Annotated in this window: 31 protein-coding genes, 1 tRNA gene and 3 pseudogenes (2 of these 35 cut by a window edge); 19 read left to right on the top strand and 16 right to left on the bottom strand. The window is 51.0% G+C overall.

Annotated elements, in window-relative coordinates; genetic code table 11:
- Positions 1-2,064, bottom strand: the 5' portion of a protein-coding gene (gene clpB, locus ACWGKN_RS18700; RefSeq protein ID WP_035233716.1) for an ATP-dependent chaperone ClpB. 540 nt of this gene lie to the left of the window's left edge; the window shows 2,064 of its 2,604 coding nt (coding positions 1-2,064); the start codon lies at positions 2,062-2,064; its stop codon lies off the left edge, out of view.
- Between the two features lie 239 nt (positions 2,065-2,303).
- Complete coding sequence (locus ACWGKN_RS18695; RefSeq protein ID WP_424256061.1) at positions 2,304-2,642, bottom strand: IscA/HesB family protein; 339 nt, start codon at positions 2,640-2,642, stop codon at positions 2,304-2,306.
- Positions 2,643-3,022: 380 nt separating this feature from the next.
- Between ACWGKN_RS18695 and ACWGKN_RS18690 the strand changes: the two genes are divergently transcribed.
- Together ACWGKN_RS18690 and ACWGKN_RS18685 are read left to right on the top strand one after the other, a co-directional pair.
- A complete protein-coding gene (locus ACWGKN_RS18690) occupies positions 3,023-4,132 on the top strand; it encodes a 6-phosphofructokinase (protein WP_035233717.1) in 1,110 nt (369 codons plus the stop codon).
- Positions 4,133-4,145: 13 nt separating this feature from the next.
- Positions 4,146-4,814 carry an endonuclease III domain-containing protein gene (locus ACWGKN_RS18685; protein ID WP_035233718.1) on the top strand — a complete coding sequence of 223 codons (669 nt, stop codon included), beginning with the start codon at positions 4,146-4,148 and terminating at the stop codon, positions 4,812-4,814.
- A 99-nt stretch (positions 4,815-4,913) separates the two neighbouring features.
- Here ACWGKN_RS18685 and ACWGKN_RS18680 read toward each other — a convergent pair whose 3' ends face one another.
- Entirely contained in the window at positions 4,914-7,571 is a 2,658-nt protein-coding gene (locus ACWGKN_RS18680; RefSeq protein ID WP_452095776.1) for a BTAD domain-containing putative transcriptional regulator, read from the bottom strand.
- 150 nt (positions 7,572-7,721) lie between these two features.
- Between ACWGKN_RS18680 and ACWGKN_RS18675 the strand changes: the two genes are divergently transcribed.
- Positions 7,722-8,138, top strand: coding sequence for a hypothetical protein (locus tag ACWGKN_RS18675; protein ID WP_424256066.1), 417 nt, complete (start codon positions 7,722-7,724; stop codon positions 8,136-8,138).
- 65 nt (positions 8,139-8,203) lie between these two features.
- On the opposite strand, the gene ACWGKN_RS18670 is transcribed toward ACWGKN_RS18675, so the two are convergent.
- The 3 genes from ACWGKN_RS18670 to rnr all read right to left on the bottom strand — a co-directional run bounded on the left by ACWGKN_RS18670 (position 8,204) and on the right by rnr (position 12,037).
- Entirely contained in the window at positions 8,204-8,974 is a 771-nt protein-coding gene (locus tag ACWGKN_RS18670) for an RNA methyltransferase (protein WP_452095775.1), read from the bottom strand.
- A gap of 189 nt (positions 8,975-9,163) precedes the next feature.
- Positions 9,164-9,676, bottom strand: a complete 513-nt coding sequence (locus tag ACWGKN_RS18665; protein ID WP_035233721.1) for a hypothetical protein — start codon at positions 9,674-9,676, stop codon at positions 9,164-9,166.
- Between the two features lie 141 nt (positions 9,677-9,817).
- A complete protein-coding gene (rnr, locus tag ACWGKN_RS18660; RefSeq protein WP_452095774.1) occupies positions 9,818-12,037 on the bottom strand; it encodes a ribonuclease R in 2,220 nt (739 codons plus the stop codon).
- 183 nt (positions 12,038-12,220) lie between these two features.
- On the opposite strand from rnr, the gene ACWGKN_RS18655 reads away from it, so the two are divergent.
- Positions 12,221-14,326 carry an HD domain-containing protein gene (locus tag ACWGKN_RS18655; RefSeq protein WP_035233722.1) on the top strand — a complete coding sequence of 702 codons (2,106 nt, stop codon included), beginning with the start codon at positions 12,221-12,223 and terminating at the stop codon, positions 14,324-14,326.
- 88 nt (positions 14,327-14,414) lie between these two features.
- On the opposite strand, the gene ACWGKN_RS18650 is transcribed toward ACWGKN_RS18655, so the two are convergent.
- Together ACWGKN_RS18650 and aat are read right to left on the bottom strand one after the other, a co-directional pair.
- Positions 14,415-14,993, bottom strand: a complete 579-nt coding sequence (locus tag ACWGKN_RS18650; protein WP_052160332.1) for a TSCPD domain-containing protein — start codon at positions 14,991-14,993, stop codon at positions 14,415-14,417.
- Entirely contained in the window at positions 14,971-15,669 is a 699-nt protein-coding gene (gene aat / locus ACWGKN_RS18645; RefSeq protein ID WP_424253560.1) for a leucyl/phenylalanyl-tRNA--protein transferase, read from the bottom strand. The genes ACWGKN_RS18650 and aat overlap by 23 nt, the downstream gene beginning before the upstream one ends.
- A 36-nt stretch (positions 15,670-15,705) precedes the next feature.
- Here aat and ACWGKN_RS18640 point away from each other — a divergent pair, with 36 nt between their 5' ends.
- Both ACWGKN_RS18640 and ACWGKN_RS18635 read left to right on the top strand, forming a co-directional pair.
- Positions 15,706-15,972, top strand: coding sequence for a hypothetical protein (locus ACWGKN_RS18640; RefSeq protein ID WP_452095773.1), 267 nt, complete (start codon positions 15,706-15,708; stop codon positions 15,970-15,972).
- Positions 15,950-18,226 carry an AAA family ATPase gene (locus ACWGKN_RS18635; RefSeq protein WP_452095772.1) on the top strand — a complete coding sequence of 759 codons (2,277 nt, stop codon included), beginning with the start codon at positions 15,950-15,952 and terminating at the stop codon, positions 18,224-18,226. The genes ACWGKN_RS18640 and ACWGKN_RS18635 overlap by 23 nt, the downstream gene beginning before the upstream one ends.
- A 37-nt stretch (positions 18,227-18,263) precedes the next feature.
- Here ACWGKN_RS18635 and ACWGKN_RS18630 read toward each other — a convergent pair whose 3' ends face one another.
- A complete protein-coding gene (locus ACWGKN_RS18630) occupies positions 18,264-19,397 on the bottom strand; it encodes a beta-ketoacyl-ACP synthase III (RefSeq protein ID WP_035233724.1) in 1,134 nt (377 codons plus the stop codon).
- Between the two features lie 364 nt (positions 19,398-19,761).
- Here ACWGKN_RS18630 and ACWGKN_RS18625 point away from each other — a divergent pair.
- From ACWGKN_RS18625 to ACWGKN_RS18605, 5 genes and pseudogenes are all read left to right on the top strand, one after another.
- A pseudogene (locus ACWGKN_RS18625) lies at positions 19,762-20,799 on the top strand (IS1634 family transposase); the annotation flags it as partial.
- 317 nt (positions 20,800-21,116) lie between these two features.
- A complete protein-coding gene (locus ACWGKN_RS18620; protein WP_424254460.1) occupies positions 21,117-23,156 on the top strand; it encodes a hypothetical protein in 2,040 nt (679 codons plus the stop codon).
- 11 nt (positions 23,157-23,167) lie between these two features.
- The gene (locus tag ACWGKN_RS18615) at positions 23,168-25,675 is read left to right on the top strand and encodes an ATP-binding protein (RefSeq protein WP_452095771.1); all 2,508 of its coding nucleotides are present in this window, start codon (positions 23,168-23,170) and stop codon (positions 25,673-25,675) included.
- A 21-nt stretch (positions 25,676-25,696) separates the two neighbouring features.
- On the top strand, positions 25,697-27,013 hold the full coding sequence (locus ACWGKN_RS18610; protein WP_424252704.1) for an OmpP1/FadL family transporter: 1,317 nt from the start codon (positions 25,697-25,699) through the stop codon (positions 27,011-27,013).
- 359 nt (positions 27,014-27,372) lie between these two features.
- Entirely contained in the window at positions 27,373-28,218 is an 846-nt protein-coding gene (locus ACWGKN_RS18605) for a class I SAM-dependent methyltransferase (RefSeq protein WP_452095770.1), read from the top strand.
- A gap of 78 nt (positions 28,219-28,296) precedes the next feature.
- On the opposite strand, the pseudogene ACWGKN_RS18600 reads toward ACWGKN_RS18605, so the two are convergent.
- Positions 28,297-28,488, bottom strand: a pseudogene (locus ACWGKN_RS18600) (transposase); the annotation flags it as partial.
- Positions 28,489-28,827: 339 nt separating this feature from the next.
- Between ACWGKN_RS18600 and ACWGKN_RS18595 the strand changes: the two are divergent.
- A pseudogene (locus tag ACWGKN_RS18595) lies at positions 28,828-29,406 on the top strand (transposase); the annotation flags it as partial.
- A gap of 563 nt (positions 29,407-29,969) precedes the next feature.
- On the opposite strand, the gene ACWGKN_RS18590 reads toward ACWGKN_RS18595, so the two are convergent.
- The 5 genes from ACWGKN_RS18590 to ACWGKN_RS18570 form a co-directional block, all read right to left on the bottom strand.
- Positions 29,970-30,977, bottom strand: coding sequence for a hypothetical protein (locus ACWGKN_RS18590; RefSeq protein ID WP_452095769.1), 1,008 nt, complete (start codon positions 30,975-30,977; stop codon positions 29,970-29,972).
- A complete protein-coding gene (locus tag ACWGKN_RS18585) occupies positions 30,974-32,116 on the bottom strand; it encodes a tetratricopeptide repeat protein (RefSeq protein ID WP_035234217.1) in 1,143 nt (380 codons plus the stop codon). Before ACWGKN_RS18585 ends, ACWGKN_RS18590 begins: the two co-directional genes overlap by 4 nt.
- Complete coding sequence (locus ACWGKN_RS18580; protein WP_452095768.1) at positions 32,106-32,666, bottom strand: RNA polymerase sigma factor; 561 nt, start codon at positions 32,664-32,666, stop codon at positions 32,106-32,108. Before ACWGKN_RS18580 ends, ACWGKN_RS18585 begins: the two co-directional genes overlap by 11 nt.
- A 105-nt stretch (positions 32,667-32,771) precedes the next feature.
- On the bottom strand, positions 32,772-33,803 hold the full coding sequence (locus ACWGKN_RS18575) for a tetratricopeptide repeat protein (RefSeq protein WP_452095767.1): 1,032 nt from the start codon (positions 33,801-33,803) through the stop codon (positions 32,772-32,774).
- Between the two features lie 340 nt (positions 33,804-34,143).
- A tRNA-Ala gene (locus tag ACWGKN_RS18570) sits at positions 34,144-34,219 on the bottom strand.
- A gap of 254 nt (positions 34,220-34,473) precedes the next feature.
- Between ACWGKN_RS18570 and ACWGKN_RS18565 the strand changes: the two genes are divergently transcribed.
- The 5 genes from ACWGKN_RS18565 (at position 34,474) to rodA (ending at position 40,090) form a co-directional block, all read left to right on the top strand.
- Positions 34,474-35,511, top strand: coding sequence for a rod shape-determining protein (locus ACWGKN_RS18565; RefSeq protein ID WP_035234220.1), 1,038 nt, complete (start codon positions 34,474-34,476; stop codon positions 35,509-35,511).
- A 200-nt stretch (positions 35,512-35,711) separates the two neighbouring features.
- A complete protein-coding gene (mreC, locus tag ACWGKN_RS18560; RefSeq protein ID WP_452095766.1) occupies positions 35,712-36,479 on the top strand; it encodes a rod shape-determining protein MreC in 768 nt (255 codons plus the stop codon).
- Between the two features lie 6 nt (positions 36,480-36,485).
- Complete coding sequence (locus ACWGKN_RS18555; protein WP_052160358.1) at positions 36,486-37,010, top strand: hypothetical protein; 525 nt, start codon at positions 36,486-36,488, stop codon at positions 37,008-37,010.
- Between the two features lie 25 nt (positions 37,011-37,035).
- Positions 37,036-38,937, top strand: coding sequence for a penicillin-binding protein 2 (gene mrdA / locus ACWGKN_RS18550; protein WP_052160359.1), 1,902 nt, complete (start codon positions 37,036-37,038; stop codon positions 38,935-38,937).
- 37 nt (positions 38,938-38,974) lie between these two features.
- On the top strand, positions 38,975-40,090 hold the full coding sequence (gene rodA / locus ACWGKN_RS18545; RefSeq protein WP_424255470.1) for a rod shape-determining protein RodA: 1,116 nt from the start codon (positions 38,975-38,977) through the stop codon (positions 40,088-40,090).
- A gap of 38 nt (positions 40,091-40,128) precedes the next feature.
- Here the strand turns inward: rodA and hemH are convergent, their stop codons facing one another.
- The gene (hemH, locus tag ACWGKN_RS18540; protein ID WP_452095765.1) at positions 40,129-41,085 is read right to left on the bottom strand and encodes a ferrochelatase; all 957 of its coding nucleotides are present in this window, start codon (positions 41,083-41,085) and stop codon (positions 40,129-40,131) included.
- Positions 41,086-41,401: 316 nt separating this feature from the next.
- Between hemH and ACWGKN_RS18535 the strand changes: the two genes are divergently transcribed.
- Both ACWGKN_RS18535 and polA read left to right on the top strand, forming a co-directional pair.
- Complete coding sequence (locus tag ACWGKN_RS18535) at positions 41,402-41,935, top strand: cold-shock protein (RefSeq protein WP_035234229.1); 534 nt, start codon at positions 41,402-41,404, stop codon at positions 41,933-41,935.
- Positions 41,936-42,175: 240 nt separating this feature from the next.
- A protein-coding gene (gene polA, locus ACWGKN_RS18530; RefSeq protein WP_035234230.1) for a DNA polymerase I crosses the window boundary here: on the top strand, positions 42,176-42,567 show its beginning. 2,278 nt of this gene lie beyond the right edge of the window; 392 of the gene's 2,670 nt are visible here — the first part of the coding sequence; the start codon lies at positions 42,176-42,178; the stop codon falls past the right edge of the window.

The following is a 42,567-nucleotide window of genomic DNA, read 5'->3' as shown; positions in this document are numbered from 1 at the left end:
GTGTGCCTTTTCAATCTCGTCGAGGAGGATGACGGCATAGGGCCGCCGGCGGACGGCCTCGGTGAGATATCCGCCCTCATCATACCCGACATAACCGGGCGGGGCGCCGATCAACCTGGCTACCGAGTGTTTCTCCATGAATTCCGACATATCGATGCGGATCATCGCCTGGTCGCTGTCGAACAGGAAATCGGCCAGCGCCCGGGCCAATTCGGTCTTGCCGACGCCGGTCGGACCGAGGAAGAGAAAGGAGCCGAGGGGGCGGTCGGGGTCCTGCAGTCCGGCCCGGGCCCGTCGCACGGCATTGGCAACGGCAACGATGGCCTCATCCTGGCCGATGACCCGTTTCTTCAGGTTGGTTTCGGCGTGGACGAGTTTATCCTTTTCCCCTTCGAGCAGACGGTCCACGGGGATTCCGGTCCATTTGGCGACGACGCTCGCCACATCCTCGGCGCCGACCTCTTCCTTCAGCATCCTGTGGTTGGCCTGAATCTCCTGCAGTTTCCTGTTGGCGTCTTCCAGATCCTTCTGCAACTGGACGATCCGTCCGTAGCGGATTTCCGCCACCTTACTCAGGTCGCCGGCCCTTTCCGCCCGTTGTTCCTCCACCTGGGCCGCCTCCATGGTCTCCTTGATCTTGCGGATGCTCTGGATGGTATCCTTCTCCAGGGTCCACTGGCCTCGCATCGCCACCAGACGCTCGTTGAGCTCGGCGAGTCTTTTCTTCACTTCACCAAGTCGTTCCTGGGAGGCCTTGTCGGTTTCCTTCTTCAGGGCTTCCTGCTCAATCTCGAGTTTAATTTTGTGACGTTCCAGTTCATCGATTTCCAGCGGCATCGAATCGATCTCGATCCGCAGTTTCGATGCCGCCTCGTCGATCAGGTCGATGGCCTTGTCGGGCAGGAAGCGGTCGGTGATGTAGCGGTTGGAGAGCATGACGGCGGCGACGGTGGCGGCATCCTGGATCCGCACCCCGTGGTGGACCTCATACTTCTCCTTGATGCCGCGCAGAATGGCGATGGTGTCCTCGATGCTCGGTTCGACAACCAGGACCGGCTGGAACCGGCGTTCGAGGGCGCTGTCCTTCTCGATATACTTCCGGTATTCGTCGAGGGTCGTCGCCCCGACACAATGCAGTTCGCCACGTGCCAGGGCAGGTTTCAACATGTTGGAAGCGTCCATCGATCCTTCGGCGGCCCCGGCGCCGACCAGGGTGTGGATCTCGTCGATGAACAGGATGATCTCACCGGCGCGCTTTTCCACCTCCTTGAGAACGGCCTTGAGCCGGTCCTCGAATTCGCCGCGGTACTTGGCGCCGGCGACCAGCGCGCCGAGATCGAGGGTGATGACCTGTTTGTTCCTCAGCGTTGCGGGGATGTCGCCGTTGATGATCCTCTGCGCCAGCCCCTCGACAATGGCGGTCTTCCCGACCCCCGGCTCTCCGATCAGCACCGGATTGTTCTTGGTGCGGCGTGACAGGACCTGGATGATCCGACGAATTTCCTCATCGCGGCCGATGACCGGATCGAGCTTGCCGCGCTTGGCGATGTCGGTAAGGTTGCGGCCGTATTTTTCAAGTGCTTGGTATTTTTCTTCGGGATACTGATCGGTTACCCTATGCTCACCGCGGATGGTCTGCAAGGCCTCGAGGAATTTTTTCTCGTCGATGCCGTACTGGGCGAGCATCGCCGCGACACTGCTTTTCTGGTCACGGATCAGGGCCAGGAAGAGGTGCTCCTGGCTGACATAGGCGTCCTGCATCTGAGTGGCAATCGCAAAGGAGGAGTCGAGGACCCGTTTGAGTTCCGGCGAGGCGTAAACCTGTCCGGCGCCGCTGCCCGAGACCCGGGGGATTTGTTCGATCAGCCGGTTGGCGCCCATGAGGATGAGCGATGGATCGACTCCCATCTTCTGCAACACCGGCACGACCGAGCCGTTTGGCTGGACCAGGATGGCCTTGACGAGATGAGCAGGATGGATCTCCTGGTTGGAATTATCCTGAGCCAGTTGCTGCGCTGCCTGGATTGCTTCCTGAGATTTCAGAGTGAATTTGTCAAACTGCATGTTATCCTCCGATGCTGTATCCTGTTGAGATGCAAAGTGTTTGCTTTGAGCTTCAAGGGTACAGACAAGCTAAGGATTGATGCGGGGCCAGTCAAGAAGGGATTTTGAAGAAGTAATTGATCTGAAAAGAAAAAGGGCGGGTCTGTTGAGAGAGATCCGCCCTGCTGAATGCTGAATCTGCCTGAAATCACCAGATCAATGATTCTCCGGTGAAATGACGACAGACGCTGTGAAAGTTATCAGCCGCAGCTGCCGGATCCGCACGATCCCGAGCTGCAACCGCCACCCCCGATCGGGTTGGCCGAGGTAATGCCGAAACCGGAACGAGGGCCGGCATCGATGAAGTCTACCTTGATCGAACCACAGGTACTAAGCAGGCCTTCTTCGACCAGGAACTTGAGGGAATCATTCTCGTATACCTTGTCATTTGTCTTTGGCTCATCCAGAGCCAATCCCAGGGAGGGGCCGGATCAGCCGCCCTGCATCAGAGCGACACGGAGGGCGGAATCTATATTATTCTGCTCCATGTACTCCTTGAGTTTTTCCACTGCCAGTGTTGTGACGCTGAATTCAGACATGTAAAAGCCTCCTTATCTTCTATGGCTAAAGGGATTGTCTGCGGTTGTCATGTGTGCTTCCGCGGGGAAGCGGTTCGTTTACGACATAGTAAGATGAGCCCGGAGAGAAGTCAATTGACCATTCCTCGAAAATTCCTTATGACTCGCCTACCATCGATAAAGAAATTTGTCGGCGATGGCAAGGAAAAGCGGTCGGTGTATGTTGTTTTTCCTTGCCTTGCCAAAATATGGAATGATAAAGTCCTCGTCATTACAAAGACAAAACAAGAAAAACCATCTTTGTCGGGCTATCTGGCGGAGCCGATTGAAAGACTCCCGACGCCATTCCAACCCGCCAGGCGACACCGAACCCATCTACGGAGTACAACCCGGAGAACAGTATGAAAAAGATCGTGATTTCCACCGGCGGAGGCGATGCCCCCGGCCTGAATGCGGTGATCTATGCAGTGGTCCATTCCTGCTACAGACGAGGATGGGAAGTATACGGCAGCCGCAGCGGTTATGGCGGGTTGATGAATGTCGATGAGATGGTTCGCCTTACCTTGAAGGATGTCGAGGGCATCTACGCTACCGGCGGTACGATCCTGGGATCGACCAACAAGGGCAATCCGTTTTCCAAACCGGTTGAAAACCTCGCCGGTGAGATCCAGATTGTCGATATCTCGGATAAGATTCTTCGAAATTTCAATCGAATGAAATTCGATTGCCATATCGCCATCGGCGGCGACGGCAGTCTTGAGATCGCCCATCGCTTCGCCCAGAAGGGGATGCCGGTCATCGGCGTGCCGAAGACGATCGACAACGATCTGATGGCCACCAGGCGCACTTTCGGTTTCGATACGGCCGTGGCCACGGCAACCGAGGCCATCGACAAGCTGCACTCGACGGCGAAGTCCCACGACCGGGTGATGGTGGTCGAGGTGATGGGACGTGAGTCTGGATGGATTGCGCTGTATTCCGGTATTTCCGGCGGAGCCGATGTCATCCTCATTCCGGAGATCCCCTTCGATATGGAGCAGGTTTGTGACAAAATCGCCGACAATGCCCTTCATGATAAACATTATGCCATTGTTGTTGTCGCCGAAGGGGCGGTGACCTCTGACGGCAGGGCCTTCAATAAAGGGAGCGGTGAGCTCGGTCGGGAAGAGGTGATCCTTGGCGGGGTCGGCGAATGGGTTGCCAGCGAAATACGCAAGCGGACGGACAAGGATACCCGGTCGCTGGTGCTGGGCCACCTGCAGCGTGGCGGGTCGCCGACGACATTCGACCGCCTGCTGGCCTTGCGCTTTGGCGCCGCCGCCGTTCGCCTGATCGAGCAGCGGACATTCGGCCACATGGTGGCTCTGAGCAATTCACAGATGATCGCCGTGCCGATCGCCGAGGCGATCAAGGCCCGGAAGAAGGTCAGCCTCGATGACGACAAGGTCCTGACGGCCCGAGAGATCGGCATCTGCCTCGGCGACAGTGGCGTTGAAATGCCGCTCTCGTGAGGAGGATCCAACCGTGGGGGGGTGTAATGCATTTATCGAGGTATATGCCAGGCTGTTCGAACACTTCGGCGCCCAGGGATGGTGGCCGGGAGAGACGGCCATCGAGATCATGGTCGGGGCGATCCTGACCCAGAATACCAACTGGGGGAATGTCAGGAAGGCGATTATCAACCTCAAGGCCGCCGGTGTGCTCGATTTCCACAGTCTACTGGAGCTGCCGTCGGAGATACTGGCGGAGTATGTCAGGCCATCGGGGTACTACAATATCAAGGCCAGACGGTTGAAGAACCTTCTGGCGATGATCCGTGACAACTATGACGGGAACCTCGACAGACTGCTTGCCGACCAGACGGCAAGGGCCCGTCGGAACCTGCTTTCCGTCCAGGGGATCGGACCGGAGACCGCCGATTCGATCCTCCTGTACGCCGGAGGGCATCCGGTCTTCGTGATCGATGCCTACACCCATCGGATATTCTCCCGCCATGGTCTGGTCGCGGAAGAGAGCGATTATCACAGTCTCCAGGAGGTGTTCGAGAGTCGTCTTCCCCGAGATATCGATTTATATAACGAATTTCATGCACTTATCGTCATGACTGGCAAACATTTCTGCAAAAAGACAAGTCCCCTGTGCGATCGATGTCCACTCAGAGGGTTCAACAGTTTCGACGGAGATGATACTTAAGGGCCGTCACGAATTACCCATCACATATTCACCCATTTCGTTACGGTCCCTTGTGCCGGTAACGACCCTCCATTGCTACGGTTATTTGTATACAACGGCTCAGGTGGTCAGGTCGACCAGTTGCCCGAGGGAAAACGAGACGATCTCGTCCTGGAGATCATCGATTTCTTCCTCCGTGTATTTGTTCCTCTTCAATGCCGACCTGTAGCGTTCGAGGGTATCCCCGGCCTTGAGATGGTTGTTGTTCTCCCGGTACAGGGCATAGAGCAGGCTGACCAATCGCTCGTCGTAAAAATAGAGGTGCACGGACCGTTCAACGAGGGAAATCGCCTCCTCAATCTCTCCGGCCCTGATCATAATGGCGGCCCAGGAGTGGGTCGCTTCGATCAGGGTGCTGATGATCCGATCATTCAGGGATACCGCTTTTTCGCTGCAGAAGATATCCTCGGGCCACAATCCGTTGAGCAGGCTGAAGGCCGTTCGGAAGGCGTTGCCGGCCTGCCACCATTCCCTGGACCGGGCATGACGGAGCCCGGTCCTGGCCGCCGCGATGAATTGCAATGCATCTGTCTGCGAATGAGCGAGTTCGAGTATTCCCTTTTTCAGGACCAGATAGAGCTTGGCTGAGAAAGGCAGAGCAGGATCAATCCGATTTCGCAGTCGGGTCAGGAGGGTGTCGAAGCTTCTTCTGGCATTCACTGGAGGGGTGTCGGGCCAGATGGCAAGCTGGACTTGCTCCTGGTTGATCTGCTGCCCTTTGGTGGTAAGCAGGATGCCCAGCAACTCGCGTTGCGACGGCGAAAAATTGCTGGCCTGGAAGAGAGTTCGGCCGCCGAGGCTGATATGGAAATGGTCGAGCAGGAAAAAATGAAGCTGCGGCATCACATGCCCGGCGTCGGTTAATGAGATATCGAGCTTCTTCTGCGCCAGGGAGGTGACAAAATCCTTTTCAATATCGTTTGCTGCCGCAAGTGACAGGAGTCGGGTCATCATGGCTGGTTCCCAGGTCCAGAAATGCTCGATCTGGTGCATTCTCATCAGCGCCAGTCCGGTCCGAAGGTCGTCGAACGCTGATTCCGGCCCGGTGGTGACAAGCTTGTGGTAGCTTCGATTGAGATGGGTGCAGGCGAGAAAGTAGTGAGATCGTATGCTTTGCGCTTCTTCCAGTCCTTGCTCGAAGCAGAATTCCGCCTGGTTTGCCAGGCCCAGGCGGGAGTAAACCGCCCCGGCGATTATCTTATTGAAGGTCTGGTGGATCGAACCTCCGGCCTCATGGCGCAAATGGACAGACCGCTCGATAGCGCTCAGCGCTTTATCACGCTGGCCAAGCAACGCATGGCCGAAGGCCTTCCATTGTAGGATCTGGCTTCGAATATACGGTGTCGTTTTCCGAGCAGCGATCGCCAACCCCAGTTCGAGAATCTCCATGGCTTCGGCGGTCCTGCCGATCGCAAAGAGATTGCTGCTCTCCCAGGCATGGATGTTCAGTGCCGCAATGGTGCGCTCCAGTACCTTGGGGGTGAATATCCGCTCGATCGCCTGACGTTCCGCCGAGAAATTGAGCTGGTCGCCGATCATCGACAAGTGGCAGAGGAGCAGTATTCGAATAATCAGCTTGTCCGACATGCCCACCAGCGGATGGCCGAGGAGGGCGGAACAGGCCTCTATTTCTTTCATATATACGGCATGACTGCCGGTAAACATTTCGATATAACCCCGGATAAATCGTCCCCTGGCGATGGCCGATTGCTGCTGTCTCCCTTTCTGGGAACCCTGAAATGCAAGGCAGGAATGGGCCTTTTCGGTTTTCCCGGCAAAGAGGAAAAAACCGAATGCCAGGCTGCGGGCTGCCCCGTTCTTGATCGGCAGAGGAAGTGTTGCCGCATTTTTCAGCAGGAGTTCGTCCAGGCGCGGCAATAGGGTGGCGCCGGCGCGATAGTCACCCGACACAATAATGTGGTAATAGACGATCATTGCCAGGCTCATGATCTCCCCTTTTTCCTCACCGGCGCGAATGAATGCGGTTCGGGCGGCCTCAAAGAAGGGCAAGGTGGTGTACGGAATGAGATCGACCCGCAGCAGACCGACATAGAGCGCAATCCAACTGTAACGAAGAATGGTAGCCTCGGGTATTGAATCGAGGGCGGAGAGTATGCTGAACATGGTATTCCGGTTGAGGAGATCGGCCCCCCTTTCGATCAGTACTGATTCTATAGCGGTGAAATCACCGACCTGAATGTAACTGAGAATCGCTTTATCCTCGATTCCCTGTTGGAGATAATATTCTGCTTCGCTGATTCGTATTCGCCTCAACTCGTCAGGCGAGAGCCGGGTTGCAGCCTGCTGTTGCAGGAATTCCTGGAACAGCTGATGCAGGCGGAAGGTCTGTTGATGTCTCTCCTGCCGGTAGAGGAAGAGGTTCTGGGCAACCAGGTCGGTAAGAACCGAGTCGATGTCCCCTCGCCCGGAAATTATCCGTGCAAGTTGGAGAGGAATGTCGGAGAGGAAGGAGAGTTTCAGGAGGGAGTTATGCAGTTCTGCCGGGATATGAGCGAAGATCTCATCCCGAAAGAAATCGAATAAATACTGCTGTTCTACAGGCGACATCGAGCCGCAGGCGGCGGTCTGCGGCGGTAATTTGTCCCAGCTCTCGCTGGCGTGGCCGGCGAGGACGACGCCCATGATCCATCCACCGGTAACGCGATGGATCCCTTCGACACGCTTCTGGTCAGGCTTCCTCTTCAGTACGGATGTCAAGTACTCTTCAATCTCTGCTCGAGTGAATGCGAGGTCCTCTGTCCTCAGGCGGCAGATTGAAATGTTGTTGCGCAGGATCCTGCACTTCAACTGCAGAGGAAACCGGCTGGCCAAAAGAAATCTCAATTTTGGAGGTGATGTATCAATAAGGTGCTCAAACAGGGTGTTAGTCAGGACGCTTCCGGCAAGGAGATGTATATCGTCAAAGACGATATAGAGATTGTGGGGGAGACGTTTATCGATCTCATGGAGCAGCATGTTGGCACATCTCTGGATATCAAGAGAATCCAGCTTACCGTTGCGGAGAATGGATTCGAGTTCGGTGCCGGTAAACTCCGGATATCTTTCCTTGAGATTGAAGAGAATGGAGGACAGCACGCAGAAGGGATCGGCATCTTCGGGCCCGATCTGGTACCATATATGGTTGAGCCGGTGATATGTCAGGAACTGGGCGATCAGGACGGTCTTTCCCTGGCCGGCCTGTGCTTCAATGACGACGGCCTTGTCGGAAACAAGTGCATCGTTCAGCCGTGCGGTGAGGAGTCCAGTCCTGAGCAGAGACCGTGATACATCAATGTGGGGGGGATAGAACTTGTTCGAAGGGACGTTCTCGAGATTTGGCAGTGGACCGGTCATGTGGGGTTGTCTTCCTGTGACTGCTTGGCGTCGGTATGGGATTGGTGCCAGAGAAACTGACGGCATATACCCCTGAGGATATTGGAGTCCTTGGATGTGAGGCGCATCCGGTTGAGGAACTGGCGGATATTGTTCATCCAGTAGAGGTGGCTTTTTTCGTGGAGAAAATTAATCTGCAGAAGGACAGACTCAATATGGCTGTACATCCCCTCCAGTTCGAAGGTCGAGGCGTATTGAGGGGAGGGCTTCATGTCTTTTTGAGCATGGATGACGCCATAATAAAGTTCGTAGCAGTGAATTGCCACGGCCTGGGCGAGATTCAGAGAAGAAAAATCGGCGGTAGGGATGGCGGAGGTCATCTGGCAGTATTTCAGGTCGTCATTGGACAGGCCGTAATTTTCCGGCCCGAAGACAAAGGCGATCTGATTGGAGGCTATCTGCGGCAGCAGTTCTTCGACCACTGTTCGGGGATTCTTCTCGAGGAGGCGTTGCCGTCCCCGCCGGGCGGTCGTTCCGATGACGATGGAAAAAGGTGCCAGGGCCTGCTCCAGAGTGGCGTGCACTTCCATGGTGTCGAGAAGATGAGCCGCCTTGTGGGTTGCCATTTTCGCCATAGTTTCGTGATCGGGCATGCTGTCCCGAACGATGATGAGGCGGGAAAGCCCCATGTTGTAAGCGATACGGGCGGCGGCCCCGATGTTTTCGGCAAATTTCGGATTGACGAGGACGATGGCGAAATGGTCGAGCAATGAGGTGTCGATATGCATAAAAAGTCTGAAAATATCCACAATAGCCCTAACAATATGCAGGGGCATCGAAATAATGATCTAATTGATATATTTATCCTTTTTTCAGATTACCAACTGTCGCCTGACGAATATGGCTGGTTATGATGCCGTACCCGGACGTCAGCGACGAAACTGCAAAGGACAGGGGGACCCTGGATCGCGATTCCACTATTTGTGGACAGTGTCGGCGATGCTGAGTCTGCTGATTTTTTCGTATTCTTCCGCCTGCTTGTCTGGGGTTGTCGGCATCAGGCGTTTGAGCAGGGGAACGACTCCGCGTTCCGATTTCTCAAATCGGCTTTCGGCTTCCTTGAGGGTAATCTGCCAGGCAGGGGCGAACCCGGGCGCTTTCTCAAACATGATATCGAGGGCCGTCTGGTAAATAAAGTACTGGCGAATCTCTTTTCGACCCGGTTTTTGGTTCAAAGATTGCACCGTAATGCGCAGGTTGTCGCGTTCCTGCCGGAGGGCGTTCATCTCGTTTTTCCGACGTTCATTGTCGGCTGAATCAATTTCGAGTTTGGTATGCAAATGAGCTCGCAGGCGGTCTACTTCCTTCGTTAGTTCGCGCCGCCGCAGAAAGCCGCGGATATATACGACGATGCAGAGGATAAGACCAAGGGTCAGACCTTGGGCAAATGGACTGCCGAAAAAAAATTCGATCAGGTTTTTCTCTTCCATATCGAAAAGTCTCCCTTGCGATGGAGATGAAATTGACTATAGATCGTATCCGGATTATTTATGAGAAATATCCGTTAGCGTCAAGCTGGAAATGCAGTAGGGCTGTTTTTGTTTTTCCCAGCTGTAACAGTCTGTTCTGTTCTATCCAGGTATTTCCTCCTTGTCAGAAGCCAGTTTGAAATTGATCCGTTTTCGCGATCTGTCGACATCGACCAAAATCACTCGAACGAGATTGCCGATCTGATACACCTTTCGACTGATTTCACCTGTAAGACGATGCTGTCGGGGATCATGGAAGAAATGCTCACCCTCCATGTCCTCGACAGCGACGGCTCCGTTGACAAACAGCTGTAGCAGTTCGACAAAGAGAAGCGAGTCGGTGACGCCTGAGATCACTGCGTCAAAGGTTTCACCGATATGCTTTTCCATGAAGATCATTTTCAAACGGTCGGTCATTTCGCGTTCGGCGCTGATGGCGATCCGTTCGCGGGACGATAGAAAATCACCGGCCTCCTTGAGGTTGAAATGTTTCCGGTGGGATGTCCCCTTGTCGTGCTGTAGCTTGATCAATCGGCAGACCTCGCGGTGGACCATCAGATCGGGATACCTCCTGATCGGCGAGGTGAAATGGGTATAGTCGGTGGCGGCGAGCCCGAAGTGGCCGACGTTGTCCGGCGAGTACCGCGCCTGCTGCATGGTTCTCAGCAGGAGATTGTTGACGATGTACTCCTTCGGACTGCCACTGCAGAGGTCGAGGACCCTGGCGAACCAGTGCGGACTGTTTTCCACTTTCGGCAACTGGAGCCCGAGGGTCTTGGCGAATATGCTGAATTCCTCGACCTTGTCCGGGGCCGGCAGTTCATGAATGCGATAGAGGATTGCCCTTTGTTGCTCGGTGAAGGTGGCGGCCACCGCCTCATTGGCCGCCAGCATGAACTCCTCGATTACCTGATGGGCGAAATTGTGTTCAGCCCTTCTGATTGATCTGATCCGCCCATCCTCTTCGAGTTCGATGTCTGCCTCCGGCAGGGTAAAGCCGAGGGCGCCACGGTCCCTCCGTTTCTGGTGCAGGGCCCTTGCCAGTTCGCCAGCCCACTTGAGAGGGGTGAGAAAAGGTTTGAAGGCATTTCGGGTCTCCTTGTCCTGGTCAACCAGGATCTTGCGCACGGTTGTGTAGGTAAACCGCTGCCTGCTGCGGATGATTGACCGCGCCAGACGTTTTTCTTTCAATGTGCCCTGGCGATCGAAATTGAGGATGGCGGTGAGGGTTAGCCGGTCTTGATCGGGCACCAGGCTGCAGAGATTGTTCGAGAGTTTTTCCGGCAGCATGGGAATGACTCTGCCTGGGAAATAGATGGATGTTCCTCTCTCGTAGGCATCATGGTCGATGGCCGATTCGGCAGGAACGAAATGACTGACATCGGCGATTGAGACATAGAGCCGGAAACCGGATTTGGTCTTGATCACGGCGATGGCATCGTCGAAATCCTGAGCCGTCTCTCCGTCGATCGTCATGTGAAGGATATCACGCAGGTCTTCCCTGCCTGGCTCCGGGGTAATTTCGTCCGTCAGGGCGGCGGTTTCCTTTCCCGTCTTCTCACTGAATTCATACGGGATTTTGTATTTCTCGATCACCAGCCGCATCTGGACATCAATATTGTCTGCCGGACCGAGGATCTCAAGTATCTCTCCCCTGAAGTTTCCGTAGGATTGGTCGCTCTCGTCTATCCTGACGATAACGACTTCGCCATCGCCGACATCCGTATATTTCCCAGCATCAACAGAGACCGTGAAAGGAAAACGGATATCCTCGGGAACGATATGACAGCCGGTCCGGTCCCGGATGAAAAAACCCGCCAATCGCTTGGTTCCCCGGGCGAGGATCTTTATGACCGAGGCCTCCGGCCGTTCATCGCTGCGTGTTCGGTGGACCCGAATCAAAATCCGATCCCCCTGCCGGGCCAACCTCATTCGAGATGCGGATATAAAAGGATCCCGCTTGAGTGCCGGCGCGTCGACAGTGCTGGTACAATGCGCCCCGAATCCGAATCCCCGTGGGTTCTGTTCAAGGACGGCCTCATAGAGCGGTGCATGCTTGCAGAGGGAGTATTCCCTTTTGCCGCTTTTTTTGACGAGTTTATCGGCAATCAGGCTTTCAATGGCGGTTTCCAGGTCGTTTTTTTCTGCCTGGCCATGGGCGAGTCCAGCCATCAGCTCGGTGATCGCGGCCGGGGCGCCGTGTTGGTATAAGAAGGCGAGGATATCGTTTTCGATCGATACGGGAGATTCGGGGGAAAGTCGCCTTTCCTTGAGTCGCGGCCGCTGGGAACCTGCCTTGTTAATGGGTCTTTTCCTGGCCATCGGTATTTTTGATTCCCCCGCTATTTGTTTTTTGTTAGACTGATGTAGGATTATGGCATCCAGCTTTGCATATCTGTGATTCAGTGTAGCATAGGGCGCGGAATACAGGCAAAGAAATACGATGGACAAGGGATCGAATGCCCCTTGTCCTGTTTTGCTTTTTCATCTCGCAATCAGGAAAATATGCGACGCATCCCCTTCGATCTTGAGGCGTATCGCAACCAGATGCAGACTCTGCTCGCCGGGTCCGTCGGCGCGCCGGTGTTCTGGGAAGCCCTCGATTTCGCTACGTCGGCGCATTTTGACCAGTGGCGCAAGTCCGGTGATGCCTACATCTATCATCCCTGTTCTGTGGCGAAAATCCTTGCCGAGGAAATGGATATTCTCAACCCCGAGATCCTCGCCGCCGCTCTCCTGCATGATACTGTAGAAGATGTTGAAGAGGTCACTGCAGAGGTGGTCGGGCAGAAATTCGGTTCCTACGTCCAGGCCATCGTCGAGGGGTGCACGAAGGTAACCCATGTTTCCGGCGACAGCCAGCTGGACCACAGGCGCACCCACCGCAAAATCTTCTCCGGGGCGGCACTCAGACCGGAAGTTATGCTGGTAAAGCTCGCCGATCGACTGCATAATCTCCGCACCCTCAAGGCCCTGCCGGAGAGGAAACGGCAGCGGATAGCCGACGAGACCATCGATATCTATGCACCGCTCGCCACGATCTTCGGCCTGTTCAACCTGAAGCGCGAGATGTACAACCTGGCCCTTTCATATAAGTTCCCGAAGCAGGGGGCCAAGCTTAAAGGACATATCCGTCAATTGATGCAGGATCCGATAGGCGGCGAGATTGTTGCCGAACTGCAGCGACAGGCTCAGGAATATCATGTCGTCTGTGACGTGACGGTGAGGGTCAAGGAACTATGGGCCTACTATGATATGAGCAATCGGCTGCTGCTCAAGCGGATTGACACGCCGATGGAGATCCTGATCGTCGTTGAGGATACGATGTCCTGTTATCATGCTCTCGGGGTCGTCAGCCAGACCTTCCGCCCTATCCCGCGGACTGTCCGGGATTTTATCGCCAACCCGAAACCCACTGGGTACCAGGGACTGCATGCCCGGGCGATCATCAAAGGACAGAAATTTCTGTTCAAGATCCGCACGCGGGAAATGGCCCGCCAGGCCCAACGCGGGTTGATTCGCAACTGGACCTCCAAGTCGGGGAAACAGGGGCAATTTATAAGAGAAATCCAAGAGATGTTCGATGTGCTGGGATCTGAGGATTTCGTCTCCTATCGGGATGTCATCGCTGCCAGCGGGAAGAAGGAGATATATACGTACACCCCACAGGGGGATCTGGTCTGCCTGCCGTTCCGATCGACCGTGCTCGATTTTGCCTTCCGGGTTCATACCCAGATCGGTACCACATGCCTTGGCGCGATGATCAGAAACAAGCGGGTACCGCCAGATCACATCCTGTATGATGGTGATATGGTGAGGATTATTCGATCTGACACCCCGGTCCACTTCGACCCCAAGATCCTCAATGACTGCAAGACTCCCCGTACCCGTGCCGAGTTGGCGAAGAGCTTCCGGCTCCGGCGCAGGAAGGTGTCACAGGAAGTTGGTTACTCTCTCCTGCGACAGGAGATGCTGCGCTATGGAATTCCTTTCGATATCCTTGCCGGCGATGGCTTTCAGAAACTTTTGGGAAAAATTGCTGTTGAAAACATTGAGGATCTCTTCATCCGCATCGGCGAGGGGAGGTTGCGACTGCGCGAGGTGATCGATCGGATCAAGGAAGATCTTTTTGGCGGGATCTCTCCGCTGGTCACTCCGACTGGAGCCTTCAACCGGATTGAGTTGACGACGCTTGACCCGGTGTCGGTCAAGCTTTCATCCTGCTGTAAACCGAATCCGACGGCGAAGGACAACTGCGCATTGCTGACGGAAAAGGGGCTCTCCGTCCATCACAAGAAATGCAGCCGACTCCATGAGATCAAATTCCAACGCGAAGATGCGGTAAATATCACCTGGAAGCTGAGAGAAACCCAGGTTAACAAGCGGCAGGTTCTGTACATCCTCAAGGCTTCACGACAGGAGGTGATGGATGTTTTGAACGCCCTGCCGGAGGAGATGGAACTCATCAACCTGAAGGTTCTCGCCAGCTATTCCTCCCTGCATCCGTCATGGGAGATGATATTTTCCGTCCCTGACCTCCATGTCCTCTCGCGTGTCCTCAGATATTTCGACAGGTCCGCGATTCCATTCGAGTACTATCTTGAAAGTTAGGGGCCATCATGGAATAACCATTACAAATTCAACTATTTCGTACGACCCCTTATGCCGGTAACGACGATCCGTGGTTACGGTTATTTATCTACGGCGATTCAACATCCCTTTCTGAATACAGATTCTGTTTCTTCGTATAGTGGCTGAGCACCTGGGCCAGCATCTCAGGGAGATCGTTCCTCTGTCGTGAACTCCGGTTCAATTGGGTCAGGGTCTTTTCCAGGGTCAGGCGTTCACCCAGAAAGATGTGGCGAAGAATAAGGGAAATGAGCCGGGTGATGGTGGTCAGGTTGGAGATGCGGGACTGCAGATGCTGATCGCGGTCGAATGCTGTTGAGGCGAATATCTCGACCGGGTGGCCATCAAGCTCGCTGACGGACACATACCAGGTATTGCGATCCCGATCGGTCGTCCGGTAGCGGACCGCATCGAGAACGTCGGGCAATTCCCGGGCTTTCATTTCCCCTGCCTGTTGATCGTCATCAGCCTGACGGCTTTCGGATTTCGTTTCTGCCATCTTCAGCAGTCGCTCCAGGTCACCGGGATTGTCGATGACACCGGTGATGAGATCGCAGCACCCCTGGCAGAACATCTGGGTGCTGAGCGGAAAAAGGTCTTTTGTCTGGCCGCATCCGGCGCATTGGTCATGATTTTTTTTTCGTGTCATTGGTCCAGTTACCGTCTGGGGCTGTTGATTGAATATACTGGCACAGCAGTTCGCTGAATCTTTCACCTGTGATTTCCCGCGCCCCGAGTCGCAGCAGATGCTGAGTCGTCATCTGGCAATCGATCATTTGAAAGGACTTTTCCCGAAGCCGGGCGACCAGGTGTATCAGGGCGATCTTCGAGGCGTTGCTGACTGCTGAGAACATCGATTCTCCAAAGAAGACCCGGTCCAACGCGATCCCATACAGCCCACCGGTCAAGGCGCCGTCGCTCCAGCATTCGACGGAGTGAGCATACCCGAGATGGTGCAGGCGAATGTAGGCCTGTCGCATTTCGGTCGAAATCCAGGTTTCCCGTCGTGCATCGGTCCGGATATCGGCGCACATGCCGATAACCTCCGGGAATGCCGTGTCGACAGTGACATGAAAGCCCGTATTTCGCACATATCTGGCCAGTCGTCGCGAAATCCTCAACTCAGCCGGGAAGAGTACCAGGCGTGGAGAAGTGAACCACCAGAGAATCGGATCGCCTTCACCGTACCAGGGAAATATCCCGCGACTATACGCAGCTATCAGTCTTTCTGGGCTCAGGTCGCCTCCGACAGCGAGAAGACCGCTCTCTTCTGCCAGTTCCGGAGGTGGGAAAACGACCTGTTTGGATAAACGAAATACCGGCATCCCGCACTACTACCTGCCTTTATCGGCAAAGTCAACATGGCAGCCGAGGAAAGATGGGAGCGGGCCGATGCATATCGGGCAACCCTGTCGCACCCTGTTGTCGGAAATGGCGAAAGTGTTCGGGCAGAAAAAGATGCGCCAGCCTGCTTCGACATGGTACAATTGATAATTTTTAAACGGATGCTTCCGAACCCAATAATCTGGTGTGAATACCTGTCCAAATGGCTTGGCAGGGTGGTCGATCACAATATGCCAAAGGCTCCACGTATTAACGATATTCATGGATACACAAGATTCCCGTGAGCATGAGCAGTTACCGCTCGAGCATTCTCCCTTCAGTGAATCTGCGGCAACCGGAAGATTTTTTTCAGGCGGCAGGCGCCAGGAAGTTCTCGATGGAATGGTGAGCGCCCTGACCGGCGGTATTCCCATCGTAACCCTGACCGGCGACGAGGGAAGCGGCAAGACCGTATTGTGTCGGATGCTTGAGGGCCGGATCAACCCCGATTATCCCACTGTCTATTTCCCCCGGACGGCCGATTCATTCGAAGACGTATTGAAGGCGATAGTTCAGAGACTGGATCTGGCCACTGATCAACTTCCAAAAGATAGAGCCGGGTTGCTGCAGAACATCGTATCGAACCTGCATGACCGCAATCAGCGCGTGCTCCTTATCTTCGATGAAGCCGAGCGGATCTACCTGGCCACGCTGGAGCGGGTTCGCAAAATGCTCGACCTGGCCAACCATTCCGGAATCTTCATCCAGATGGTCTTGTCCGGTCGCAGCGGTCTCCATCAAAATTTCAAAAACCTGGCGTTGTGCAATTTCCAACCGGCAGAGGAAAGGCACTTCTCTCTCGAGCCGCTGACAGACGACGAGACCTATGAGTATCTCACATTCGCCATGCTTGACGCAGTGTCGGAGAAAAGGTCGTTTTTCAATCGCAAGGCAGCTGCAGCGATTTTTGCCTCGAGTCGGGGTAATCTCCGGTCGATCAACTACCTGGCCGATGAATTGCTGAGGGGATACGAGGGCAAGGATCAGCTCAGCCCTGTCGAAGATAATGGACAGGAGAAGCAAATCAGGGAGGATAAACCGCGTCGACGGCTGAAACGTCCAGCTGTGGTTCTACCGAAATTTGCCCTCAATTGGCGGTACGTTGCATGGGGAGGTGGTGCTGCCTGTATTGTTCTGGTCTTTCTTCTGTTCCGTCCAGAGGAGAAAACGGTCGGTCCTCAAGTTGAAGCGGTTCAGGACTCCGAGACTTCCATCGTCATTTCAAAACCTAAAGAGATGGAGCGGGTTGAGCCCAATGCCGAGGCCATAGAACAAAATGGTCCGGAGAAACAGGAAAAGGAAGAAGCCGCTGTTGTCCATATCGGTGAAACAATTTCGCGGGAACAACAGCCGCATCCAACCCCAACTCCTGAAGTGGCAGAACAGGCACCAGTTGGAATCCCAGCTCCTGCTGAGCCGGTGGTAGTGTCGAGTCCGCAGCAACCGGAGACTCCCTCCGCCGGAACCAGACTTCAGCCAGAGGAAAAGCAACAGCCAATAGTCCAACAGGAAATTCCGGTTTCCGAAATTGCAGAAACGGAAAAAACCGCATCGGCTGACTCCGTTGAGCCGACGGTTGTAGCGAGTCCGCAGCAGCCTGAAATTCCTGTCGCTGAATCTGGATCTGAAGCAGAGGAAAAACAACCACTGGCAGCTTCGACTGCAGACATTCCCGAACAGGAGGTGGAAAAAGAAAACAAACGGCCAGCTCTGCCGGTTGAAGCAGACCGGAGAGCCGAGTCTGCTGTGGAGACGGAGGTTACAGAGCCAATCGCTGTCGATACCGCATCACAGAGTGGGCTGACACGACAGGAAGTCGCCGTGGTTACCGAAACCAATCAGCCTGCCGATGCAACTGCGGAACGTCCGATAGTTCCTCCAATTATCAAGGCCCGGGAAGTCTTCAAACACCGAGAGGTGCTTGCTGGTGCAAATCGCGGTACTATCACCAGCCAGCGGATAAAAATCCTGAAGCAGGAAGATGAACCTGATGCCTTTGAGCTGCCGGCTACCCCGATTACGATCAGGGCGGTAGAGCAGAAAAAAGAGTCGGAACTGGTGCCTCGACTGGCACCTTCAACCGAACAGAATCCACAGGCGGCGGACCCGGACAAGGCAGCCGTACCGGTATCCGAAAAACCAAGGAGGACCGATAGCGTTGACAAGATATACACCAGTCGGGTGGCTGCCGGTGCTTCTTGGCTATCAGGCCTGAAGGATGATCGTTATACGGTTCGCCTTATGGTCATAACATCTGGTGATGCGGAGAAAAAACTGAAGTCGATGTTGGGTGAGAAAAATTACCGGGAGCAGGCGGACAAGTTCTACATTTTGAGGAGAGAATCAAATCCTGGTGTGCAATACGTGTATTATGGCGAGTATCCGACGATGACCGCTGCCCGCAATGCCAGGAATACTATTCCGGAATTTCTTCGCGGATACAAGCCCTACGCGATGTCAGTCAAAGGGGCAGTGCAGAGGGCGCAGCAGGAAGAATAGGGATTCTCCCCGCGTTGGCCCCGACCGAGGAAGAAGCTCAGATTTTTTCAACGATCAGGCTGCCGATCGAATATCCGGCGCCGAAAGAGCAGATGATGCCCTTATCGCATGAAGCCAGATCATCATGGTATTTGTGGAAGGCGATGATCGATCCGGCTGAGGCGGTATTGGCATACTCATCCAGGACGACCGGCGCTTCATCGGCTCCTGCATCTCGACCGAGCAGGTGGCGGATGACGAACAGATTCATGTTGATATTGGCCTGATGCAACCACAATCGCTTGATCTCTCTGATGTCGATTTGTTCTTTCTGTAGCTGTTCATCCACCAGGGTGTAGATCAGCGGCAGCAATTCCTTGAACACCTTACGGCCCTGCTGGGCGAAAAATTGATCACGTTCGAAGAATCGCTCCAAGGTGATGTTGGGTTCGGCCTTGGTGAGGAAGTTTACGCTGGTCCGGATATTATTGGAGAAATACGTTTTCAATTGCCGGTCGATGATTCGAAAACGATGCGTTGCTGTCGACGTTTCCTCAAGCTCGAGTATACAGGCCGTGGCGACATCGCCGAATATAAAATGGCTGTCACGGTCGCGGTAGTTGATCTGGGGGGATGCAAATTCAGGATTGACCACCAGGGCGCAACGTGCAGAGCCGGACAGCAGGGCATCCATCGCAGTAGAGATGGCGAAGGTGGCGGTCGAGCAGGCAACGGTCATATCGAAGGCGTAGCCTGAGCAGCCGAGCGCCGCCTGGATCTCCACCGCCACTGCAGGCCAGGGCCGTTCCGACGTTGAAGCGCCGCATATCACCAGGTCTATATCTGCTGGCTGCTTTCCAGCTCTTTCAATGGCCTCTTTCGCAGCGGCAACAGCCATTCCGGCCGTAAAAGACTGGTCATTTTCATCACGTCTGGGAATTATCGGCATCATCCGTTCAACATCGAGAATGCCATCCTTGACCATGACATAACGCCGTTTGATCCCCGAGGCCTTCTCGATGAATTCGCTGCTTGAATACGGCGCGGCAGAGATTTCACCGCGTTCTATGGCATCCTTGTTCCTGTTGTTGTGGGCATCGGCATATGAGTTGAAGGCGGCGACCAACTCATCATTGGTAATGGTGTGAGGGGGGGTGAACAGACCTGTCCCGCTGATGACGACTGAACGCATTGAGCAGCCCTTCCTGTGGAGTATGAAACCTTACTGCCTGAATCGGCTGATTCCAGGCACTGAACGAGATTTGCAGTGTCGACGATGGTAAATCTTTTTCCGTCCCATTTCAATCTTCTTTCGGACTTGGGTTTGCGGCCAGTAGGCAGAAAGCCGGCCGGTTTTACTCCTGGGACAAACCGTGGATCATGTAAAATCAGCTGCTTGAATTTTTTTGTTGTTAGGGTCCGGTTGTTTTATGTAGGCATACGAATTGATAATTAATCTTTGCATAGAGTGGATTAAGATGCTATTCATGTAAGCATGTATCTACGAACAACAAAACGTACCAACAAGGACGGCTCGGTCGCCGAGTACTTTCGAGAAAACCGCCGGGGTCCAAGTCCCGTACGAGCGCGCCCTGCTGGCCATGGTCGCCAACCGGCTGTGCGATCCGGAATCGAAACTCGGCGTCTGGGACCGCTGGCTGTCCACCGTCCACCTGCCTTCCTGCCAGAACCTGAAACTCAGGCATATGTATGAGGCGATGGACCTGCTCCATGCCAACATCGATGAAGTTGAGAAGACGGTGTTTTTCAATACCGCCAATCTGTTCAACCTGGAAGTCGATCTGATCTTCTATGACACGACGACCGCTTCCTTCCATGTCGACGCCGAAGATGATTCGGATGCCGACGCCAATGCTACCCTGCGCAAATTCGGGCATGGCAAGGAAGGGGGCTGGGCGCCCCAGGTCGTGGTGGCTCTGGCCGTTACCCGCGAAGGCGTGCCGGTGCGCAGCTGGGTGTTGCCCGGCAATACCGCCGATGTCGGCACCGTCGCGCGGGTCCGTGCCGATCTGCGAGGCTGGAACCTCGGCCGGGCGATGTTCGTTGCCGACTCGGGCATGAACTCCGAGGACAATCGAGCCGAGTTGGCCAAAGCCTGCGGCAAGTATCTCCTCGCCTGCCGCATGGCAAGCGTCTCCGAGGTCAAGCGGCAGATAGTTGCGGCAGCCAAATACGACGGCAAATGGGTGATCGAGACCAATGACGACACCATCGGCCTGGAAGATGCCGCCTGCGGCTATAAAGGCTTGATGGTCATCGAACGGTGCTTCCGCTCGCTCAAGCGCACCCAGATCAAGCTGACACCGATGTACCACTGGGCATCCCGGCGGATTGAGAGCCATGTGAAGATCTGTGTGCTGGCATTGCTCATCGAGAGGATCGCCGAGCCGGCATGTGGCCGGTCCTGGCATCATATTCAAAGGGCTCCGGACATGCTCCGGATCACAGAATTTTTTGATTTAAAATACCGTGTGCTCATGCGCAACGAGTTGACCCAAGATGCGATAAACATCTTGAAATCACTAAAGATTAAAGTGCCACCGCAGGTCATTCAGCTGACAGAGACAGCCTGATCTTGTAGACACACGCCGAATTTGCATGTTCCGCCAAAAGGCCCACCACGCCTTGGTTTCAGCAGATGTGTCAACTTACCGGGCGCAAACCCAAGTTCTGGATGACTATTTAAAAAAAAATAGGTATAAAAGTATAACTGATTGAATTCGTGTGAATATGCGATACGGACTCGGTAGTTGCGCAGGCGAATTTAAAAAAATGGTTATATAACAGGTACTAATCGAATAAACGATTGCAGTTTGAATACCTTCAGGCCTTTTAACCCATGGAAATTACATCGTCTAAGAAGCTTTGGAATCTGGACAGCAGTTCGGATATGGTTGACGTTGAAAAAAGACGAAAGAAAATTCCCCGATCCAATCTGATAAATTCCTTGAATAGGATCAATTTTAAAAACGGTGATATCGTTTTTAAATTTAAGCATAAAAAATATAATAATTACATATTGATAAAGGCTAAGCCACAAATTTGTAACAACACTTTTCTGGAATGTCTTTGGTCGGAACCAGGCCGGATCAAGAGCAAATGGAAGTTGTATGATCTGGAAGGATTCAGTTTTAACGATGGCTTGAACCAGATCGAGGTTAAAGCGCAGCTTGTGGACTACAATGATGCAGGTATAATTGTTGAGATCCCGGAATATTCTTATGAGATGAAGTTGCGTGCTGTGAAAAGGCATCTTTGCAAAGAAGTCTCAGTACAGATCAGTCAGGAAGGAAGCGTTGTTACCGGCAGACTGATCAATTTTTGTGCCGAATCCTTTGCCGTTAAGTATTGTTCCCAATCAATTCAAGCCAATCTAGAAATCAACACGGAAAATTCAGCCAACATAGTATTGATGTGCAAGGGAGAATTTATCTTCTCCGGCAAATGCACGATCATTCGTCATGAAAAACATGCCAACGAGTCTATTCTGGTCTTTAAGCATGAAAATGATGATATCAGGCAGAAAAAATTTTATGCACACCGTACTGAACGGCTTGTACTTTCCCCCCTTCCCAACCTTGTATTTCACCATCCATTAATTCAAAAAAAAATAACACTTGAATTAAACGATATCTCCGCTCTTGGATTTTCTGTGGAGGAGGATAGTGAGACTTCGGTACTGCTGCCTGGATTAATAATTCCCGAATTAGAAATCGAACTTATTCATGGCCTTTCTATTGTTTGCAAGGCTCAGGTCCTTTACCGAATAGCAAAAGAGGATGTGGTAAGGTGTGGCATGGTGATTCTTGACATGGATATGCAAGATCATATCAAACTCTCCTCTTTGATCCATAAAGCAAAGAATAAATGTTCCCATATTGAATGTAACAATATCGATCTCGATGCATTATGGGATTTCTTTTTTGAGACAGGATTTGTTTATCCTGCAAAATATGTGCACATAGCAGAACAAAAAGAAAAATTTATCGCTGTGTATAAGAAGCTCTATCATGAACATCCCGAAATTGCACGCCATGTAATTTATCAAGATAGAGGGAGAATTTACGGTCATGTCTCCATGTTCAGGTATTATAAAAAAACCTGGCTCCTCCAACATCATGCTGCAGTAAAATCAAATAAGCATAAGGCTGGATTAGTCGTGATGGATCATATTTTACAATATATCTATGAAATCCATTCACTGCCATCCGCATGTATAAATTATATAGGATGTTATTTTAGGCCTGAAAACCGTTTTGCGAATCGGGTTTTTGGTGAATCTGCTCGCTCCCTAAAAGATGTTAAAAAAAGTTCTCTTGATGAATTCGCATATTTTTATTTACATCCCGATGTGAAATCAATTCCAAAATCAGAATCAATGATATTTTGTGAGTCTGATATCGAAGATTTAGAAATTTTTAAATATTGGTATGATCAAATTTCAGGTGGTTTATTAATAAAAGCCTTCGATCTCGATCCAGAAATATTTTTGATGGATGAGTCGATTCGTAAAGACTATGTCAAAGCTGGATTGAAAAGAGAAAAGAAAATTTTTTCTCTTAAAAAAGATGATGAGTTATTGGCAGTAATTATTGTTAATATATCTGATTTTGGCATTAATATGTCAGAGTTAACAAACTGTATTCAATTTTTTGTATTAGAGCAAAATATGATTAGCAAATACTCATATAATTTTGCAATAGCAAATGTTGTCAAATATTATGAGAATAAAACAGTCCCAATTTTGCTTTATCCTAAATCAGTTATGGAAAAACTTGAATTATCCAGTGAAAAAACATACGTTTTGGCGTTGCTAAATCTAGATTATCTTAACGAATATCTAGAATTTATTCATGGGCTAACTGCCCCTAAGAAATCGGAACTATTTTATTCAAACATCATTAAGCGTTTAGATAATCTTAAAGATTAAAAAACCATATAATGATAAAAGAATACGATGAAAACAGACCCCTGTATGGTAGCAGGGGGATAGATCTGTATTTAAAGCTTATCAAACAGAGGTACAGCTATATTAATATAGATGAACTTTTGGATTATGCTGAGATGGAGCTTTACCAAATCGAAGATAAAGGGCATTTTTTCAGCCAAAGACAGATAAATCGTTTTTATGAAAAACTCGTCGAACTTACTGGCAATAGGAAAATTGCTCGCGAGGCTGGTCGTTTCGCTTCATCTCCGGAAGCAGAAAATACAATTCGAAGATCTCTTCTTGCTCTAATAACACCTGTTAAATATTATGAATTACTGAGTAAATATGCTCCATTAATAACAAAATCCTCAAAATGTCAAGCAAATATTTTGAGTTCAAATAAAGTTGAAATAATTATTACGCCATATCCTGGAACCAAAGAAGAACCATTTCAATGTGAAAACAGAATTGGTTATTTTGAAGCGATGTCCACTTATTATAAACTTAAACCCTCTGAAATAGCCCATCCGGAGTGTCTCTTTAAAGGTGGAAAAGAATGTCGTTATATTGTTACCTGGCCTAAGTCACCAGTCACCATTTTAAAAACTCTTAGGAATATAGGTGTGGCGTTGCTGTGCGCTCTTTGCGTTGTATTCCTTGGCAATATATTAGCCAATGATACTGCACGTATTCCTCTCTCGGAAGTTATTCCATTTTATGCGGGTTATATAACAATCATTCTGACGCTTAACTTATTTCTTAATAAAGTTGAAACGAAAAATCTGCTCGGAACTATCGATTCATTGAGAGATTCATCTGACGAACTCATTGAGCAAATCGATATCAATTATGAGAATTCCTTGCTTATTAATGAAATCGCTCAGACTCTAGCAACGCAATATGAGAACGAAGCGTTATTTGATGAGATTATACAATTGCTTCATAAGCGTTTAGATTATGACCGTATTCTTGTCATGTTGGCGAACCATGATAAATCCAAACTTCTCTATAAGGCTGGGTTCGGTTACCAAAAGGATAAAGAACAATTTCTGCAAAATTTATCATTTCATTTGGATAACCCTCAATCTAGGGGGATTTTCTATGTCTCTTTCAGAGACAAAAAACCATTTTTGCTGAACGACATCCAAGAAGTAAAGGATGATCTTTCAAATCGTAGCCTTGAGTTTGCCTTGAAGATTGGAGTCAAATCCATGATCTGTTGCCCTATCATATATGATGAAGAGGCGCTTGGCATACTCGCCGTTGACAACATTGTAAGCAAGCGACCCCTTGTGCAAAGAGATATGAACTTACTCATGGGAATCGCACTGCAAATTGGTTCTCGATTGAATAATATAAAGCTTGAATCGCAGATACGCCAGATCCAGAAAATGGAAGCGGTCGGCAGTCTTGCTGGTGGAGTAGCCCACGACTTCAACAACATCCTGACCACTATCCTGGGGTACAGCCAGATGATAAGTATGAAGCTTGATAGCGAGGATCCGATTTTTAAAATGGCAGAGAGCATCCATCACGCCGGTCTCAAGGCCTCCGCCCTCACCAAGCAATTACTTATCTTCAGCCGTAAACAGTTAATGGAAACGAAAGTGACAAACCTCAATATAATTGTTGAGGATATGTCCAAAATGCTCTCCAGGCTTATTGGCGAAGACATCCAGATAAAGACTTTTCTGTCGAAAAAAATAGGCAGCATCATGGCTGATGCCAGTCAGGTCGGCCAAGTACTGATGAATCTTGTTGTCAATGCCCGGGATGCCATGCCCCATGGAGGGAATCTGATTATTGAAACGAGTGATGTTTATATTGATAGTAAATATGCTCAGAAAGGTAAGTTTCTAAAAGAAGGGCATTATTCCATGCTCAGTGTTACCGATACCGGCGAGGGTATTGATCCTGATTTAAGAGATAAAATATTCGAACCTTTTTATACCACGAAAGAAGTTGGAAAAGGAACCGGATTGGGATTGGCTATTGTGTATGGCATTGTCAAACAGCATAACGGTCATATTAATCTCTATAGTGAATTAGGCCATGGAACCTGCTTTAAAATATACTTTCCGATCGTCAACGAGGAAATTGAAGCGGCAACTATAGAGGAGAGTCTGGAGTTAGCCCGTGGCAATGAAACCATTTTGATTGTCGATGATGACGATTCGATCCGCAAAATGATTGTCGATACCCTTCAGCCACTCGGTTACACGACGCTGGCAGCTTCTTGTTCCGCCGAGGCGCTTGAACTCAGCAAATTATCAAAAAATAAAATAGACATGATCTTGAGCGATGTTATCATGCCGGGTATGAACGGACCCCAGTTGATCGAGGCGATCAAACAGGATCAGCCTGATATACAAGTCATATTGATTTCCGGCTATACTGATAACGCTATAACCCATCTAGGGGCTCTTCAAAATAATTATACCTTGTTGAACAAGCCTCTGCTGCCAACCTCCCTTGCCGTTAACATAAGAAATATATTGGATAAAAGAAAATCAATCTGATAGAAAATACTACGGAAAAAAATGAAAATGGGGGCTGACATGCGTCAGAGAACGATATGTTTGACTGCTGGCACGGCGATTCTTGTTGTAACGGAGGCCGCTTTTGCATCCGGTTACCGCATACCTGAACAATCCATCAATGCAACGGCACTCGGCAGTGCGTATGTAGCCAATGCCAATTATGCCGATGCCGCCTATTACAATCCAGCAAATATGTCCTGGTTGAGCCCCGGATTGAAGATGGAGGGTGGCGTCTCCTATATTAACCTACCTAGCATATCCTATGAAGATTTCAGGAGTTCATCTTTAAGCGGTACTTCCGAAGAGGAAAATTTCCTTCTACCAAATCTCCATATTGTTTCGCCAGCTTACAACAATTTCCGCGTTGGTTTCGCTTTAGTCATTCCCGCCGGACTGTCCAAAAGGTGGGAAGATGTGTTCCCGGGTACGTTTGCCAATAAATTCGCTATGACTGTGGTAGAAGCAAACCCCACCGTAGCCTACAAGGTAAACGATATGTTTTCATTGGCACTTGGCGCCCGTGCTGTCTACAGCGATGCGACTGTCAGGAGTGCCGGCAATATAGAGGCGGTTCCTGCGGGCGGACTCGGTGGAGGGCTTCCCGCAACCCCTGAGTATACCTATATCAGCAGAGACATGGACGGCGATACCACCGAATACGGGTATAATCTTGCGATGTCCGTCAAACCCACCGACAAGTTGGCCCTGGCGGCAACCTACCGTTCGGAAATCGATCTGGACATGGAAGGTTCCGGGACCCTTTATACATCCAGCAGTTATTTTAATGGGCTTTTCCCGACCGGGTTTTACCAGGGGACTGGTTCCATATCCACTCCCCTTCCAGCAGTTCTTGCATTGGCAGTTTCTTACTCTTTCGAGAAATCCACTCTGGAGTTTGTATACGACCGGACTTTCTGGTCAGCAAATGATACTCAAGATTTTTCATATCCAGTCAGTTTGGGCCACCCGGTACTTACAGCCGCCTTTGATGATCCAATTGTCAAGGATTGGGATGACGTCGACGCCTTCAGGCTTGGATATACGTACTTGTGGGATCAACGACTGACACTGATGGGTGGTTTTGGTTTCGATGGCAATCCGGTCCCGGATGAGACGCTTTCGTTTGATCTCCCAGATTCCGATGCCTGGTTCGCGTCATTCGGTATCAGGTATAACTTGCGAGAGCAGTGGTCAATCGGGGCTGCCTATTTGCATGCTTGGAAGGAAGACAGGACTGTACGCAACAGCACCCTCAATGGAGAATTTTCGGGAGCGGCAAGTCATTGTTTGAGTCTATCGGCATCCTATAAATTTTAACTCTGATTACCTTTGAATTTCTGACTTGACCGATATATCCGGGGTAAGACATTAATTTTCTGCCTATTAATCATGGTCACATACTCCAAATAGTAACCTCAAAAGGAACACACCATTGCAAAAACCAAAATCGAGTTTCAAAAATGGTTAAGTTTGAATGAATTTATCTCGAAATATAGCAAGAAAGTACAATGCGAGAGGGAGCCCTCGATCAAAATGCGCTGTCCTCAGGGCATTCAGTGCCCGAGGCGCGGGCCTTCTGGGTATTGCTAGATACGTAATCGTAAAGTTTAAGCCGGTTACATTTTCCGGTGAAACACTCATTTTGGATAATCACCGCTTAAGGGGATAAACTGAAAATGCTGCAAAATTATTACCTCATGGAAAGCGAATGGGAATCCTATCGCCTTGATGTCAAAATTGATTCGAAATCCATCATAAGACAGGCCAAATGGGCAGGGATCAAACCCGGAATGCGGGTTGCTGATTTGGGTTGCGGACCTGGAAAAATCACTTCTCTACTGCATGACCTTGTCCAACCTGGGGGAACTGTTATCGGAGTTGATGGATCAGTTGAACGACTTGAATATGCAAAAAAAAAATATGGAAGAAAGGGAATCGATTTTGTTCACGGAAACTTGACACAACCGCTTGAATATCTAGACGAGTTTGACTTTATATGGGTTCGCTTTGTTCTTGAATACTATCAATCTAAAAGTTTTGCGATGGTTGAAAATTTTTCCAAGTGTTTGAAGCCAGGAGGTATCATTTGTCTTCTAGATTTAGATAATAATCCTTTTAATTACTTCGGAATACCTGCAAAACTGGAACATACTTTTAAGCTGTTGATGAAGGATCTGGAAGAGAAAACCGATTTTGATCCTTATATAGGAAGAAAACTCTACTCCTTCGTCTATGATCTTGGATTAGAGAATATCGATGTAAGAGTAGAAAATCATCGAGTTACTTTCGGGAATGCTGACGATTTTGAAATTTTCAATATGTTAAAAAAAATTGAAATTGTTCCCGAAAAAATAAATTTTAAATTCGAAGAATATCAGGGTGGATATGCCGAATTTTATCAGGATACTCTGGCATTTATATCTGATCCGAGGAGATTCTCCTATACGCCGCTCATACTGTGCAGGGGCGAAAAAAAACAATCGAGGAATGTTCGTTGTTGTGAAAAAAATATGATGCTATAAATGTAACGCAGCCTTCTTGATTGGAACATGGGTAGAGCATGCACTGAGTAAACGTAATGGGATTTTCGCTTCCTATAACTTTCTGTTGAAACGAAAGCAAAATTCATCAAGATACCCCTGAAGGTAACAGGAAGAAATACCATGGAAAGTGCCGTTGATGAATTTTTTCATATTGCCGATCATAATGTGAACCAGTGACTGCCACAAGTTAGCCTTTTCAGGAGGCGTTATTTGCTTTTGATGCACATGCTGTTGGCTGGCAATGTTCAACGCTAGGAACGCTCAGTCTTGACAGTCTGACCAATGCCAAGGTTCCAGATAAAAAAGCTATATATTCTTTTTGGATATACTGTCTATAACTTGCATGGCAACAAACCCGACCCTTTTTCACTGGTTCTGCGCCGGGCCAAACACAGAAACCTTGAAATTATGAATGCCAAAAAGGCTGAGGATAGGGAAAAGCCATACAAGGATCTCATCGAAGTCACCGAAAAGACAATTGGTTATGGCGAGAAGGGATTGAGGGCATTGAATTGTTATGTCGCCGCAAGCTTGAAAGAACAGGCGTTGATATCAGATATTACGCAACAACTGCAACATCATATGCCCCTTGTTCGCCAGGTTGTGTGTCAAACCCGGCGTAGGGTACTTGCGGGCGAGTCGGTCCCCGCCCAGGAAAAGATTGTCTCGATATTCGAAGAACATACCGATATTATACGAAAAGACCGCCGTGACACCTATTATGGTCACAAGATCTGTGTTACGGGCGGCTCTTCGAATCTGATTCTTGATTGTGTGGTTCTTGAAGGCAACCCGGCCGATTCGGAATTAACAGAGATGATGCTGGACAGGCAAGAGGCCATTTATGGTCGCTACCCCTTGAAGGCGGCGTTTGATGGTGGGTTCGCCTCTCATACAAACCTGGAAAAAGCAAAATCCAACGGTGTTAAGGATGTTTGTTTCTCCAAAGGGCGTGGTCTTGAAGAAGAGGATATGTGTCGCAGCAGGCAAGTGTATAAAGGTTTGCGGAAATTTCGAGCGGGGATTGAGTCGGGAATATCCTGGTTGAAGCGCAGCCTCGGCTTGGACAGATGCACCTGGAAAGGTTTCAGGTCTTTCAAGAGCTATGTCCGGGCCTCGATCGTTTCGGCAAATTTATTGACATTGGCCCGCAAACAATTGGCCTGAAGACGCAGGCGCACTGTCCGATCTCGACTTGTTTGGGAGAAGTGCGTCTTGAGCAGGCCATTGGGGCCGACAAATATGCGCCCGACAACAGGGAAAAACTATCGGCATAGTCGATGGTGAATTGATGCGCATATAGTAAGTCAGGGTGTGGCGACGCTTACTCGAAATTCACGATTTATGGACAGACACTATCTAAACGGTACTTGAACAAACCACTTGATAATTCGGTCGCCTTTGAAACTTTCAGGGATATTATTTATGGACCATCCGGAACTGATTATCAATCCATTTCATTGACATCCTGAGTTTGAGCAAAATATGACGATGGAGTAAAGATAAGAAACTAAAAAAATACAAATTAGAGGCAATTTCTCTTGCAATCTTCGAGAACTCAGGGCGAAGATAACCGCTATGCTTCGGGACCAAATGAACTGGCGGGAGGTTGGAAGGAGATCAATCCCGGGCAGAGAATCTCCCCGGGATTGATGAAAAGTAGCGGAAGATGGTTATAAGCCGCTAAAAATGCATAGTAATATAATCAGGATTTGCGAGAGGTTCGGATTTTATTTTTTCCCTCCGCCGTTGCCGTTGCCATTGCCGCCACCGTTGCCGTTGCCATTGCCGCCACCGTTGCCCCCGCTATTATCGCCGCTGTTGCCGTTGCCATTCCCGCTGCCATTGCCGCTGCTATTACCACCGCCATTGCCACCGCTATTACCACCGCCATTGCCACCGCTGTTGCCATTATCGTTGCTGTTTCCCTTGTCATTGCCACCACCTTTATCGCTATTGCCGTTATTGCCGCTGGTGTCTGATGTCTCGGATTTTCCCTTGTCGGTATCATTCTGTGAATTAAAGCTGCTGTTTTTACCTGTGGCGGAGTCGGGTGACTCTACCAAGCCTGTACCCGGTTCATGGATCTGTGATCTGACTCCCTTGCCCTGGCCTTTAGTGATACCGGCTCGGTTGTTCTTGGTAGTGGACTCAGTCAGTTCCTCGACTTCAATTCCTTCAAGCTCGGTCCTGGTTACTTCTGTTTCGGTATATTGGTTTCGGGCATTTTTGCTGTGGCCGAGTCCGAGAACCGAAGGATGGACGCCGAGTTGATGGGCGATATCTCCCCAACCCATACCGCGACTGCGCATGGATTGGATGTCCGCCGCAGTGGTACCGGTCACCTCTGCTACAAGATCGGAATAGGAGAGCTCAGCCTGGGTTAATTGCTGCTGAGCCTCGGTAAGGGCCGATGTCGCTGCAGCTATTTCTTCTTCATTCGCATCTGGATCGTCGATGATTGACTGCAGCCCATCAACCTTTTCCTGGGCATCGTTCACTGCCAGCTGGGCATCCGAAACTCCAGGGTAATCCGTGGCGTACTGTTCGGTGTACTGTTCGGCTAACTGGGCTGCATGGGCTGCCTGGGCCGGGTTTGCGTAGTAGCTTTCTACGGTTTGATCGTCGACTTCGTCGACTGCCAGTGCCGGCAACACTCCGGCGGTCAGGCCAAAGATCATACCTGAGAGCATAATCGTCCGAATTGCCGAAATTTTATACAATTTGAGTGTGTTCATATGTTGCTCCTTTGCTGTGCCGATGGTTGCGTAAAGAGAAAGAGCCCTTTTTCCAATTCATGTTTCTCTCCTCCTGCAGTTTGGATCGGGGCTGGTTCGTCAAACCAACTGGTCCGGATCGGCAGCTCCCGATTTTTTCCAAGGATGGAGTCAATTTGCTGCTTGAGTTCTGCGGCGATGATTCTGCTTTTATCCAGGTCATTCTTGTAAAAAACGACAAGATGGAGTTCGCCTGCCGATGGTTGGCGCAGGTATGTCGCCAGTCGCTCTAATTCATGTTGGCGAGCCAGTTGTTCTGGCCCGAGCAGAACAGTCTGGTTGATTACGATTTTTCTGCCGCCTATCATGCTGGCCTGATAATCGAACACGCCGAGTCTCTGCAGATGGCCGACCGCCTGATGGGCCCATTTTCCGGACCGGAATTGATTCAGGTAGCTGATGAAGGCCTGTAGCTCTCCGGCTTTGTCGTTCAGGTGATGATAACTGGTCGCCCGGTTGTACAAGGCCGTCTGTTCCTGCGGATTGAGGCGCAGGACTTTTTCGTACTGGTGCAGAGCTCCACGGTAATTGCCGCTGTCGGCAAGATTGTGGGCGAGGTTGAGGAGGAACAGTACCGAATCGGTCTCCGGGTTGGCAGTCCCATAGGAATTCTGTTCATCCTCGGGCTGATTTTCAATGTGCCGGAAAACCGTATCAGACCATCTGTTCATCCCGGTCGATCGTTCTTCCTGTAACGAGGTTTTGTAAAAAAAATAGCGCGGAGGATAATTATTCTCGTCCTCGAACAAGCCCATGCCGCTCAATCGATTGGCATTTTCATCATCATCGATTGCAGGTGTGTTTCCAGGTATCTGCTGGACAAACGCATTGTTTTGGATTTCTCTTTCGGCGCCCACTTCCGTACCCAACCAAAAGGCGGCAACGGTCATCGCCAGAACTGCACCTGCTCTCATGGGCATTGGGGCAAGCAGCAGCATCTTGTTCCAACAGGTTCTCAGCTTTGAAGGGATGCCTCGCGGCTTGTTGCCGGTAGGAAGGCTGTCGATTATCCTTTCATGCAGTCCAAAAGGAAGATCACGCTCAGGGATATCTCGCAGCAGCATTTCGATTTTTTCAATATCGAACGTTTCATTGTTCATGATTGTTCATCTCCTGCAAAATTCCCTGCAATTGTTCCAAACCCCGTTTTATCCTCATTTTGACAGCGCTTTCGCTCATTCCAAAAATTTTCGCCACTTCTTTGATAGGCTGTTCATGCCTGTACCGCAGGAGGAGTATCTCTCGAGTTTCGGCCGAAATTAAGGTCAAGGCTCGTTCAAGCAGCGCTCCCCGTTCACGATCCTCAAAACGTATCGCTGGATTACGGTTTGTCGGGTAAGTGGCATGCAGTTCTTCAAGTGGAGGTGTTTTTGTCTGCATCCGTGTACTGGCACGACTCCAGTCGATGGCCACATTGACCGCCAACGTATAGAGCCAGGAGAAAAGACTCCGCTCAGATTGATAGCTCGATAGCCGGTTGAAGGCCTTGAAAAACACATCCTGGGTAAGATCGGCAGCATCAAGTTCATGACGGGTATACCGAAACATGAGATTGTAAACAGGATTTTGATACCTGGTTACGATTTCCGCGTATCGCTGTGTTCTCCCGGCCAGGACTTCTTTGACAATATCTTCGTCTGTGCAATGCATCCTGCCGGGATAGTCTGTTGAGTTGAACGAATCGTGTAAGCTGTTAAACGATATACGACTGGCGGTGATGGAAGGTCACATCAGGGAAGGAAAAAACATTTGAGCTCATCTTTTTTTCTTCCCTCGGTTTTTCAATTTGGTTGATTTTACCGGAATTTGAGAGAGAAAGAAAACCGTGGAGTCTTCAATCGTGGCGCGATGACCGGAGAATGTCGGTTTTTCGGGGACATTGAACCAACTGATCCGGATGCGGCCATTGACGGCAAGGGGCGGAAATCGATCCTCGAGATAGCGTTTGATACTGATGGCTCTGCCACGTGCGAGATTCCCGGCGTTTTTCCGATAGACGATGATATCGAGCGGGCCTGATTTCATATTGACGACAACGGATCCGATCGTGTCGAGATTTGCCCGGTCGGATCGTGTCAAATCGGCGGATGAGAGGGCGGACGACATTGCCGGAAGTGTGACAATACGGTGACCGAGATGATGGTTGCGATATGAAAAATCATCAAGGTGGTTGAGATGGTCTACTGCCTTTATGGCGAGTGTTCCAGAAGGATGTGATTGAAGATAGAGCTTGAATGCCTGCCTTGCCTCGGTTTTACGATGCAGCTGTTTATATATGATGGCCCGGTTGTAGAGAGCCTGATCGTTGTCGGGCTGAATCGCCAGGGTACGCTGATAGCAGTTCAGCGAAGGCTGAAATTTTTTGGATTTGAGATAACTGTTGCCAAGATACACCAAGGCCCGGATGTGCTTCGGGTCGCGCTGTAGCACCTTTGAATAGCTGACCTGTTCTTCGGATAATTTCCCGCTTTCTCCATAGGCGACACCGAGCCACAGCAGGTAATCGATGTTGTTTCTGGTGAGTGCGCTGGCCTTCTTGAGATGGGGCAGGGCCTGGCGGGGCTTATCCAGGGCAAGAAGGATTCGCCCATAGGTGTATTGCGCGGAGGCGTTGGCTGGATTTTTCGCAACGACTTTTTTCAAGATCGCCGCTTCGCGGTGCAGATCGGCTCGTGTCAGTTGCTGCTGTTGCTGTGGCCGCGGTTGCAGGAGACTGCTGAATGGATACTTGGAGCAGCCTGTTAAAAGCATCGAAACGATAATGCAGAGAATAGCTATTCTTTTCATGGGATGGGACCTTCTTGTGATGTTGTGTGAGCGGGTGTCGATAGAATGCATTCCCCTGCGAAGTTGGTGCCTCAGGTGGAATGTCGCCGTATGCTGAAAACCTACGGATTCGTTTCAGGCTGACCGCTGATTACAAGGCGTTGTGCAGGTCATTGGTCATCGGGAGGAACTGCAGCGCTTTCGCAGTAAACGCACGGACCAGCGATCCCGCGGTTTGAGTCCAGGATTCCGATAACGGGCGCGGACGAGCGCATATGGAAGTCAAGATGTCGAAAGGCCCCGTGTCCTCTGAAAAAAATAAGGGGATTACGCAAATTTTTGCGAAATCCCCTTATTTAATTGGTGGAGCTAGTCGGGATCGAACCGACGACCTCTTGAATGCCATTCAAGCGCTCTCCCAACTGAGCTATAACCCCATTTTTCTTTTCCGAAAATGTCTGAAATTGATACCAGTGTTTCGTCGATGTGTCAATTAATTTTTCAATTTTCATGTCTTGAAAATGCATATGTGTTGCTAAGGCAGAGGAATCTTGGTATGCTCATAAATCTTGTTTAGTGTATTTTTCAGTTATTCCGTGTGACTATTTCTATTGCAGTCCGGTCTGCTCTCCTGGCCGGACAGTTACCCAATATACCACAGAAGTGTACTCTTCATCGCGAGGAAGGATATATGTTTTCACCGTTTAATTTTTTGTTTGGCTGGTTGTCCAATGACCTGGCAATCGACCTTGGCACTGCGAATACCGTCTTGTATGTCAAAGGAAAGGGGATTGTACTGAGAGAGCCTTCCGTTGTTGCCGTCAGACAGGATGGGAGAATAAACAAGGTTCTCGCCGTTGGTCATGAAGCCAAGATGATGTTGGGGAAAACCCCTGGAAACATCAGCGCCATCCGGCCGATGAAGGACGGGGTTATTGCCGACTTCGAGGTGACCGAGGCAATGTTGCGCTATTTCATTAACAAGGTGCACAACCGTCGCACTCTTGTCCACCCGCGGATAATGATTTCCGTTCCTTCAGGCATAACACAGGTTGAAAAGCGGGCTGTCCGAGAATCCGCCGAATCTGCCGGTGCGAGAGAGGTCTACCTCATTGAGGAGCCGATGGCGGCAGCGATCGGGGCCAACTTGCCGATCACCGAACCGACAGCCAACATGATAATCGATATTGGCGGCGGGACGACTGAAGTGGCTGTGATCTCCCTGGCAGGTATAGTCTATGCCAAATCGGTCAGGGTTGCAGGGGACAAGATGGACGAGGCGATTCTTCAGTATATAAAACGCAAACATAATCTGGCCATCGGCGAGCGAACGGCCGAACTGATAAAGACGACCATCGGCAATGTCATGCCGGAGGAGCCCTACGAGACGATGGATATCAAAGGGCGCGATCTGGTCTCAGGCGTTCCGAAGACCTTGACCATCAACGCCGATGAGATCCGGTCGGCGATCTCCGAGCAGATTGAAGTCATAGTCGAAGCGGTCCGTATCGCCCTGGAGGTCACTCCCCCCGAACTGGCGGCCGATATCGTTGACCAGGGAATTGTCCTCACCGGCGGCGGCGCTCTGCTGAAGAATCTTGATAAGCGTTTGAAAGAAGCGACAGGAATGCCGATCATTGTTGCCGACGATCCTCTGTCGTCAGTTGTGCTTGGTTCCGGCAAAGCCCTTGACAATCTGGATATTCTTCGCGAAGTTACCATTGATTAACCGGAATGCCTTGACTGCAGAAAATTCCGAATCAGCTTTTTTTCAATGGGTAATATTCACGGGGCTTAGCTGCTCCTGCTTTGTTGGGATCTGTGAGAAAGCGAGCTAACGGCAAAAAAGGTAATACTCGGACAGCGACTGTCAGGCTTCTTCTTCTGGGTGCGACTGCTTTGACGGTTGCCCTTCTTGTGTTCGCGTCCATGATCGGTGACAGATTCGGTGTTGTGCACCAGATGACACTCGATGTCGTCAGCCCTTTGCAAAAGGCGGTGACGAAGGCGGTTGGCGGATTTTCAGATTTTTCCCGTGATTATATTGACTTGTGGAGCGTGAGGGCGGAAAACAAACGGCTGCGTCTGCTCGTTGACAAGTATATGAATGAGCTTGGTGAATATCGAGAAGCCTACAGGACATATCTGCATCTGCAGAACCTGCTCGAGTTCAAGGAAAAACAGGAATTCAATTTGCTCTCTGCCAGGGTTATCGGCAAAGATCCAGCCTATTGGTTCCAGACAATCCTGGTGGATCGGGGAAAGGCCGATGATATTGAGCCGGGCATGGTTGTTCTGACCCCGCAGGGTGTCGTTGGCCAGGTAATTCACGTATCAGAGCATTATGCCAAGGTGCTTCTTGCCAATGCCCCAAGCAGTGCCATTGACGCGATGGTGCAGAAACGCCGGGCTCGTGGTATTCTGAAGGGAGCCGGAGAGAAAGGTTTTGTTCTCAACTATGTGCTGAAAAAAACCGATGTCGCAGAAGGAGATCATATCGTCACTGCCGGCATTGGAGGGGTATTCGCCGCCGGCATTCCCCTTGGAACAGTCTCGGCGGTGAGGGAGAAGGAACGTGGGATGTTTCTGGAGATCGAAGTGCAGCCAGCCGTCGATTTCCAGAAACTGGAATATGTATTCATCGATCCGACCGACAGGCAGAAAATCCTGCGTGAAATGAACTTGACGGTCGAATGACACGGATTGCAAGTGTTGACACTTTGTTTCTTCCTTCTCGGCGTCCTGCTCATTGTCCTGGAAACCACTCTCCTGCACTCATTTCCCTCATGGTTGGGACGTCCTGATTTTATTTATATCCTGGTCGCGTATACGTCATATCGTTTTGCCTGGATACCCGGACTTCTACTGGTTTTCTCCCTGGGCTGGATAATGGACGTGTTGAGCGGGATTGATCTCGGTATCTATCCATTGGAAGTTCTTCTTGTTTTTATCAGCTTGAAGGCCATGACCACCAATAATCCCCTGCGGGAATCGACATATCAGATTCCGCTTGTCGGGCTCAGTTATTTCATTGTTCAACTGGTTCGATATATACTGTACCTCTTCACAGAGCCTGAATTGCTGCCGGAATGGTCCTGGGGAAAATTGTTTGCCGAGACCGGCATTCTCCTGGTGGCTACGATTCCATGTTTCATCCTGCTCAATGCCCTCGGGGAATTCCTGCAGAAGCGAAAGCCACAGCCGCGGCCGCTTAAACGGAGGACGTGAGGATTGATCACCGCGTGAACCCAGAATGATATTCAAAGAGCTTTTTTCAAAGGAAGCGGATGAAATCACAGAATGTGATATCGCTTCTCTCGATAACCTGCGGCGCAGGGTAAGCGGCGCCATCGTTGTCGTGTTGATCTTTTTTTCCCTGATCGTTCTCAGACTCTGGTCGCTGCAGATCAACCATGGAGAGGAGTACAAGAACCGGGCCGATTCCAACAGGGTTCGTATTCGTCAGGTTGCCGCCCCCCGTGGCCACATTCTTGACCGCAAGGGTCGGGAGATCGTCACCAATCGGCCGTCTTTCAATGTGGTGCTGATGCGTGAGGATTCCCATGATCTCGACGAGGTCCTCAAGCGCCTGGCCCCAATTCTGAACGACGAAGTCTCGACCCTGTGGAGCAGAGTCAGGGAAGCCGAAGGGACCCCTCGTTATCTCCCGATCCGACTGAAGGAGGATATTGACTGGAAGACCTTGGCGTACCTGGAAAATCACAACAAGGAATTCTCTGGGATACGGATTGAAGTCCAACCTGTCCGGATTTTTCATTACCAGGACCTGGCTGCCAATGTTATCGGCTACCTTGGTGCGATCAGCAAGACCGAGTTGGAGAGTGCCGACCAGACGGTCTACCGCGGTGGTGATCTCATCGGTAAAATGGGTCTGGAAAAGCTCAGAGAGGCTGATCTGAGAGGAGAAAAGGGCAACAGTTATTCAGAGGTGGACGCAAGAGGGTTTGAGCGCAAACTGTTGAAGAGCTATGAGCCGTTGCCTGGGCGTGAAATCCGTTTAACAATCGATGTCGACCTGCAGCAGGCGGCCGAAAACCTGATGGAGATCGGTGAAAAATCCGGCGCCGTGGTGGCCATGGAGGTAAAGACCGGCAGGATCCTGGCTATCGCCTCGACGCCGCATATCCGCCTCAATGATTTCGTCGGCGGCATATCGCGTGACAAATGGCAGGAACTGCTTGCCAATGAGAAGCATCCCCTGATCAACAAGACGGTGCAGGCGACCTATCCTCCGGGATCGACCTACAAGATGGTCACCGCCCTGGCCGGTCTTGCAACCGGAGTGATCACGCCGGACACGCCAATTTATTGCCCCGGCCATTATTTTTTCGGTAATCGTCGTTATGGATGCTGGAAAAAAGGAGGGCATGGAACCGTCACCTTGAAACGCGCCATCGAGGAATCCTGTGACGTTTATTTTTATCAGGTCGGACAACGGGTCGGTGTTGACGGTCTGGCCGAGTACGCCGGCAAATTAGGGCTGGGGCGCAAGACCGGGATTGAACTGGAGCATGAGAAAAGCGGCCTGACCCCGACCAAAAAATGGAAAATCTCCCGTTACCAGACAAAGTGGCAGGATGGAGAAACACTGTCGACAGCCATCGGCCAGGGCTTCAATCTTGCCAGCCCGCTCCAGATCTGTCAGATGACCGCCACCGTGGCCAATGGCGGCAAGCTGTTTCGCCCTCAGTTGGTCGAGCAGGTCACCGAGCCTGACGGCAAGGTGGTCCAGACCTTCAAGCCCGAACTGCTCGAAGAGATCAGGGGGTTGGATACGTACATGGCGATCATTCGCGAGGGGTTGATCGGGGTGGTCAACGGTCCGCACGGAACCGCCCGTGGTGCGAAGATCGACGGGATTACGGTTGCCGGGAAGACAGGTACGGCCCAGGTTGTCAAGGTCGCTGCCTACAGACATCTGAAAGAGGCTGACATTCCCTATAAATTCCGTGATCATGCCTGGTTTACCAGCTTTGCCCCGGCAGAGGACCCCGAGATCGCGGTAACCGTTCTCGTCGAACATGGCTTGCACGGAGGTTCAGGGGCGGCGCCGATCGCGACGGCTGTTATGAAGGAGTACTTCAGGGATCGCCTGTCCGTACCGGATGAAGAGATCGTCAAGGAAATACGGTGATTGAGATTTGCAGGGGACTCCGAGTATGCAGAAAAAAATGAAGGATATAATCCGTATCGATAGAAGATTGCTGGCAAATTTTGATTTTGTCCTGCTGATCCTGCTTCTGGTTGTCTGCGCCGCGGCACTGAGCAATCTCTACAGCGCCTCCTACCCCCCCAAATCGCTGGCGACAACTCCGTATATCAAGCAGGGCATTTTTCTTCTTATCAGCTTTGCCATATTTCTGATGATTATCTGCATTGATTATCAGGAATTGCTGTTCTGGAATTATCCCATGTATGTTCTGATCCTCCTCCTCCTCGTCTTTGCATTTTTTGTCGGGTACGAAGCCAACGGCTCTCAGCGGTGGATCAACCTTGGCTTCTTCAAACTCCAGCCATCGGAACCGGCAAAAATGATTATGGTTATCACCCTGGCGAGTTATTACGCCAGAAAAGAGGTGGTTGACGGATATTCTCTCAAGCAGTTGATTGTCCCGATTGTCCTCACCGGAATCCCGTTTCTTCTCATCCTGCTTCAGCCCGATCTGGGCACGGCGATGATGCTGGCCATTATCGCCGTCTCGATGACGGTTTTCGTCCGTCTCAAATTATCGACCTACATGATTCTCGGTACAACAGCCATCACTTTTATTGTCTTTGCCTGGGAAAAGGTTCTCAAACCCTATCAGAAGCTGAGGATACAGACGTTTCTTCATCCGGAGGACGATCCGATGGGGAACGGCTACCAGATCCTGCAGTCCAAGATCGCAGTGGGGAGCGGCGGCAAGTTCGGCAAGGGATATCTTGAAGGGACGCAGGGGCATCTTCACTTCCTCCCGGAACGACATACAGACTTTGCCTTTGCGGTGTGGGGGGAAGAGTGGGGCTTCGTCGGCAGCCTGATCTTTCTTGGGGTCTACTTTTTCCTGCTGATATGGGGATTGTACATCGCGATGAACGCGAGGGATCGTTTCGGGGTGCTGCTGGCCTTTGGCGTGGTCATATTGATATTCTGGCAGGCGGTCATCAACATTTTGATGATCCTGGGCTTTCTGCCGGTCGTCGGGATCCCGCTGCCGCTTGTTTCCTATGGTGGTTCGTCCCTGCTGACGACGATGATCGGCTTCGCGATCCTGATGAACATCCGTATGCGGCGATTCCAGATCTGACGAAGAATTGGTGTCGATCTTCCGGTTCGGTCAGTCGCTTATTGCCGGCTTCTCTGCAAGACGAGATCTTTCAGGCAGGCGATGAGAGACGGGTGGGAGTTCAGCGCGGGGCTCGACCGCAGCCGTATACCGAGTTTTTCCGCCTGGCTTTTATACAGGATATCGATTTCGTAGAGGGTTTCGATATGGTCGGAAACGAAGCTTATCGGAACCATGAGGATGTTCTTCACTCCTTCCCGGGCCAGTGTCTCGATCATCTCCGGAGTTGATGGCGACAGCCATTCGACCGGGCCGCTTCGACTCTGGTAGCAGAGGCGGCCCGTCCGTCCGGTCCGTTTCTCGATGATCCGCAGCGTCCTGAGAATGTGATCGACATAGGGGTCTCCTTCCCGGATGAAGGAAACCGGGAGGCTGTGGGCGCTGTAGACGATCTGAACGTCCTGGCTGTCGAAGCGGTTCAGCCCCTGATTGATGGCGTCGATCAGGGCGTCGATATACAGCGGATGATCAGACCAGGACTCGATGGTATCGCATGGCATGCCCGGACACAGGCGGTCCATCTCCGTCTTCAAATCCATAACCGAGGATCCGGTGGTCGCTCGGGAGTAATGGGGGTACAGGGTCAGGGCGATGATTCTCTCGATATCCCGGCTCAGCAGTGACAGGATGGCTTCAGCGGCACGCGGTTGCCAGTAGCGCATCGCTATCGCTACAGTATAGGCGCCTTCGTCCCGCAGGCTGTCCTGCAGACACTGGGCCTGGTGCATGGTAAGCCGTTTCAGCGGCGACCCTCCACCGATACTGGCGTAGGCCTGACGGCTCTTGCCGGCCCTTTTTCGAGCGATATACCATGCGAGCGGCTTCTGTAGCCAGGGCGGCCCCAACCGGATGATCTCGCGATCGGAGAAGAGGTTGTACAGAAATGGTGCCACATCCGCCTGATTATCCGGCCCTCCCATATTGAGAAGGAGGACTCCGATCAGTTGTTTTTCCATTATCTCGCCATGTTCACTGAATTTTCGAACCAATCTGCACAATTGTACTGGATGTATCTGGCAATAGCCATGTTCTCCAGATTTATTTTCAATATTTACCGGTATTGGACGATGGGTTGGGAGAAAGAGGTGCGGCTCACTTGATTATCGGATGGGGGGGGATATAATGAAGGTAAAGGCGGATCATTGTGGGCATGCAAGTGCTCCACCTTCTCCTGCTCCACCAAAGCGGAGATGGTTCTGCCGGGAAGGTGCCTGCGGGCACGGATGTGACGGTGGTCTACGCCATCGTCGGAGCTTTTGACGGAGGAACTTTATGGAACTGAAGATCGAGGCCCGGAATGTGGAGTTGCGAAAAAGCTGGCAGGACAAGATTGAAGAAGAAAAGGAGAAGATTGTCCGGCTGTATGCGAATTATGTCCTTCATCTTCGCGCCAGCATTGAGGCTACAACGCATCACAAGGAAGGAGGGTTTGAGATCAAATTGATCGCAACGGTGCCGAATGATACAGTCGTCGTGGTCCGGCGAGGGGAGGGGGTACGGCCCCTGCTGGTTGAGGCCTTCGATGTGCTGACCGGCAATCTGAAGGAGATCCTGCGGAAAAAGCGAAAGACCGTCAAACAGAGTGAGGCCGAACTCGAAGGAGAGAAGGTCGGCATCATCAGGAAGCTTTCACCCCATGAATCCTATGGCTTCATCATTGCAAACGATGAACGCGAGATATATTTCCATGAGAACGCCTTGAAAAATATTGCAATGGAGGCACTGTCCGAAGGAGACAGCGTCCTCTTCGGTGAGACCATCGGCGACAAAGGGCCTCAGGCGTCATGGGTGCGTCCGAGCCGATAATGACATAAGTAGCATGTAAGAGTGATAATTATTCTGCGGCCGCAGGCATTCAGCCTGCGGTCGTTGTTTTTTATGCTTCTGCCTCTGCAGGATGATTCTGCACCACTCCTGATTTTTCCGTTCGTGAGATTTCTGCGCAACCACCAGGGGGATGAAATCCGGTGCGCGGGCAGGTGGGATGCAGTATAGATAGAGCGTTGCCGCGGACTGAAAACGTTTATTCAACCGGAGATCTTTACTGTGCAGGAAGAAATTTTTCTTATCGATGGCAGCGCTTACATCTATCGTGCCTATCATGCCCTTAGCCCTCTTTCCACCAGCAGGGGCCTGGCAACCCATGCCATCTACGGTTTTATCAGTATTCTCCGTCGCCTGTTCAAAGAAAGGAATCCCCGCTATGTTGCGGTGGCCTTTGATAGCCGGGGACCGGTTTTCAGGCATGAGATCTACGGCGACTACAAGGCCAATCGTCCGCCGATGCCGGCCGACCTTGCCGAGCAGATTCCCTATATCAGAAAATATGTGGCTGCCTCCAACATCCCGGTTCTCGAACAGGTCGGGGTCGAGGCGGATGATCTGATCGCATCGGCGGTGCGATGTCTGACCCGGGAGGGACATCGGGTGGTCATCGT

The sequence above is a fragment of the Desulfoprunum sp. genome, from assembly GCF_053613775.1.
This window is presented reverse-complemented; position numbering and strand designations above follow the sequence as displayed.

Coding starts and splice junctions, on each gene's coding strand:
- ACWGKN_RS18690 (WP_035233717.1), top strand. CDS start 3,023: ATGAAAAAGATCGTGATTTCCACCGGCGGAGGCGATGCCCCCGGCCTG.
- ACWGKN_RS18670 (WP_452095775.1), bottom strand. CDS start 8,974: ATGCATATCGACACCTCATTGCTCGACCATTTCGCCATCGTCCTCGTC.
- ACWGKN_RS18665 (WP_035233721.1), bottom strand. CDS start 9,676: ATGGAAGAGAAAAACCTGATCGAATTTTTTTTCGGCAGTCCATTTGCC.
- rnr (WP_452095774.1), bottom strand. CDS start 12,037: ATGGCCAGGAAAAGACCCATTAACAAGGCAGGTTCCCAGCGGCCGCGA.
- ACWGKN_RS18655 (WP_035233722.1), top strand. CDS start 12,221: ATGCGACGCATCCCCTTCGATCTTGAGGCGTATCGCAACCAGATGCAG.
- ACWGKN_RS18650 (WP_052160332.1), bottom strand. CDS start 14,993: ATGACACGAAAAAAAAATCATGACCAATGCGCCGGATGCGGCCAGACA.
- aat (WP_424253560.1), bottom strand. CDS start 15,669: ATGCCGGTATTTCGTTTATCCAAACAGGTCGTTTTCCCACCTCCGGAA.
- ACWGKN_RS18640 (WP_452095773.1), top strand. CDS start 15,706: ATGGCAGCCGAGGAAAGATGGGAGCGGGCCGATGCATATCGGGCAACC.
- ACWGKN_RS18635 (WP_452095772.1), top strand. CDS start 15,950: ATGGATACACAAGATTCCCGTGAGCATGAGCAGTTACCGCTCGAGCAT.
- ACWGKN_RS18630 (WP_035233724.1), bottom strand. CDS start 19,397: ATGCGTTCAGTCGTCATCAGCGGGACAGGTCTGTTCACCCCCCCTCAC.
- ACWGKN_RS18620 (WP_424254460.1), top strand. CDS start 21,117: ATGGTTGACGTTGAAAAAAGACGAAAGAAAATTCCCCGATCCAATCTG.
- ACWGKN_RS18615 (WP_452095771.1), top strand. CDS start 23,168: ATGATAAAAGAATACGATGAAAACAGACCCCTGTATGGTAGCAGGGGG.
- ACWGKN_RS18610 (WP_424252704.1), top strand. CDS start 25,697: ATGAAAATGGGGGCTGACATGCGTCAGAGAACGATATGTTTGACTGCT.
- ACWGKN_RS18605 (WP_452095770.1), top strand. CDS start 27,373: ATGCTGCAAAATTATTACCTCATGGAAAGCGAATGGGAATCCTATCGC.
- ACWGKN_RS18590 (WP_452095769.1), bottom strand. CDS start 30,977: ATGAACACACTCAAATTGTATAAAATTTCGGCAATTCGGACGATTATG.
- ACWGKN_RS18585 (WP_035234217.1), bottom strand. CDS start 32,116: ATGAACAATGAAACGTTCGATATTGAAAAAATCGAAATGCTGCTGCGA.
- ACWGKN_RS18580 (WP_452095768.1), bottom strand. CDS start 32,666: ATGCATTGCACAGACGAAGATATTGTCAAAGAAGTCCTGGCCGGGAGA.
- ACWGKN_RS18575 (WP_452095767.1), bottom strand. CDS start 33,803: ATGAAAAGAATAGCTATTCTCTGCATTATCGTTTCGATGCTTTTAACA.
- ACWGKN_RS18565 (WP_035234220.1), top strand. CDS start 34,474: ATGTTTTCACCGTTTAATTTTTTGTTTGGCTGGTTGTCCAATGACCTG.
- mreC (WP_452095766.1), top strand. CDS start 35,712: ATGATCGGTGACAGATTCGGTGTTGTGCACCAGATGACACTCGATGTC.
- mrdA (WP_052160359.1), top strand. CDS start 37,036: ATGATATTCAAAGAGCTTTTTTCAAAGGAAGCGGATGAAATCACAGAA.
- rodA (WP_424255470.1), top strand. CDS start 38,975: ATGAAGGATATAATCCGTATCGATAGAAGATTGCTGGCAAATTTTGAT.
- hemH (WP_452095765.1), bottom strand. CDS start 41,085: ATGGAAAAACAACTGATCGGAGTCCTCCTTCTCAATATGGGAGGGCCG.
- ACWGKN_RS18535 (WP_035234229.1), top strand. CDS start 41,402: ATGGAACTGAAGATCGAGGCCCGGAATGTGGAGTTGCGAAAAAGCTGG.